The organism is Streptomyces sp. NPDC005963, assembly GCF_040638655.1.
Classification (GTDB): domain Bacteria; phylum Actinomycetota; class Actinomycetes; order Streptomycetales; family Streptomycetaceae; genus Streptomyces.
Genome location: NZ_JBEXVD010000016.1, coordinates 1 through 57,671, shown reverse-complemented (window position 1 = coordinate 57,671; position 57,671 = coordinate 1). Strand labels below are relative to the sequence as shown.

Here is a 57,671-nt window from a genome sequence, read left to right as displayed (position 1 = left end):
CGGCTCGGCGGCGACGAGTTTGCCGTGCTGCTGCCCACCGCCGACTCCATCACCAGCGCGCAGCGCATCGCCCGCCAACTGGCCACCGAACTCTCCTCGCCCCTCGATCTCGACGGGCTCACCCTCGTGCTGGAGGCCAGCGCCGGCGTGGCCGTCTTCCCGGAACACGCACTGGACGCCGAGGGCCTGCTGCGCCGGGCGGACGTGGCGATGTACCAGGCCAAGCGCGATCGCACGGGCGTCGAGGTGTACGAGTCCAAGCGGGACAGCAACACCCCCGACCGGCTCGGTCTCCTGGGCGATCTCCGTAGGGCCCTCGATGCGCGCGAGGTCGAGTTGCACTACCAGCCCAAGGTCCGGTTCGACGGGCACGTCGCCGGCTTGGAGGCCCTGGTGCGCTGGGTCCACCCGGACCGCGGCCGGGTGCCCCCCGACGAGTTCATCGCGATCGCCGAGTCGTCCGGCCTGATGCCCCATCTCACCGAGTACGTCCTCGACACCGCCCTGGCGCAGGTCGCCCGGTGGCGTGCGCAGGGGTTGGACGTGCCGGTCGCGGTCAACGTCTCCCCGCGTGACGTGCACACCCCGGGGTTCGCGGGTTCGGTCGCCGCCCGACTGGCCCGGCACGGCGTTCCTGCGGGTTCGCTCCAACTGGAGATCACCGAGCACGTTCTGCTGGAGGATCCCCAGCGGGCCGCGGACACCCTCGCAGGGTTGACCGACCACGGGGTCAAGATGTCGCTGGACGACTTCGGCACCGGCTACTCCTCCCTCGTCCACCTGCGTCGCCTCCCCGTCAGCGAGCTGAAGATCGACCGCTCGTTCGTGGCCCGGCTCGCGGTGGACAACGAGGACGCGGAGATCGTCCGCTGCACCGTGGACCTGGCCCATTCCCTGGGGCTCCTGGTCGTGGCGGAGGGTGTCGAGGACGACGAGACCTGGGAGCGGCTGAGGGATCTGGGGTGCGATGCGGTGCAGGGCTGGCTGGTGGCCGCCGCCATGCCGCCGCAGGAGGCCACCGCGTGGCTCCGGGCGCGGGGTGAGCGGGGCTGGCAGCGGCAGGTGGAGTCCGCCGCCGCTGCACCGGCCGTCGCGCCGGCTCCCGTCACCGCCTCGACACCGGCGGTGGCGCCCGCGGTCGCACCGAGCAGTCCGGCCCCCGTGGAGAACCCCGGACAGGTGGTTCCCTGAGCCGGGGCGCATGGCCTGGCCGCAGCTGAGTCCTGCCGGGGCCGGCGGGACGGTGCTGCATGGCGCCGTGCGCGCCGCAGAACCTCCCGTACCCCTGCCGGCTTCCGTGTTGATGCCGTCAAGCGCGCCCGGGCCGCCGGAGCTCCAGGTGTGACGGGCCCTTCCGAGCCCGTGCCGTTCGGTGCCCGTCCTTCGAACCCACGGCGCCGTTCTCGCCAGGGAACCGGGGGCAGCAGCAGGCCCCGCGGCCGTACGGAACCAGAGCCCGGGCCGTACGGAACCAGAGCCCGGGCCGTACGGAAGCAGACCGACGGCGCCCGAGAAGGAGACGCGACAGCCGGCGAGGCAGCGACGCCAACAGCAGCGAGGACGGTGACGAGAGGGAGAACCGTTTCGTGGTCACCCGCCCCTGCCCCATAGGATTGGGCCAAACCACACGCACTCACCCCTGAGGATCGCTGCATGCCTGGCATTACGCGCGAGGAGGTCGCCCACCTCGCCCGGCTGGCGCGTCTGGAGCTTTCCGGCGAGGAACTCGACCACTTCGCCGGTCAGCTCGGCGACATCATCGGCGCGGTCGCCCGCGTCGCCGAGGTCGCCGATCAAGACGTACCCCCGACCTCCCATCCGCTGCCGCTGACCAATGTCATGCGCGCGGACGAGGTCCGTCCCTCGCTCACCCCCGAGCAGGCGCTCTCCGGCGCTCCTGCCCAGGAGCAGCAGCGTTTCAAGGTGCCGCAGATCCTGGGGGAGGACTAACCACGATGTCGGACATCATCAAGCTCTCCGCGGCCGAGATCGCCGCGAAGATCGCCGCCGGCGAACTCACGGCCGTCGAGGTCACCGAGGCCCATCTGGCTCGGATCGACGCCATCGACGAGAAGGTGCACGCCTTCCTCCACGTGGATCGCGAGGGTGCCATCGCCCAGGCGCGCGCCGTCGACGCCAAGCGCGCGGCGGGTCAGGAACTCGGCCCGCTCGCCGGTGTCCCGCTCGCGCTGAAGGACATCTTCACGACCAAGGGCATCCCCACGACGGTCGGATCCAAGATCCTCGAAGGCTGGATCCCGCCGTACGACGCCACCTTGACGCGCAAGCTCAAGGAGGCCGACGTCGTCATCCTCGGCAAGACCAACATGGACGAGTTCGCCATGGGGTCCTCCACCGAGAACAGCGCCTACGGCCCCACCGGCAACCCCTGGGACCTGACGCGCATCCCCGGCGGCTCCGGCGGCGGCTCCAGTGCCGCGCTCGCCTCGTACGAGGCACCGCTGGCCATCGGCACGGACACGGGCGGCTCCATCCGCCAGCCCGCGGCCGTCACCGGCACGGTCGGCGTCAAGCCCACCTACGGCGGGGTCTCCCGCTACGGCATGGTCGCCTTCTCGTCCTCCCTCGACCAGGGCGGCCCCTGCGCCAGGACGGTGCTGGACGCAGCCCTGCTGCACGAGGTCATCGCCGGTCACGACCCGCTGGACTCCACCTCCATCGACGCTCCGGTGCCGCCGGTCGTCGAAGCGGCGCGCAACGGCAGCGTCGCGGGGATGCGGGTCGGCGTGGTGCAGCAGTTCCGCGGCGAGGGCTACCAGGCCGGCGTGGTGCAGCGGTTCGACGAGTCGGTCGAGCTGCTGAAGTCGCTGGGCGCCGAGATCGTCGAGTTGGACTGCCCCTCGTTCGACCTCGCGCTCTCCGCCTACTACCTCATCGCGCCGTCCGAGTGTTCCTCGAACCTCGCCCGCTTCGACGCGATGCGCTACGGCCTGCGCGTGGGCGACGACGGTACGAAGTCCGCCGAGGACGTCACCGCACTCACCCGTGAGGCCGGCTTCGGCGACGAGGTCAAGCGTCGGATCATCCTCGGTACGTACGCACTGAGCTCCGGCTACTACGACGCCTACTACGGCAGCGCCCAGAAGGTCCGGACGCTGATCAAGCAGGAGTTCGACCAGGCGTTCGAGCAGGTCGACGTGATCGTCTCGCCGACCACTCCGACCACGGCGTTCCCCATCGGCGAGCGCGCGGACGACCCGATGGCGATGTACCTTGCGGACCTGTGCACCATTCCGACCAACCTGGCCGGCAATGCGGCGATGTCGCTGCCCTGCGGGCTGGCTCCGGAGGACAACCTCCCGGTCGGACTACAGATCATCGCCCCCGCCATGAAGGACGACCGGCTCTACAAGGTCGGCGCCGCCGTCGAGGCCGCCTTCGTGCAAAGGTGGGGTCACCCACTGCTGGAGGAGGCACCGTCGCTGTGAGCGCACTGACCAAGGCCAAGGGCTTCAAGAAGTCGAAGACCGGGACGTACCTGTCGATCGGGACCACCGCCTTCGGTGCGGTGAGCGTGCTCAAGCAGGCGAAGAAGGCCCGCAGCGAGCACGACACGCTCCGGCTGCTCGACGCCGCGATCTCCGCCGCCGCCATCGTCACCGGCGTCGCCCTGCTGGTGCGCGAGCTCAAGCGCATCGGCGACGACGACGTCCTGTTCGGCTGAGAGGGAAAGTTTCACCGTGACCGTCACTGAACTGGTGTCGTACGAGGCCGCTCTGGCCGAGTACGACCCCGTCATGGGCCTTGAGGTCCATGTCGAGCTGGGTACGCGGACGAAGATGTTCTGCGGCTGCTCCACCGAGCTGGGTGCCGAGCCCAACTCGCAGACCTGCCCCACCTGTCTCGGCCTGCCCGGCTCGCTCCCGGTCGTCAACGCGATCGGCGTCGAGTCCGCCATCAAGATCGGCCTCGCGCTCCACTGCGAGATCGCCGAATGGTGCCGTTTCGCCCGGAAGAACTACTTCTATCCGGACATGCCGAAGAACTTCCAGACCTCCCAGTACGACGAGCCGATCGCCTTCAACGGCTATCTGGACGTCCAACTGGAGGACGGTGAGGTCTTCCGCGTGGAGATCGAGCGCGCGCACATGGAGGAGGACACCGGCAAGTCGACCCACGTCGGCGGCGCCACCGGCCGCATCCACGGCGCCTCCCACTCGCTGCTCGACTACAACCGCGCCGGCATCCCGCTCATCGAGATCGTCACCAAGCCCATCGAGGGCGCGGGCGAGCGGGCCCCCGAGGTCGCCAAGGCGTACGTCGCCGAGCTGCGCGAGCTCATCAGGGCGCTCGGCGTCTCCGAGGCCCGGATGGACAAGGGCCAGATGCGCTGTGACGTGAACCTCTCCCTGCGGCCCAACGGCACCCAGACGTTCGGCACGCGCAGCGAGACGAAGAACGTCAACTCGCTCCGCAGTGTCGAGCGCGCGGCCCGGTTCGAGATCCAGCGGCATGCGGCCGTACTGGGCGCCGGGGGGACGATCGTCCAGGAGACCCGTCACTTCCACGAGGAGGACGGTTCCACCACCTCCGGACGGATCAAGGACAACGCCGAGGACTACCGGTACTTCCCGGAGCCCGACCTCGTGCCCGTGGCCCCGCCCCGGGAGTGGGTGGAGGAGTTGCGCGCGGGTCTGCCCGAGCTGCCGCGCCTGCGCCGCAAGCGGCTGCGCGAGGACTGGGGCGTCTCCGAGCACGACATGCAGTCGATCCTCAACGCCGGTGCGGTGGATCTGATCGTCGCGACCACCGAGGCCGGTGCCCCGTCCGACCAGGCCCGCAAGTGGTGGATGGGCGAGCTCGCCCGGAACGCCAACGAGTCCGGCCGGGCCCTGGACGAACTGCCCATCACTCCGGCGCAGGTCGCTCGGGTGACGGCGCTGGTCGCCGCCGGGGACCTCAACGACAAGCTGGCCCGCCAGGTCATCGAGGGTGTCCTCGCGGGTGAGGGCGACCCGGACACCGTCGTGGAGAAGCGCGGGCTGAAGGTCGTCTCGGACGAAGGCGCCCTCGGGACCGCAGTCGACGAGGCGATCGCTTCGAACGCGGCCGTCGCGGACAAGATCCGCGGGGGGAAGGTGGCGGCCGTGGGCGCGCTGGTGGGCGCGGTCATGAAGGCCACGCGCGGCCAGGCTGACGCCGCCCGCGTCAAGGAAATGATCCTGGAGAAGCTCGGGGTCAGCGAAGGCTGAGCACCGGCGGCTCCGTCCGCGATGATCGGTTCAAGGGTCTTGTCGCACGGAGAGTGCGGCAAGACCCTTGCCGTTTCCCCGAGTTCAGCGGGTCGAGGCGCGCAGCGGTGAGTCCGCCCGCTGCTGGCCAACCGTGGGGCTCGCCGGTGGGGTGACCCGCCCACCGGGGGGTGAATCCCGTCCGAAGTGGCGCGGACGCCGTTGCATGGCCTCCTCTGTCGTCCACCGAGGGGAGACCTTGATGAACCTCCGCACCACAGCCGTCGCACTCGTACTGGTCGCCGGTGCGATCCTGGGCGGCGCAGGGACCGCCGCAGCGGGCAGCGACGCCGACGGCACTGCTGCGGTCTCTCCGGGCGTGCTGTCGGGGAACACCATCCAGATCCCGGTCCGCATTCCCCTGAACATCTGCGGGAACACCGTCGATGTCCTCCTCGGGGTGCTGAACCCCGCCGGCGGCAGCCTGTGCATCAACACGTCCGACGAAGCACACTGATCGCGGCCAGACGCCCCGGGCGGCGCCACACGGGCGGCTGTGAGTCCCGAGACGGCGTCCGCGGGGCGTCGAACGTCAGATCCCCCCTCGGGCATCTGGTCGACCGGGGCAACCGGCTTCGCAGCCGGACGGGACGGCGCGTTTTGGGAGTCGCTTCAGTGCCGCACCCCGAGGCCGGGGAGCAGCAGCTCTCCCCGGTCCTTGCAGCTGACGTCCCGTGCCCGCAGCTCCTTGGGTTCCCGGGTGCCCCGCGCGCGCAGCTCCGCTATGGCGAGGCGGGCTGCCTCCGCCGCTTCGGCCCGCTCCGGTTCGGGGAACTCGGCCTGCCACCAGCCCCGGTCGCACGAGTGCCAGCCCCGGTTCTGCATCATGCGCGCACGCTCCTCGCCGTCTTCGCCGTCCCGATCGTCCACCGACACCTGGAGTCCTTCGGCCAGGGCGTAGGAGACGTGTATCTGGCGTCCGCGGTCGGCCCCGCTGGTCAGACTGAAGCCCGCCCAGTCCCCGCCGACCTGGACGGCCAACTGCTCCACCCAGGCGGTGAGCAGCAGTGTGAGCGCGCTTTCGAAGTGTCTGAGGCTCGATGCCATGCGACCGGCGGTGCGCTCGGTCGGCGGCTCTCCGGGCCCGCTGCGGTCCAGCTGCCAGATGTAGGGGAGGAGGTCGAAGTCGTGCTGTTCGTCGGCCGACCACGCACCGCCCCACTGGAAGATCCGCATCTCCTCGGCCTCCAGGGCGTCGGTGCGATGCACCGAGAGCTCTGCGCCGTGCGGGCGGCCGGCGAGCAGCACGATGCGTTCGGCGTCGCGCCAGCGGACATGGGGGCCCGAGGCCGAGCCGCCGTAGAGGGTGGGTTCTCCGATACGGGCGACGATCGCCCCGTACACCTCGCGGAACGCTTCGCGGCGCATCCGCAGGGTGGTGTGCGGCGCGTGCGCGAGCACCGGTACGGGGCCGTATCCGAGGTAGGCGCCGGGGGCTTCGTGCAGTGCCATGGCGAACTCGGCTGCCTCGCTCGGACGGAGGATCGGCTGATTGGTCCCCGTGGTCTCCATGCCGTCCATCGTGCCAGCCGCCTCTGACAACACCCGTTGCACAAAGGGTCGTTTACGGTCAGTAGTTGGCCATTTCTGTCATGTTGAGGTCAAAGTAAGTACTGCGTAAGCCCCGTCACGTTGACCTCCTTGTTCACTTCTGATCCATCTTGGCTCAGTTGCCACTGTGAGTAAGCCCACGAATGGTGCTCGAACGGACAAAGGATCACCATTGACTGTCAGAGTGTCTCCGTAGGTCATGCGTTCTTTGCGGGTCGTTTCCGATAAAGATCCAGGAACCACCCAGGGAGCAGTCCGTTGGCAGCGATCGCCCGGTGGTGCATCAAGCACCGACTCGTCACCGTGCTGCTCTGGGCATTGACCTGTGCGGGTGTCGCGGCTGCCGCAGGCGCCACGGGAACGGCGTACTCCAACAACTACGAGGTCCCGGGCACCGAATCCGGTCGGGCCGCGGAACTCCTCGCCGAGGGCTTCCCGCACCAGAGCGGTGACGGCGGCACGATCGTCTGGCACGTCGATGAGGGCGGCGTCCGGGACGCCGACGTCCAGCAGAAGATGTCGGGGATGCTCGACGCGGTGGCCGCACTCGAATCCGTCGCCGACGTCAGCGGTCCCTACGATCCCGTGGGAGCCGCCCAGATCAGCCCGGACGGACGCACCGCCTACGCCTCCGTCACCTTCGAACAAGGTCTCGGCGACGTCCCGGACGCCCATGTGCAGAACGTCGTGGACACCGCGCAGGCCACTCGCGAGGACGGCCTCCAGGTCGAACTGGGCGGTACGGCCGTCGGCCCGATGGAGGCGCCGAGCGGGCACCTCGCCGAGGCGGTCGGGGTGGCCGTCGCCGCCCTCGTGCTCTTCCTCGCCTTCGGCTCGCTCGCGGCCAGTCTGCTGCCCATCGCCACCGCCCTGGTCTCCGTGGGCACCGCGTACGGGGGCATCGCCCTGCTGGGCCATGTGATGACCGTGGCCGATTTCGCGCCCATGCTCGGAATGCTGATCGGGCTCGGCGTCGGCATCGACTACGCGCTGTTCATCGTCACCCGACACCGCAAGGGCCTGCGGGCCGGCATGTCGGTCCCCGACGCCGCCCGGGAGGCGGTCGCCACCACCGGCCGCGCCGTGGTCTTCGCCGGCGCCACCGTCTGCATCGCCCTCCTCGGGATGCTGATCCTGCGGCTCGACTTCCTCAACGGCGTGGCCATAGCCGCGAGCCTCACGGTCGTCCTGACCGTGGCGGCGTCCGTGACCCTGCTGCCCGCCCTGCTGTCGTACATCGGGATGCGCGCCCTCAGCGGCCGGGAGCGCCGCCGGCTGGCGGAGCGCGGGCCGCGCCCGGAACTCCCGACCGGGTTCGCCGCCCGGTGGTCCGCCTACGTGGAGCGCCATCCCAAGCTCTTGGCCGTGGTTGCCGTGGTGGTCATGGCGGTCCTCGCGCTGCCCACGCTCTCCCTCCACCTCGGCACCTCGGACCAGGGCAACAGTCCGGCCACGTCCACCACCCGCAAGGCATATGACCTGCTGGCCCACGGCGGCCCCGACCAAGGCGGCGCCGGCGGTTTCGGCCCGGGGGTCAACGGTCCGCTCACCTTGGTCTCCCGGCTGGACGGCAGCGCCGAGCGGCTCGCGATGCAGCGGCTGCCCGAAGCGCTGAGGGGGGCGGAGGGCATCGCCTCGGTCGGGCCGGTCACGTACGACGCCGATGGCGACACGGCCGTGGTCACCGTCGTCCCCACCTCGTCGCCCCAGTCGAAGGACACCAGCGAACTCGTCGACCGGCTCCGCGATGACCTGGTGCCCGCAGCCGTGGACGGCAGCCCGCTCACCGTCCACATCGGCGGGGTGACCGCCGGCTACGACGACTTCGCGGCCGTCATAGTCGACAAACTGCCGCTGTTCGTCGGGGTCGTCATCACGCTCGGCTGTCTGCTGCTGCTGGTCGCCTTCCGCTCGGTCGGCATCCCGCTGAAGGCGGCGGCGATGAACGTGGCGGCCGTCGCCTCCTCCTTCGGCGTCGTCGTCGCGATCTTCCAGTGGGGCTGGGGCAGCGAACTGCTCGGACTGGGACCGGGCGGTCCCATCGAACCGTTCCTCCCGGTCATCATGGTCTCCGTCCTCTTCGGCCTCTCCATGGACTACCAGGTCTTCCTGGTCAGTCGGATGTACGAGGAGTGGTTGGAGACGGGGGACAACCGGCGGGCCGTACGCGTCGGCCTGGCCGAAACCAGTCGTGTGATCAACTCCGCGGCGGTGATCATGATCTCGGTCTTCCTCGCCTTCGTCCTCAGCGGCGACCGGGTCATCGCCATGTTCGGGATCGCGCTCGCCGCGGCGGTCGCCCTCGACGCCTTCGTCCTGCGGACGCTGCTGGTGCCGGCCCTGATGCATATGCTCGGACGGGCGAACTGGTGGCTGCCGGGCTGGCTGGACCGGATGCTGCCGAAGATCACCGTCGAGCCGCGGAGCGGCGACGCGGCGGTTGAGCTCCAGCGGCGGCCCAGCGACGACGAACAACTCGTCCCGTAGCCGTCTGCCGGCCGCAGTCCACAACCGCTCCCGGAAGCCACACCGCCCACACTGTCCATGCCAGCCACACGGCCCGCACCAAGAGCCCGCGCGGACAACTCCCCCCAGCGAATCCATGCAGCGCATGCAAAGAGTTCATGCCGCGAATCCATGCGACGAATCCATGCAGAAAAGGAAGCCGACCATGTATGCCGTGCCCCTGGAGACCCCGGGAGACGAGACGGCGCACCTGCGCCCCCTGGAACCCTGGCAGGCCCCGGAGTTCCTGGCCCACATGGACCGCGGCAGGGAGTACATCGGCACCTACATCGGTCTCCCGGACGTCGTCACCGACATGGAATCGGCCCGTGCCTACCTCCGTTCCTACGCCGACAAGCAGGCCGCTGACACCGGCCGGATCCATGGCATCTGGCTGGACGGCACACTGGTCGGCGGGGTCCTGTTCCGTACCTTCGACGCCGCGACGGGCACCTGCGAGGCGGGTTGTTGGCTCGAACCCGCGGCCGTGGGCCGTGGACTGGTCACCCGGGCGGTGCGTGTCATCGTCGACTGGGCGGTCCGGGAGCGCGGGATGCACCGGATCGAATGGGTGGTCTCCGCGGGGAACGTCGCGAGCATCAAGGTGGCGCGGCGCCTCGGCATGACCCGGGAGGGCGTGCTCCGCCAGGCCTACCCCCATCGCGGTGTCCGCAACGACCTGGAGGTGTGGTCCGTGCTGGCGCCTGAATGGAACCGTCAGGAAACGGACACTCCCGTAGCGAAAAGTGCTCAGGGGGGCCGCCCGGGCGGCTCAGACGCATCGCGTTAAGGGGACTCTCAGATAGGGCGCCTAGCGTGCGCCCTATGAACACCAAGGACACCGAGAAGACGGACGGTACGAAGGCGACCCCGGAGGCCGGGGGAGAGGCCGCGGCCACACCCTCCGCCGAGGAGGGCACGGCGACCGCCACGGCCACCCAGGACGGGCCGACGACGCACTCCGACGGTGATGTGTCCGCGGCTCCGGATGCCGCCGGGGCCAGCGACGCCCCGGATGCCGCCGATGTCACCGATGCTTCTGACGAAGCCGACGAGGCCGACGAGGACCTTGAGGAGGAAGCGGCGGCCGTCGCCGGCTCCTCCGGTCTGCTCTCCGCCGCCGCGGGCGTCGTCGCTGCCGGCCTCGGCATCGTCGGCCTCACCGGCAGTTGGACCGGTCGGGTCGCCGCCGAGCGGGAGACGCTCCTCGGACAGATCGAGACCGCCGAGGGCGGCAGCACCGCTGAACGGATATCCGCGCTGTACGGGGACGCCTGGCACGCCACCGCCCTGGTGAACGGCATGTTCGCGCTGGTCGCCCTGATCGTCGGCCTGACCGTGCTCACCCGTCCCGGCAAGCCCGGTTGGGTGCGCGCCTTCGGGTTGGGCGGTGCCGTGCTCGGTGGGCTCGGACTGCTGATCTCGATCGCCATGTACTTCGATCTCATCCTCAGCCTGCCCGCAGCCGGCTCCTGAGGCGTCGTGGCGCCGCCCGCCCGCTCGTGAACGGCGGTCGCGCGGCGCCCGGACCTCTGCTTCACTGCTCCGATGCACCAGAACGACCTCCTCGCCCTGTTCGACCGACAACTGCGCGTGGAGGCACGCCCCGACGCCCCCGGTGCGGTGGTCGAGCGCGTCGGAGCCGTCGTACGGCAGACCGGCGCCGCCGGCGACTGGAACGGTGTCCTCTGGTCCGATCTCGCCCCCGGAACGGCCGATGCGGCCATCGCCGATCAGGTGCGTCACTTCGCGGGGCTGCGGCGTGACTTCGAATGGACGCTGTACGGCCATGACGAACCCGGCGACCTCGGCGAGCGACTGCGGACGGCCGGATTCGTTCCGGAACCGTCAGAAACGGTCATGGTCGCGGTCCTGGACGACCTCGCCCGCGCCGTCGTAGCGGAGTCGCCGACACCGGAAGGGATCACTCTGGTCGACGTCACCACCGCCGAGGAAGTGACACTCGTGACGGAGGTGCACCGGGCGGCCTTCGGTACCGATCCCGGCACCCTCCGAGCTCGGTTGCTTCGACAACTGGGCCTCGAAACCGTGTTGATGACCGTGGCCATGGCGGGTGACCAGCCGGTCAGCGCGGCCCGGGTGGAGTTCTCACCGGGTACCGGTTTCGCCGGGCTGTGGGGCGGTGGCACCCTGCCCGAGTGGCGGGGCCGGGGCATCTACCGAGCCCTGGTCGCCCATCGCGCCACCGCCGCAGCACAGCGCGGTGCTCGCTTCCTGCGGGTGGACGCCACCGATCAGAGCCGTCCGATCCTGGCCCGCATCGGATTCACCCCGCTGACCACCACCACGCCCTACGTATGGTCCGCAGCGAGCCGATAGCCGGTACGGAAACGGGCTCGCCAGCTGCCCGAACGGCCCTATGACGGTACGTCAGCTCACTGTCGGCCGTGACGGATGACCTACCCGTCCGTGCACCGGCCCCAGCACCGCCGGTACCGCATAAGGCCCCTGCCCACGGTCCCTAAGGCCCCCTCCGCACCCAAGATGGGGCAGCGGCCCGATGCGGTGCACCCCCCTGGGAGAAGAGATTGGTGGCACACACCACCTCATCGACCCCACGGAGGGCACCATGTTCGAGTACCGACTCCAGGAGATCCGCCGAGCCGATCTGATCAAGGCGGCCGAAGCCCATCGCCTGGCGCGTGAAGCACGCCGCGCCCGGCGCGCAGAGAGACCGGCGACCACGGAAGGGGAGGGCCCGGTGACGGGCCCCGAAGAACGCTTCGTACAAGTCGCCTGAGCCCGGCCACGGGCCGCCCCGCCACCACGCACCCGACGAAACCCGATGCACCACAAACGCATGTCAGAGCCCTGTGCGATGCTCGGGCTCGTGGAGAACAGGTCGATCAGCCCCGTGTTCGTCGGGCGCGCGCCGGAGCTGTCCGCGCTCACCGACGCCCTGGTGCGAGCCGGCGGGGCAGCGGGGGGCTCACGCCCCGGCGTGCCGCAAGCACTGCTCGTCGGAGGTGAAGCGGGGGTCGGCAAGACCCGACTCATCGAGGAACTCACCGCCGAAGCCTGCCGTCGCGACGCCGTCGTCGCGATCGGCGGATGCGTCGAGATCGGCGCGGACGGACTGCCGTTCGCGCCCTTCTCCACGGCCCTGCGCGCACTCAACCGCCTGCTTCCGCAAGAGCTGGCCGCGGCGGCAGCGGGCCAGGAGCAGGAGCTCGCCCGACTCCTCCCCGAACTCGCCGATCGGCCCGAAGGCGAGCGGGACCGCCAGGACGACGAGGGCCTCGCGCGCCTCTTCGAGCTGACCACGCGCCTCCTGGAACGACTGGCCACCGATCGCACGGTCGTCCTCGTCCTGGAAGACCTGCACTGGGCCGACACCTCCACCCGTAACCTCCTCGCCTACCTCTTCCGCACATTGCGCCGTGGACGGCTGGTCGTCATCGCCACCTATCGGTCCGACGACGTACACCGCCGCCACCCGCTGCGCCCGCTGCTGGCCGAACTGGACCGGCTGCGGACCGTGCAACGGATCGGACTGACCCGGTTCACCCGGGACGAGGTCCACTGCCAACTCGCCGGAATCCTCGACTCCGAGCCCGACCCCGAGACCGTCGAGCAGGTCTACGAGCGCTCCGACGGCAACGCCTTCTTCGTCGAGGAGTTGGCGCGCAGTATCGCCGACAACTGCGCCGGCGGGCTCAGCAGTTCACTGCGTGACATCCTGCTGGTCCGGGTCGAGGCACTTCCCGAGGACGCCCAGCGCATCGTGCGCATCCTCGCCGAGGGCGGTTCGACCGTGGAGTACGGACTGCTGTGCGCCGTCGCCCGACTTCCCGAGGACGATCTGATCGAGGCGCTGCGAGCGGCGGTCGGCGCGAACATCCTGCTGGCCACGGCCGACGGCGACGGCTATCGATTTCGCCACTCCCTCGCCCGCGAGGCGGTCAGCGACGACCTTCTGCCCGGTGAACGGTCCCGCCTCAACCGCCGCTACGCCGAAGCGCTGGAGGCCGATCCGCAGCTCGTCCGGGACGACGAGCGCGCCATGCGTCTCGGCAGCTACTGGTACCAAGCGCACGATCCCGCGAAGGCGCTCCCCGCCGTACTGGACGCATCGGTCGAGGCATGGCGGCGCCACGCCTACGCCGAGCAGTTGCGCCTGCTGGAACGCGCCATGGAGCTGTGGGACGGCGTCGCCGAGTCGGTGCGCGCGGCCCTCTCGCCCCTGGACTGCGTGGGACAGTGCGCGCCGACCAGCCGCGACCTGGAGACGACTCCGCTGAGCTTCCTCGATCTGATGGCGGAGGCCACGGTCGCCGGCCGGCTCTGCGGCGAACGCGAACGGGCACTGAAGATCGCCAAGCGCGGTCAGCGGCTCGCGCTGTCGGAGGAGGACCCGTTGCGGGCCTCGTGGTTCGCTGTCCAGCGCTCGCGACTGATCTCGGCCCTCGGCAGGGGCGACGGTCTCGCCGAACTCCACGAGGCCAAGGAACTGGTACGGGGCTTGCCGCCGTCCGCCGCACACGCCGAGGTGCTGGCCGCCACGGTGAACTGGAGCCGGCTGCGACCGTCGGGCCCGGACGACCTCGCAGACGCCGAGCGGGCCGTCGCCTACGCCCAGATGGTCGGGGGCGTGGAGAACGAACTCCTCGCCCGCCTCGCCCTCGGCGGACTCCTCGTGGACGCGGGTGACCTTGAGCGCGGCTTCGCCGAGATGTACCGGGTGGCGGAGTGTTCCGTGGCGCGGGGGCTCCCGTCGTTGATCGCCGCCTCGCACATCAACCTGCCGTCCGCACTGGAAGGGGTGGGCCGTTCCCAGGAGTCGGTGGACGTGCTCCTCAAGGGACTTGAGCTCTGTCGCCACTACCGTCTGCGGGACAACGAGTCATGGGTCCTCGGAAACCTCGCCGAGTCCTACTACTCGCTCGGCCGCTGGGACGAGATGCGCGACGCGGCCGAGCGTGCCCTGCGGATCGCACTCAGCCCGAAACCGCGGGGGTACGCCGCCACCCGGCTCAGCGAACTCGCCCTCGCCCAGGGCGAGACGGACAGGGCCGCGGAGCACCTCGATGCCGCCAGGCACCACTTCGGAACGCACGATCCCCTGCTCCACAGCTCCCTGAGACTGGATGCGATCGAGGTGGGCATCGAGGTGGCCAGGGGGCGGGTGCTGGAGGCGAGAGAGCACTTCCGACGGGTCACGGAGGGCGGGTTCCCCGCCGGTGTCCAGCGCTACGCCTGGCCGCTGCTGCGCACGATGGCCGCCCTGGAGGCCGATACGCGCGGACTGCCCGCCGCGGAACCCGGCCGCGCCGCAGCGGTTGAGCTGGTCCGGGACGCTGCCCGGAGCGTCATCACCGGAGCACCCGTCTGGCTGGCGTACGACAGTTGGGTCCGGGTCGAACTCCTGCGCGCGGAGGGCCGCGACACCGCCCGGGAGTGGGCGCGGACCCAGTCCGCCTTTGAACTGCTGGACTACCCGCACGAATTGGCCCTGGTGCGGTTGCGCGTCGCGGAGGCCCTCCTTCCGGCCGAGCGCGCCTGTGCCACGGAGCTCCTGGACCATGCCGCCGAGACCGCCAGGGCACTCGGCGCGGAGCCGCTCTGCCAGGAGATCGCGCTCCTGGCCCAACGGGCGAGGGTCACACTGGCAGCCCCTGCCGCATCCACGGCCCTCCCGGCTCCGACCGCTTCGCCGGGCCCTGCGGCTCCGGCCGGTCCGGAACTGGGACTGACCCCCCGGGAGGTCGATGTCCTCGCGCTGGTCGCCGCCGGGCGCAGCAACCGGCAGATAGCGGAGGCGCTGTACATCTCGCCGAAGACGGCGAGCGTCCATGTCTCCAACATCCTGGCGAAGCTCGGTGTCTCCGGCCGGGTGGAGGCGGCGGCACTCGCCCATCGGCTGCGGCTCTTCCCTGCCCTGGAGGAGGGGCAGCCCTCACCCTGACCCGATCGATCGCGGGCGATCGCGGGCTGAGATCCAAGCCGCTCTCCCGCCCACCATGGATCGCCGATCGCCGATCGCCGAACTGAACTCCCGACCTCGATGCCGAACCGACCGCTTGGCCGGCACCCCGTGCGGTCCACCGGGTTCGGTCGTCGGTGCCGACGGGCGATCCATGGAGGAGCGGAAGGATGTCCTAGCGGTCTTCCTCTCCGAGATCCAGCGGACCACGATGCACCCGTGGGACCGGCGGAAGGACCGCAGCCGTCGATGAGTCGGACGAGAGCGCTGGGCAGTCGACGGGGGCCGCTGACGGTGGTGTGGCATCCGAGCGGGCGGCGTCCGAGCCGACTGGACCCGGCCCGGCGGCGCCGCGCACGGTCACCTTGCCCGAGGTCAGATCGATCGGCCCTCGGGCGGGATCGCTGTCACCGACCTGCGTTCTGGTTAGGGCCAGACGCTTTCGTTCGTCGGCCAGGTGCTTGTTGCCCGGAGCAAAGACCTCGTCCCACGCGGAGATCCCGGAGAAGCCGGAAGCCATCGACGAGCCACCTCCTATGTCACCTCTAGTCGGAGAACCTTGTCGTCGCCCGGCCCCGGCGTGCCCCGGGTATCCGTCTCGCTGGTGATCAGCAGGAGCTGCGAGTCGCCGGTCGCCACCACCGTACGCAAACGGCCGTACTTCTCCTCCACGAACGACTGGGGCTCGGCCGAAGGTTCCTTACCCGCAAGGGGAATCCGCCAGAGCCGTTCGCCCCGGAGCCCGGCCATCCAGATCGACCCCTTCGCATAGGCGATGCCGCTCGGGGATGCTTGCTCGGTGGGCCACTGGGCCACCGGGTCCACCAGTCCGGGCTTCCCCGTCTTGCCCTCGGCCTGGGGCCAGCCGTAATTCTTGCCCGGCTCGATCAGATTCAGCTCGTCCCAGGTGTTCTGGCCGAACTCGGCGGCCCAGAGCCGCTTGTCCGCGTCCCAGGCGAGGCCCTGCACATTGCGATGACCCAGGGAGTACACCAGGGAGTCCGCCTCTGGATTCCCCGGGGCCGGCTGGCCGTCGGGTGTCATCCGCAGGATCTTGCCGGCCAGCGATTCCTTGTCCTGCGACAGTCCGGTCTCGCCGGTCTCGCCCGTGCCCGCGTAGAGCATCTTGTCCGGGCCGAAGGCGATCCGCCCGCCGTTGTGCACAGCTCCCTTGGGGATGCCCCGCAGCACGGTGTCCGGTGCACTCAACTGCTCGCCCGGGGGCTTGCGTTCATCGAGCAACATGCGGGCGATGCGGTTGTCCCCCATGGTCGTGAAGTAGGCGTACACCGATCTGTCCGCAGCGAACGACGGCGAGACGGCCAGGCCCAACAGCCCGCCCTCACCACCGGGTGCCACCCCCGTCACCAAACCGACTTCGGTCTGCTTCCCCGACTCCAGGTCGACGCGGGTGATCGTCCCCTCGTCCCGAGAGGCGACCAGGAGGTCACCGCCGGGCAGGACGGCAGCGCCCCACGGGGACTTCAAGTTCTCCGTGACGGTGGAGACCACCTTGACCGAGCCCTTCGCCGGTGGAGCGGAAACCGAGGGGTCTCCGCTCGGGCCACCGGACGAGGCCGGGGACGAGGCGGAGGCTGACCCGTCCCGCTTGGGTTCGAACAGTTGGCCATCACCGCCCGACGAGCATCCCGTGGCCACCAGCGCCGCCAGTACGGTCAGCACGGACGCCACACCGGGTTTTTGCCGACGTTGCACAGTTTCGATCCCTTCGACGGCTCAAGAGCTGCCTCACTACCCTTCTTACACCGCCCGCCCTCCCGAGGTTCCCGTTCGCGTGCCACGAGATCGCCGCCGCCCCGCCGCCCGCAGCGTCTGCCCGCCCGCCCCGACACCTCGCGCCACACTTCCTGCCGCTGCCTACTGCCCGCTGCCGGTACCGGCCCGCCCCGGTCTCGTCCCCGCGTCCGCCACCGACTACCGCCCGTCGACCGTGCCCGTCAGTCCCACGAACCCTTGGCCCGCGGCAGTCCGCCGATCTCGTCCAGATCGCGCGCCGAGAGCGTGAGCCCCGCCGCCCGGGCGTTCTCCACCGCCCACTCCACCCGCTTGGTCCCCGGCACCGCCACCACGTGCCGCCCCTGCGCCAGCACCCACGCCACCGCCACCTGAGCGGGTGTGGTGCCCGCTCCGTGGCGCGCCGCTATTCGTCGCAGACCGGAAACCACCGGCTGGTTCGCCGCCATCATCTCCGCGGTGAACCGCGGATGCCGGGCCCTGATGTCGTCCGGTTCGAACCCCTGCCCCGGTGTCAGGGTGCCGCTCAGAAAACCGTTCCCCAGCGGCATTGCGGCGAGGAAGCCCATACCGCGCGCCTCGCACCACGGAACCAGACGCTCCAGTGCCTCCGGCGCCCACACCGACAGCTCGGCCTGGACGGTGCTCACCGGAAACACCTGCTGGAGCCGCTCCAACAGGCGGATCGTTCCCGCATGTGCGTGCACCGGGCCGCTCGCGCCGGGGCCCACGGGCGACGCGGTACCCGCGCCGCCCGAACCCGGCTGCATCCGGCCCACCTGGCCACCGGATGCGGGGCCGGCGTGAGGCACCTCTCCCACACCCGCCGAGCGCGCCGTGCCGCGCCACCGGCCGCTGCGCGCCGTCGCGTCCGACGCCGCCGATCCTGCCCCCGCCCCGTGCGCGCCCAGGGCACAGAAGCCGAGCGCGCGCACCTTCCCCACGCCCACCAGCTCCGCCATCGCCCCCCAGGTCTCCTCCACCGGAACCTCGGGATCCGCGCGGTGCAACTGGTAGAGGTCGATCACATCCGTCTGGAGCCGTCGCAGTGAGGCGTCGCAGGCCCGCTTGACGTAACCGGGGCGCCCGTGGGCCACCACGTGCCGGTCGCCCACCAGCAGGCCGACCTTGGTGGAGACGAAGGCGTCCCGCCGCCGCTCCCGCAGTACGCGCCCCAGTAGGAGTTCATTGGTGAACGGCCCGTACATGTCGGCCGTGTCCAGGAGTGTGGCGCCGGTGTCGAGCGCGGCGTGGACCGTGCGCAGCGACTGCTCCCCGTGCCGTTGAGAGGCGGTGTAGGCCCAGTGCATCGGCATGCACCCGAGTCCGACCGCGCCCACCGCCAGCGCCGCCGCGCCGATCGTCCTGCGCTCCAACTGCCCGTATCCCTCCCTCGGTCGCCCCCAAACTAACCAATGCTGACCATCCCTCCTCGCCCCGGCTCCCGACGACCGGGGCCTTCTTCCTGATCTTGGTGGGTTCGCCCCCTGCACCGCGCTTCCCCGCGGCGGACCACGACGCGGTGCGGGAGACGCCCCCCACCGCACGGGCCTTCCTCCCGCCCGGCGCATCACCGGAGTCGTACCGCCCGCCCCACCCGCCCCGGACCGTTCCGAGGGAAAGGCCTTAGCCTCGTGACCATGACCGCAGACATATGGCTCTCCCTTCCGGCCGACGAGATCGACGGGCTGCCCCCGACGGACGGCACCGGGTTCCGTTACCGGTTCTGGAACGGAGGACCGGAGTTGCCGGCCGATCCTGCCGACTGCGTGTTCTACACGGTTCCCTACCTCCAGCCCGGGGTGGCGCTGATCCCGCTCCCCGCGATGACGTCCGTACAGGTCATCCAGACCCTCTCGGCGGGGATCGACCACGTCGAGCCGGGCCTGAGCGCACTGCACCCCGGGGTGCGCCTCTGCAACGCCAAGGGCGTCCACGACGCCTCGACGGCCGAGCTGGCCCTGACCCTCGTACTGGCTTCGCTGCGCGGCATCCCCGGCTTCGTCCGCGGCCAGGACGGGGAGGAGTGGCGGGCAGGGTTCTATCCGGCGCTCGCCGACCGCTCCGTGCTGATCGTCGGCTACGGATCGATCGGCGCGGCCATCGAAGACCGGCTTGCGCCCTTTGAATGCGCGCGGGTGTCGCGCATCGCGCGCTCTGCCCGCACTACGGCGCGCGGTGAAGTGCGCCCATTCACCGAAGTGCACTCTCTGCTCCCGGACGCCGATGTGGTGATCCTCTCGACTCCGCTCACGGAGGACACCAGGGGACTGGTGGACGCCGAATTCCTGGCCCGGATGAAGGACGGGGCGGTCCTGGTCAATGTGGCCAGGGGACCGGTCGTCGATACGAAAGCCCTGTTGGCAGAGGTGGCGACCGGCCGCATCACCGCCGCCCTCGATGTCACCGACCCCGAGCCGCTCCCTCCGGGCCACCCGCTGTGGCACGCACCCGGAGTGCTCATCAGCCCCCATGTCGGCGGCTCCACATCGGCCTTCCTGCCGCGGGCCAAGAGGTTGCTCGCGGCCCAGGTCCGCGCCTTCATCGCAGGTGAGCCCATGCAGAATGTCGTACTGACCACGGAGTAATGGCTGGTGAGCCCCGATGGAGGTCCCGTAGCCCCAAGGACGCGGCCGTTCCGAACCACTGGCAGCCCGGTTAAACCACAAGAAGTCAACCGATCGCCCTGCGCGCCGCAGTGGCGATTGATGGTCACTCAGAGTAGAGGAACTATGTCCCTGAGTGACGATTCTGGTGTATCGTCCGGACCTGGGGGCTGCACCGGCAAGGGGCGGTGCGCTGACGCGACCTGACTGCCAATCAGACTTTTGAGGGGGGCGACGGGCGATGCACGGCCAGTGGACCCAAGATCCCATCAGGCAGGGACGTCGACGACGACCCTCGCACGATCCAGAGCCCGGCGCCATCACCACGGCGGTCGTCGCACCCCTTCCCTCCAGGGGCGCCCGTGCGGTCGCGTTCCCCGGCCGGGCACCCCGCCGCCCTGGGAGCAGCCCGGCCATCACTTTGGTGATCGCCTCCCTCGGGTCACCGGCCGCCGCAGCTCGAACCACTGGCCCCCACCGGCCTCCTGCATGCATCCCGCCGTTACCCACGGCGTGGCCCTCGTCGCGCCCCGCCCCCCCTGCACCGCCGATGTCCGCTGCCGGGCTGCCCGTGCCGGGCGCATCGCAAGGAGCGGCCCGGTGAGCGCGCCGGGGGCGATGGCGGCCCGTGAGCCCGCCCCCAGCGGCCGGGGCCTGGTAGCCCAACTCATCCTCGCCCTGATCTGCGCCGGCTACGGAGTGGGCGCGGCGCTCGGTTGGGGCTCACCCGAACTGGCTCTGATCATGGGCGATTTCGGCCTCAGCGCGGGTGCCCTCGTCGCAGCCGTCTCCTGTTTCCTCTACGCACGCACGAGCCCGCCCCGGCTGCGACCCGCCTGGCTGCTCTTCGCGCTCTCCTCGCTGATGGCCTCCGCGGGGAACGCCGTCTGGGGCTGGTACGAGGTGGTCCTGCACCGCGAGGTGCCCAGCCCCTCCATCGCCGACCTCTTCTTCCTCTGTTTCGCCCCGCCTGCCATCGTCGGATTGCTGGTGCTCGCCAAGCGCCCGGTCAGCAGGGCCGGTTGGGTCTGCCTCGGCCTGGACGCCTGGTTGATCGGCGGTTCACTGTTGACCCTCTCCTGGAGCCTTGCGCTCGCCCACACCACCCGCGTCCAGGGCGAGAGCGTGGCCCCCGCCGCCCTCGCACTCGCCTACCCACTGCTGGACATCGTCCTGGTCAGCATGGTCCTGGCGCTGCACTTCAGACGCTCGGCCACCAATCGTTCCGCCGTCAACACCGCCATCGCGGCGCTCGCCCTGACGGTGCTGTGCGACACGCTGTTCACCTCCCCGCTGCTGCGGGAGAGCTACCGTTCCGGCCAACTGCTCGACGCCGGCTGGTTCGCCGGCTCCCTGCTGTTGGCGTACGCGCCCTGGGGTGCCAGGCGCTCGGCCGAGACCGTACGGCCGCCCAGAGCGGCCCGCCCGAGCCGGCCGGTCGCCGGCTCGCTGGCCGCGCTGACCCCCTATCTGGCCGCCGCTGTCTGCACGCTGGGCATTCTCTACAACGTTGTCGAGGGGCGAACGGTCGACCGGGTCGTCGTCCTCACCGGCTGCACGGTCGTCCTCGCACTCGTGGTCCGGCAGGGCATCATGCTCGTCGACAACATCGCCCTCACCCATGAGCTGGCCCAGAAGGAGAACCACTTCCGCTCGCTCGTCCAGGGCTCCAGCGACGTGATCATGATCGCCGCGCCCACCGGGGTGCTGCGGTACGTGAGCCCCGCCGCGTCCGGCGTGTACGGACGCGAGGCGGACGAGCTGATCGGCTCCGAGTTGGCCACCCTGATCCATCCGGAGGACCTCGGCAGGGTCATTCGGGAGGTCCGCCGATTTCTGACCGCCTCACCGGCCGATGAACCCACCACCCGCATCGAGTGCCGGTTCCGCTCGGGCAGCGGCGACTGGCTCAACGTGGAGTCCACCGTCAACCGCCACCAGGGCGGGCTCATCTTCAACAGCCGCGACGTCACCGAGCGCGTGCGCCTCCAGGCCCAGCTCCAGCACAGCGCCGAACACGATCCGCTCACCGACCTACCCAACCGGGCCCTCTTCACCGACCGTGTGCGCCGCGCCCTGAGCGGTAGACGGGCCGGGGACCGGGGCACGGCCGTGCTCTTCATCGACCTCGACGGCTTCAAGGGCGTCAACGACCGCCTCGGCCATCAGGCGGGGGACGACCTGCTGATCCAGGCCGCCGGCCGACTCGCCGACTCCGTACGGGCCGGGGACACCGCCGCTCGACTCGGCGGTGACGAGTTCGCGGCGCTCATCCTCGGCGACGGCGCGGCCGAGGCGGCGGCCCGCGAAACCCAGGTCGCCGAGATCGCCGATCGGCTCCGGCTCACCCTCTCCCAGCCGTACCGCATCGACGGTCACGACGTACGGGTCGCCGCCTCGATCGGCGTCGCCTTCGCCGAGGAGGGCATCACGCCCACCGACCTCATGCGCAATGCGGACCTTGCCATGTACCGGGCCAAGGCCGGCGGCAAGGACCGCGTCGAGCTGTATGTGCCACAGATGCAGGCCGAAGTCGTGCGGCGCACCGAACTGGCGGCACGGCTGCGCAGCGCCCTGCACGACGGAGAGTTCGCCCTGTTGCACCAGCCCGTGGTCAACCTCGCCACCGGTCGCATCGAAGCCGTGGCCGCGCAGGCACGCTGGCGCTCCGCGCAGGGGATGCTGTTCACGCCGGCCGAGTTCCTGCGCTCGTCCGACGACGGCGACCGCACCGCTGAGCTCGGCCGCTGGCTGCTGGAGGAGGCCGTGGAGCAGGCGGCGGAGCGGGACCGGCTCGGTCACCGGGTGCCGGTCTCGGTGCGGCTCTCAGCCCGTAGGCTCCTGGACCGCTCACTGCCGTGCGGAACCGTCGAGTCCTTGCTGTCCCGACACGGTCTGCCGCCCGGGGCGCTCATCATCGAACTCGCCGACAGCGATCCGCGGATCTCCTTCGACGACCTCGAACAGAGACTGGTCGCCCTGCGCCGGCTCGGCGTGCGGATCGCGCTCGACGGCTTCGGCAGCGGTCATGCCGCGATCAACGCCCTCCGCAGACTCCCCGTGGACCTGCTGAAGCTGGATCGAGGACTGATCGAGGGAATCGTGGAATCCTCTCGACTGCACAAGATCACCAGCGGACTGTTGCGGATCGCCGGCGACCTCGGCCTCCAGTCGGTCGCCGATGGAGTGGACCTCCCGGAGCAGGTTCTCGCGCTGCGTACCATGGGCTGCACGCACGGTCAGGGGATGGCGTTCGCCGGGCCCCTCGACGAGTACCGGCTGCGCAGGGCGCTGGTCCGCGACGACTTCCCGCTGCCGGGCGGTGCCGTGCTCCCCCTGCTCGCCGGTGGCTCGTTGACCACGCGCACCGGTTCAAATAGTGAGACGCGCGTCCCACCCGCTTGACAGTCCCACGGGCTGAGGGGGAGGGTCTGTGACATGCGCACCCGAATTCTCGTACTTGGAAAGCGCGTCGGCTGAGCGGAGCCATGAAGGCTCCGCTGACTCCTCCCGACGCGCTCCCCTCGCTTGCCTCACGGCACGAGGGGTTTTTTGTTGTACCGATGCAGTTTCCTCGTGCGAGAACCCCCCGCACAGCCCCGTACCGGGGCCCGGCGGAACCCTTCACGGCACCCGTGAAATCCTGAAGCAAGACAACAAAACAGCAGAAAAGAATCATTCAGTAGCACAACCGACAAGAGCAGTAGCGCCACCGTCGAGAGGCCGAGCCGTTCCGCACCCCGGGTACCACCACCGCCCGACAGGGCGGCAGGACCACACCCCGTCGGGACCGACGAACCCACCTGACCCGCTCACCCGCCCGCATCACCGAGCAGCACCCGCCAGATCCTCAGCACCAACCTCAGCGTCAGCCCTCAGCTTTGAGAAGAGAATGCCGATGACCGAGCAGGCCACCGGGGCCCACCATCCGCAGCCGCGGGCCCGTACTGTCGGACACCCCACCCCCGCAGTCGAGCACGTCACGGGCGCCAAGTCCCTCATCCGCTCTCTTGAGGAAGTGGGGGCGGACACCGTCTTCGGCATCCCCGGCGGCGCCATCCTCCCCGCCTACGACCCGATGATGGACTCCACCAAGGTCCGTCACGTCCTGGTCCGCCACGAGCAGGGTGCGGGGCACGCCGCCACCGGATACGCCCAGGCCACCGGCAAGGTCGGCGTCTGCATGGCGACCTCGGGACCCGGTGCCACCAATCTGGTCACCCCGATCGCCGACGCCCACATGGACTCCGTCCCGCTGGTCGCGATCACCGGTCAGGTCTCCTCCAAGGCGATCGGCACCGACGCCTTCCAGGAAGCGGACATCGTCGGCATCACCATGCCGATCACCAAGCACAACTTCCTGGTCACCAACGCCGACGACATCCCGCGGACGATCGCCGAGGCGTTCCACATCGCCTCCACCGGCCGTCCGGGACCGGTCCTCGTCGACATCGCCAAGGACGCCCTCCAGGCGCAGACCACGTTCAGCTGGCCCCCCACCCAGGACCTGCCCGGCTACCGCCCGGTGACCAAGCCGCACGCCAAGCAGATCCGTGAGGCCGCCAAGCTGATCGTCCAGGCCAAGCGGCCGGTCCTCTACGTCGGCGGCGGCGTGATGAAGGCCCGGGCCACCGCCGAGCTGAAGGTCCTCGCCGAACTGACCGGCGCACCCGTCACCACCACGCTGATGGCGCTGGGATCCTTCCCCGACAGCCACCCGCTGCACGTCGGAATGCCCGGTATGCACGGCTCGGTCACCGCCGTCACGGCGCTCCAGAAGTCCGATCTGATCGTCGCCCTCGGCGCCCGCTTCGACGACCGGGTCACCGGCAAGCTGGATAGCTTCGCGCCGTACGCCAAGATCGTCCACGCGGACATCGACCCCGCCGAGATCGGCAAGAACCGCACCGCCGACGTGCCGATCGTCGGGGACGCCCGCGAGGTGATCGCCGACCTGGTCCAGGCGGTCCAGGCCGAGCACAGCGAGGGCCACACCGGTGACTACACCGCGTGGTGGAAGGACCTGAACCGCTGGCGCGAGACCTACCCCCTCGGCTACGACCAGCCCGAGGACGGCAGCCTCTCCCCGCAGCAGGTCATCCAGCGCATCGGCCAGCTCGCCCCCGAGAACACCATCTACGCCGCCGGCGTCGGCCAGCACCAGATGTGGGCCGCCCACTTCATCGAGTACGAGAAGCCCGCGACCTGGCTGAACTCCGGTGGCGCCGGAACCATGGGCTACGCGGTCCCGGCCGCCATGGGTGCCAAGGCCGGAGCTCCCGACCGTACGGTCTGGGCGATCGACGGTGACGGCTGCTTCCAGATGACCAACCAGGAACTCACCACCTGCGCGCTCAACAACATCCCGATCAAGGTCGCCATCATCAACAACGGCGCGCTCGGGATGGTCCGCCAGTGGCAGACCCTCTTCTACAACCAGCGCTACTCCAACACCGTGCTGCACGCCGGTGGCCAAGAGGGCGGCGGCGAGCCCAGCGGCGGCACCCGGGTGCCCGACTTCGTCAAGCTGTCCGAGGCGATGGGGTGTTACGCGATCCGCTGCGAATCCCCCGACGACCTCGACAAGGTCATCGCCGAGGCCAACTCCATCAACGACCGTCCCGTCGTGATCGACTTCATCGTCCACGAGGACGCCATGGTCTGGCCGATGGTCGCCGCCGGCACCTCCAACGACGAGGTCATGGCCGCCCGCGGGGTCCGCCCCGACTTCGGCGACAACGAAGACGACTGAGCGAGCGAGCAGAAGAGAGAGACCGACTCCGATGACCTCCTACCACCACCCGGCGCACACCTCCCACATGTCGAAGCACACGCTCTCCGTCCTCGTGGAGAACACCCCCGGCATCCTCGCCCGGATCGCCGCCCTCTTCTCCCGCCGCGGCTTCAACATCGACTCCCTCGCCGTCGGCGTCACCGAACACCCCGACATCTCCCGCATCACCATCGTGGTCAATGTCGAGGACCTGCCGCTGGAGCAGGTGACCAAGCAGCTCAACAAGCTCGTCAACGTCCTGAAGATCGTCGAACTGGAGCCGGCCAACGCCATCCAGCGCGAACTCGTGCTGGTGAAGGTCCGCGCCGACAACGAGACCCGCTCCCAGATCGTCGAGATCGTCCAGTTGTTCCGCGCCAAGACGGTGGACGTCTCCCCGGAGGCCGTCACCATCGAGGCCACCGGATCGAGTGACAAGCTGGAGGCCATGCTCAAGATGCTGGAGCAGTTCGGCATCAAGGAGCTGGTCCAGTCCGGCACGATCGCCATAGGGCGCGGTGCCCGGTCCATCACCGACCGGTCCCTGCGCGCGCTCGACCGCAGCGCCTGACCCGCGCGCCGGCTCGCATGGCGAGACCCGAAAACCTCCCCGCCCACTCCCGCCGTACGGTGGGACGCACACCTGCACACCAAGGAGACATTCCAGTGGCCGAGCTGTTCTACGACGACGATGCCGACCTGTCCATCATTCAGAACCGCAAGGTCGCGGTCATCGGCTACGGCAGCCAGGGTCACGCGCACGCCCTGTCGCTCCGTGACTCCGGCGTCGACGTCCGCGTCGGTCTGCACGAGGGTTCCAAGTCCAAGGCGAAGGCCGAGGAGCAGGGCCTGCGCGTGGTGACCCCCGCCGAGGCTTCCGCCGAGGCCGACGTCATCATGGTCCTCGTGCCGGACCCGATCCAGGCACAGGTCTACGAGGAGTCCATCGCCCCGAACCTGAAGGACGGCGACGCGCTGTTCTTCGGCCACGGACTCAACATCCGCTTCGGCTTCATCAAGCCCCCGGCCGGCGTCGACGTCGCCATGGTCGCCCCCAAGGGCCCGGGCCACCTCGTGCGCCGCCAGTACGAGGAGGGCCGCGGCGTTCCGTGTATCGCGGCCGTCGAGCAGGACGCCACAGGCAAGGGCTTCGAGCTCGCCCTGTCGTACGCCAAGGGCATCGGCGGCACCCGTGCCGGCGTCATCAAGACCACCTTCACCGAGGAGACCGAGACCGACCTCTTCGGCGAGCAGGCCGTGCTGTGCGGCGGTGCGTCCGCACTGGTCAAGGCCGGCTTCGAAACCCTGGTCGAGGCCGGTTACCAGCCGGAGATCGCCTACTTCGAGTGCCTCCACGAGCTGAAGCTGATCGTGGACCTGATGTACGAGGGCGGCCTGGAGAAGATGCGCTGGTCGGTCTCCGAGACCGCCGAGTGGGGCGACTACATCACCGGCCCCCGCATCATCACCGACCAGACCAAGGTCGAGATGAAGAAGGTCCTCGCCGAGATCCAGGACGGCACCTTCGCGCGCAACTGGATGGACGAGTACCACGGTGGTCTGAAGAAGTACAACGAGTACAAGACGCAGGACGAGAACCACCTGCTGGAGACCACGGGCAAGGAGCTCCGCAAGCTCATGAGCTGGGTCGACAACGAGGACGCGTAAGCCGTGAGGCGAGGGCCGGGACGACCGTGTCCCGGCCCTCGCCGTTGTGCGCCGTGCCCGGCGCGAAAGCACCCGGCGTGCGCCCCGGACACTCGCGGACAGCCCGGTACTTGCCGGGCGCTTCTCCACTTCGTCCAGCCCCGGACGGGTGATCCTGCCGAGAAGGCACAAGACACACCCTGATCCACCACTACACTTCTCAACAACACTTCGCGTCAGGCCCACAGTGTCGTGCGTCTTCCACGCGGCTAGCCCCCTCCACCGCCTGCGGCCGTCGGGACGGCCGTCTGCACTGGACTAGTGAGGACTCACGTGAGCACTGCGTCTCGGAAACCAGTCGTACTCATCGCTGAAGAGCTGTCGCCCGCCACCGTGGATGCGCTCGGCCCTGACTTTGAGATCCGCCACTGCAATGGTGCGGACCGCGCGGAGTTGATCCCCGCCATCGCCGATGTGGACGCCATCCTCGTGCGCTCCGCCACCAAGGTCGACGCGGAGGCCATCGCCGCCGCCAAGAAGCTGCGCGTCGTCGCCCGTGCCGGTGTCGGTCTGGACAACGTCGACGTCTCCGCCGCCACCAAGGCCGGCGTGATGGTCGTCAACGCCCCCACCTCCAACATCGTCACCGCCGCCGAGTTGGCCTGCGGTCTGTTGGTCGCCACCGCGCGCAACATCCCCCAGGCCAACACCGCTCTGAAGAACGGCGAGTGGAAGCGTTCCAAGTACACCGGCGTCGAGTTGAGCGAGAAGACGCTCGGTGTCGTCGGCCTCGGCCGCATCGGCGTGCTCGTCGCCCAGCGGATGTCGGCCTTCGGCATGAAGATCGTGGCGTACGACCCCTATGTCCAGCCCGCGCGGGCCGCACAGATGGGCGTCAAGCTGCTGACGTTGGACGAGCTCCTTGAGACGTCCGACTTCATCACCGTGCACCTGCCCAAGACGCCCGAGACCCTCGGGCTCATCGGGGACGAGGCGCTGCACAAGGTCAAGCCGTCCGTGCGCATCGTCAACGCCGCCCGCGGCGGGATCGTGGACGAGGAGGCGCTCGCCTCCGCGCTCAAGGAAGGGCGCGTCGCCGGCGCTGGCCTCGACGTGTACGCCAAGGAGCCGTGCACCGACTCGCCGCTCTTCCAGTTCGACCAGGTCGTCTGTACGCCGCACCTGGGTGCTTCGACCGACGAGGCGCAGGAGAAGGCCGGTGTCGCCGTGGCGCGTTCCGTGCGCCTCGCGCTCGCCGGCGAGCTCGTCCCAGACGCGGTGAACGTCCAGGGCGGCGTGATCGCCGAGGACGTCAAGCCGGGTCTGCCGCTCGCCGAGCGCCTCGGTCGCATCTTCACCGCCCTCGCGGGTGAGGTCGCGGTCCGTCTCGACGTCGAGGTGTACGGCGAGATCACCCAGCACGACGTCAAGGTGCTGGAACTGTCCGCGCTCAAGGGCGTGTTCGAGGACGTCGTCGACGAGACCGTCTCCTATGTCAACGCTCCGCTCTTCGCCCAGGAGCGCGGTGTCGAGGTCCGGCTGACGACCAGCTCGGAGTCCCCGGACTACCGGAACGTCGTCACCGTCCGCGGCACCCTCTCGGGCGGTGAGGAGGTCGCCGTCTCCGGCACCCTCGCCGGGCCCAAGCACCTCCAGAAGATCGTGGCGATCGGTGACCACGACATCGACCTGGCCCTCGCGGACCACATGCTGGTGCTGCGCTACGAGGACCGTCCCGGTGTCGTCGGCACGGTCGGCCGCATCCTCGGCGAGGCCGGGCTGAACATCGCGGGCATGCAGGTCTCGCGCGCTGAAGAGGGCGGCGAGGCCCTGGTCGTCCTCACGGTCGACGACGATGTGCCGCAGACGGTGCTCACCGAGATCGCCGCTGAGATCGGTGCCGCGTCGGCCCGTTCGGTGAATCTGACGGACTGACACCACGCGTTTCCCGGCAGGGGCCCGACTGGTCGAGCATCGACGAGTCGGGCCCCTGCCGTGCTGACCGCCCTGTGGGCGTTGGGGCTGGCGATCCGTTGGCGGAGTGCGCGCTGGGGGTTGCCCGCTCAGCAGGCGGCGACCCGCGCTGACCGGTCCGCGTGTCCGCCGGGCCCCGATACGGCGAACGGGTCAGAGCCGGGCCGTCTTCAGGGCCATGTGGAGCAGTAGCCGGTCCTCCCCGTCCGCCAGGTCGAGCCCGGTGAGCTGCTCGATGCGGGAGAGCCGGTAGTAGAGGGTCTGCCGGTGGATGCCCAGCGCGGACGCGGTACGGCCGGCCTGGCCGCCGCAGTCCAGATAGGTCTCGGCGGTGTCGGTGAGATCGGCGTGGGAGCCGTCGAACAGCGGGAGCACCGCCGGGTCCGGAGACAGGTCTTCTGGCAGGGCGGTGAGGGTGCGGTACGGCCCGATGTCAGCCCACTGGGCCACGGGCCCGAGCCGGGGTGCCGCCCGGGACGCACGGGCTGCGGAGATCGCCTGACGCCAGGCGACGCCGAGGTCGGCGAGGCCCTGGCGGGGAGAGGAGACGCCGGCCGTGGCCGTACCGGGCGCCGAGGTGAGCAGGCGCTCGGCGGCGGCGATCGCGGGGGAGGGCGTGTCGAGGGTCCGTAGCCGCAACAGCACGGCCAGGACATGGGTGACCAACGGGGTTGGGCCTTCCGCCGCCGGTTCGCCGCCGGCCCGTGCCGTACCACTGCGGGAGGTCCGAACGGCGGACGCCGGGGCCCGGGTCGCCGCACCCGGCACCGTGCACAGGGCCGCGGCGCCCGGGAGCGATCGCACCGGTGGCGCGTCGCGCGAGGGCCAGGGCGCGATGCACACCACCGCGTGGGGGCCGTCGGCGCCGCGCTCACCACCGCCGAGTGCGGTGCGCAGCGCGGCCACGGCCATGTCGTACTGCCAGCCCCGGTCCGCCGTGAGCACCGCACGGAACTCGCGGGACAGATCGGTGCCGGCCCGTTCCTCGTCGGCGAGGAGACCGCCGATGCGTTCGGCGACCTCCATGGCCGCGGCCAACTGGGCGTCCGTGGGCCCGGGTGTGGTGTCCAGCAGCCACACATAGCCGAGTGCGATGCCGCGATGGCGTACCGGCAGACAGATGCGGTCCCGGAAGACGCCGGCGTCGGGGGCGGCGGGGATCCGGACGGGGGCGGTGGCCCGGGTGATCCCGAAGCCCTCGAACCAGGCCCGGACCGCGGGGGAGGACTTTCGGGTGAGGATCGAACGGGTCCTCACCGGGTCCATCGCACCGTCGTCGTCGCTGTCGTGCGCGCCGAAGGCGATCAGCTCGAAATCGCGGTTCTCCAGCGTTGCCGGGGCTGCCAGCAGAGCCGAGATCTCATCGACGAGTTCCTGGTAATCGCCCTTCATCCGGACATTCTGACACGTCCTTCAGACAGATGTCTGAGATCCCGGCCACGGATGCGTGACAGCTGTCGATGGCTGACGATCGGAGCGATCCTTAGATTTCACGGTGGTTCTTCGTGCCGTTCCGGATGCGTTCCCCCCGGCGTATCCGCCCGGCACCCGTACTTCCAGGAGGTCCCCGTGCTGGGTCCCGTGATCCTCGCCGCGTCGCGCAGCGACGGGATGCGTCGCATCGTCTCGGCCGCTCCGGTCACCAAGCCCGTGGTGAACCGTTTCATCGCAGGCGAGACGGTTCAGGAGACCATCCCCGTCGTCCAGGAGACCGCTGCTCGCGGCCTGGAGATCACGCTCGACGTCCTCGGCGAGGACATCACCGATCCGTCGGAGGCGCTGCGCGCCCGCGACGCCTACCTGGAGCTGATCGAGGCCCTGAAGCCGCTCGGCCTGGGGGAGCGCGCCGAAATGTCGGTCAAGCTCTCCTCCTTCGGCCAGGCGCTCGCCGGCGGCCATGACCTGGCGCTGAAGAACGTCACCCCGGTGGTCGAGGCCGCTGCCGAGATCGGCACCACGGTCACCCTCGACATGGAGGACCACACCACGGTCGACTCGACCCTGGCGATCCACGCCGAGCTGCGTGAGCGCTTCCCCCGCACCGGGGCGGTCGTCCAGTCGTACCTGTTCCGCACGGAGGACGACTGCCGTGCGCTGGCCGCCGCGGGTTCCCGGGTCCGGCTGGTCAAGGGCGCCTACAAGGAGCCCGCGTCCGTCGCCATCCAGGACAAGGCCGAGGTCGACCGCGCGTACATCCGCTGTCTGAAGATCTTGATGGAGGGCGAGGGCTACCCGATGATCGGGTCCCACGACCCGCGCATCATCTCCATCAGCCAGGAACTCGCCCGCCGGGCCGGCCGCAAGCTCGACGACTACGAGTTCCAGATGCTCTACGGCATCCGCGAGGGCGAGCACCACCGGCTCGCCGCCGAGGGCCACCGCATGCGCGTCTACATCGCGTACGGCACCGACTGGTACGGGTACTTCATGCGCCGCCTCGCGGAGCGCCCCGCCAATCTGGCGTTCTTCCTGCGTTCGCTGGTCAGCCGCGGCTGAACCCCCAACTGACCTACTGATTAAGGAGAGTCGGCACCATGGACGCCGTCACCAAGGTTCCCGCGCCGGTCAATGAGCCGGTCCACGGCTACGCACCGGGCAGCGCCGAGCGCGCCCGGCTGGAGGCCAAGCTCAAGGAGCTGGCCGAGAACCCGATCGAGCTGCCGATGACCATCGGCGGCGTACGCCGGATGGGCGGCGGCGAGCGCGTCGACGTCGTCCAGCCGCACAACCACTCCGCCGTGCTCGGCACCTTCGCCGGAGCGACCGAGCAGGACGCGCAGGACGCCATCGACGCTGCGCTCGCCGCGGCCCCCGCTTGGCGCGCGATGTCCTTCGACGACCGCGCGGCGATCATCCTGCGCGCCGCCGAGCTGCTGTCCGGCCCCTGGCGCGAGACGCTCGCCGCCTCCACGATGCTGGGTCAGTCGAAGACCGCCCAGCAGGCGGAGATCGACACCCCGTGCGAGCTGATCGACTTCTGGCGGTTCAACGTCGCCTACGCCCGCGAGATCCTGGCCGAGCAGCCCCCGGCCAACTCCCCGGGCGTGTGGAACCGCATGGACCACCGCCCGCTGGAGGGATTCGTCTACGCGATCACCCCCTTCAACTTCACCGCCATCGCGGGCAACCTGCCGACCGCTCCCGCCCTGATGGGCAATGTGGTCGTGTGGAAGCCGTCCCCCACGCAGACCCACGCCGCCGTGCTGCTGATGCAGCTCCTTGAGGAGGCCGGACTGCCCAAGGGCGTCATCAACCTGGTGACCGGTGACGGCATCGCCGTCTCCGAGGTGGCGCTGAACCACCGCGACCTCGCCGGCATCCACTTCACCGGCTCGACCAAGACCTTCCAGCACCTGTGGAAGACCGTCGGGAACAACATCGAGAAGTACCGCTCGTACCCGCGGATCGTCGGTGAGACCGGTGGTAAGGACTTCGTGGTCGCGCACCCGAGCGCCGACCGTGCTGTCCTCAAGACCGCGCTGACCCGGGGTTCGTTCGAGTTCCAGGGGCAGAAGTGCTCGGCGAGCTCGCGTGCGTACATCCCCGCCTCGATCTGGAACTCCGGCTTCAAGGAGGAGTTCGCGGCCGAGGTCGACGGGATCAAGATGGGTGACGTCACCGATCTGTCGAACTTCATCGGCGCGGTGATCGACGAGCGTTCGTTCGCGAAGAACAAGGCCGCCATCGACCGTGCAAAGGCCGATGACACCTGCACGATCGTCGCCGGCGGCACCTACGACGACTCGGTCGGCTACTTCATCCGCCCGACCGTCGTCGAGTGCACGGACCCGAACAACGAGGTCTTCACGACGGAGTACTTCGGTCCGTTCCTTGCGGTGCACGTCTACGACGACAGCTCCGCCGAGCAGTACGACGCCATGCTCGACCAGATGGAGTCGGTCTCCGATTACGCGCTCACCGGTGCGGTCATCGCCAACGACCGTGCCGCCGCCGCGCACACCATGGAGAAGCTCCGCTTCGCCGCGGGCAACTTCTACATCAACGACAAGTCGACGGGCGCGGTCGTCGGACAGCAGCCCTTCGGCGGCGGTCGGGCCTCGGGCACCAACGACAAGGCCGGTGCCCCGCAGAACCTGATGCGCTGGACGCTGACCCGTGCCATCAAGGAGACGCTGGTGGCTCCCACGGAGTACGGCTACCCGCACATGGGCTGATCTTCTTCGGCCCCCCTGATCCCGCCCCCGTTCCAGCCCCCACGCCGGAACGGGGGCGGTTCCACGTCTGCTCCGCGCCCGGCGGGGGCTGCCCTGCGGCTCTCGGACTCCGTACCGGGCAGTGGATCTGTGACCTGGTGAACACTCTGTGCACCACCCGCTCCCACCCGGCGGGCCGGTGTCACACTTGGGCCGTGTTCGAACTCCTGCCGGGCATCGGACTGCGGCTGCCGCACCATGCCGGCACCCTGCGCTTCGGTATGAGCGAACACACCTCGCGCTGGGCCGTGTCGACCATCTGCGACATCCGTACGGAGTCCGTCTGCTGCGTGGCATGGGCGTTCAGCGGTGCGTACCGGGGCCTGGCCATCGACGTCCTCGGCGCACCGGAGGGGCAGCACGCCGGACGCCTCGGCTACGTGGAACTCAGACGGTCTCCGTGCGACTGTTCGGGGGCCGAGCCCCAAGGACCCGCCCTCGTGCCCGTGATGCACGAGGGCGTCGATCTGTTCGGCCGTCCCCGGGACGACGTCGCGAGCCATCTGCCGACGGATTCCCGGGTGAACCACGGCATTGCGCGCACCGGCGGCTACATTCAGTCGATCGGCCTCCGCAGCCCGTTCTGGGCCGTGTCGTACGACTAGGGGCACTGGTTCCGGAACGGCCCAATCGGCGTCGGTCAGATCGCCCTGCTGATCGTGCTGAGACCCAACGGCCATCGCTCGCCGACCTGCGACTACGCCGTGGGCGTCTTCATCAGCTCCACCAGGCTGGAGGCGCTGTCCGCCCCGTGCCCGGCGTCCATGCCGCGCCGGAACAGAGCGGCCACGGCGGCAGGCAGCGTGGTGTCGACGCCCGCGTCGGCGTTGGTGTGCAGTACGTGTTCGACGCTGGCCATGCCCATGGCCAGCCGTTCCACATCGCCGCCGTGCTCGCCGGCGTCGATGCGTTCGGCGTACACGGAGAGGAAGTCCGGCATCCCGGTCAGCAGCTCGGTGGCGTGCGGTAGGACGTCAGCCGCCGTGAGTCCGTTGGCGTCGGCGAGCGCGATGGCCTGCCAGTATCCGAGTACGGACGTCCAGAACATGCTCACGAGGATCTGGTACAGGAGCGCGGCCAGACCGGGATCGTCGCCCCGGTAGTCCGTGTCGGTCAGAACTTCGAGGGTGGACCGGTGCGCCTCGAACACCTCACGCGGCCCGCTGTAGAAGGTGGACGCCCCGGGCTGCCCGATGCCGGAAGGCGAGGCGTTGACGCCACCGGTGAGGTGGACCCCGCCGTGCTCGGACACCCACCGCGCCCCGGCTCGGGTCTTCTCCGGTGTGTCGGAGCTGAGGTTGACGAGTACGCGTCCGGCCAGGGCGTGGGAAGCCGGCTCCAGCACGGCGTACATCGTGTCGTAGTCGGTGAGGCTCAGGACGACCAGCTCACTGGCGGTCAGGGCGTCTTCGGCGCTCTTTGCGAGTACGGCGCCGCGCGCGACGAGGGCATCGGCACGGGATGGGGTGCGGTTCCACACGGTGACGGGGTGCCCCTTGTCGAGTAGCGCGTGGGACATCGCCTGCCCCATGGGGCCGAGTCCGATGACGGTCACGGACTGCTTGCTGCTCATGAGGAAGACCTCCGTGGGACGAGTGACGAGACGCCTAAAACGAACGCTCTATCTAGAGCGCGGGGGGCAATGTAACACGGTCCTAAAATGAACGCTCTAACCAGTAGGGTGTGCGCATGGGACAGGCCAGCACCCGGGACCGGATCGTCATCGCCGCGGCGCGCCTCTTGCAGCGCCAGGGGTATGTCGGCACGGGCATCAAACAGGTCGCCACGGAGGCGGAGGCCACACTGGGCTCCGTCTATCACTTCTTCCCTGGCGGCAAAGAGGCCGTTGCGGTTGCCGCCATCAAGCACAGCGGCCAGGAGTTTGCGGCGGTCCTCCGCGACACGCTGGACAGCGAGGAGGACCCGGGCGCGGGCGTCCAGGCCTGCGCCCGGCAACTCGCCGAAGGACTGCGTGCGTCGGGTTGGACCGATGGCTGCCCGGTCACGGCAGCGGCACTGGAGACCTTGGGAACCGACTCCGAAATCCAGCAGGCATGTGCCGACGCACTGCGCAGCTGGGAGCAGACGGTCGCCGACAAGCTCCTGCACTCCGGCTTCCAGGCCCGCGACGCCCGGGAGTTGGCGACCACCATCATCAGCGCCCTGGAAGGCGCCGAAGTGACGGCTCAGGTGAACCGCAGCGAGGAACCGCTGCGGGCGACGAGCCGACAACTGGCCCGCTTGATCGATTCCTACGGAACATCCCGCTCGTGAGAACCGCTCGTGAGAACCACTCGTTATCCGGGAGACAGGACGTGGGTCCGAGGACATGGGCCCGCACCCGTTGCACGGGAGGGGAAGCACCGCGGGCGGACCCCGTCACTGCCAGCCGATCACGATCAAGGACAGACCCACGGTGAACGCCCCGGCCAGCACCACCAGGTACGTGCCGTAGAACCTGCGGTAGCGGCGCAGCAGCAGCCCGAGCGCGGCGAACGCCAACCCGACCGTCAGGGTGCGTGAGCCCCGGGCGCCGGCCGATGCCAACAGCCAGTCGTCGACCGGTACACCGGCCCGCCCCGCCTCCGCCGCGTACACCTTGAACGGAACGCCGTTCCACGGTTGGTGGCGCACCGCGTCCGCCGACTCCGTCACCAACTGCTGTCGCACCTCGGCCCGCATCCGGTCCGTGGTCAGGGGTGCGGGCAGTGCCGTCCCCGCCGCCGCGAGCTGGAGCGCGAGCAGTGCCCCCGCGATGCTCCCCGCCCATGCGGTGGCCGACAGCCTCAGCGCCGCGCGGGGCGCAGCCGTACAGGCGATGGCCAACAGCAACTCCGGCATCAGCGGCCAACTCAACGCCTCGGCGAAGGCCCAGCCGAAGGCGATCAGCAGCCCCCAGCGGGAAGCGGCCCGGGAGGCCACCCAGCGCCGCACGCCGGAGTCCCGCAGGGATTCCGCGTTGGTCCTCCGGTGCAGCGCCGCGACCTCGTCGCGGGCCTCCTCCGGGGTGGCCGTCGACGGCAGGGGCGCCCCGATCCGCACCCTCACCAGGGAGGAGCGGAGCCGTCCGTGCTTGGGCAGCAGCCGGTCCGTCCCTGCGATCCCGACCGGCACCACCGGTACCCCGGCGGACTGCGCCAGGACGAGCGCGCCCCGGTGGAAGGCACCCACCGAGCCGTTCGAGCCACGGGTGCCCTCCGGGAAGAGCACCACGGCCCGCCCCGCGCGCAACTCCTCGGCCATCGACAGCAGATCTCCCATCCCGCCGCCCGTGCGCCGCAGCGGGAAGCCGGCCGCGAGCCGTCGACAGATCCGGCTGCGCCACCGCGAGGCGAACCAGTAGTCCGCCGCCGCGCCGATCAAGGGGGTGTGCCGGGCGTCGAGGGCCGCGAGCAGGGCGGCCGTATCGGCGTGCGAGGAGTGGTTGGCGACGACGACACAGCCGCCCCGGGGCAGCCGCCCGCGGCGCTCCACCCCACCGGTGAGGGTGAGCACGGTCCACCACAGGGCGCGGCGGAGCGCGGACGCCACCCGCGATCGGGCGGGCCGCTCCTCTTCGACGAGCCCGCGACCCGCGGTGGGGGAGTGCTCCGGGGCGCCGGCCGGACCGTGGGAGGTGCTCGGCTCGGTGTCTCGGAGGGTCCGTTCGCGGGTTCGTACGCGGGCTAGTTCGCGGGTCGGCCGGCGCCAGCCGCGGGCGGTCATGCGCCGACCACCATGGCCAGCACCAGCGCAGGCAGCAGGGAGTCGATGCGGTCCAGGAGTCCGCCGAACCCCGGCAGCCAACTTCCCGCGTCCTTCACGCCCGCCTCCCGCTTGACCATCGACTCCAACAGGTCCCCGAGTACGCACCCGAGCAGCACCGCCGCCCACAACTGTGGTGTGAAGGCGCCGACCGCGAAGAGCACCAGACCGGTGGCCACCGCGGCTCCCGCCACGCCCGCCCAGGTCTTGTTCGGCGACAGCGGGGACAGGGGCCGGGCGAGCGGGCCGCGCCGTCCCAGTGCGGTGCCGCCGCACCAGGCACCCACGTCACCGAGCGCCACCGCGAGCCCCACCGCGACCGCCGTGTCCCCGAGCGTCACCAGGCCGGTCAGCGCCACCGGGATCCACAGCAGACCGAAGACGGAGCGCGCCGCCCGGGTGAATCCCGTGGTGTGGTCCCCGGACATCAGTGGCGGTACGGCGGCGAGCAGCAACAGCACTGCGGCGGCCCGTAGATCCAGTACGTGCGGTGCTCGCCACGCCAGGACGGGCAGGACGAGCGCAGCCGTCACCAACACCGCCCGGTCGGGCCGGCCCAGTTCGGCCATCCGCGCGTACTCGCCGACGGCGATCACCCCGAGCACGGCCGCGAGGGCGAACGCCCCGCCGGCGCCGAGGTAGAGCGAGCCGAGGAACACGGGTGCGGTCAGTGCCCACGTACGCCACCGGCGGCGCAGTTCCGCCCGCATCCGGACCCGCGCGGGCAGGGCGGCGACCGCGAAGCCGCCGGCGCCCAGGGCCCCGGCGACCAGGGGGAGCGCCCGTCCCATGGCGTCGCCGACGACCAGGAAGCCGCTCATCGGGCGAGCTCCTTCCAGAGAGCACCGCACCGGAGCACGGCCGTCAGCGTCGAACCGACCGCGATGACCACAAGGACGGGAACGGCCCAGCCCGTCGCGGCGGCGATCAGCACCAGCAGACAGCGTTCGGTCTTGCCCATCGGGCCGCCGTTGCGGCGCGGAGCACCGGCCGCCGCACCGGCGAGGGACACCCACGACGGCAGGGTCGCCGCCAACGCCGTGACCGCGACCAGCCAGAGCGGCGCCAGGCTGAGAAATCCGGCCAGCACCACCAAGTCCGCGATCCGGTCGCCGAGTTCGTTGAGCAGTGCGCCGCGGCGCGTGGTGCGTCCGGTGTCCCGTGCCAGGGCCCCGTCGAGATTGGCGAACGCCAGGCGCGCGGCGAGTAGAAGGGCGACCGGGACCGCGGCGAGCGGTGCGGGTAGCCAGGCGAGCGCCGTCGCGGCTCCGGCGGCGCACACCACACCGGCCGCGGTCAGCGCGTCGGGCGACACCTCGCGGCGGGCGAGTGCGCCGCGGACCCCGGAGAGTCGGGCCGCGTACCAGGGCTTGAGGGAGTAGAGGCCGTTCATATGTTCAACTCTCCAGCGGTGGCTTGTTCTTCACCACGCGCCGAATACTCACTTCGTTAATGAGTACGACCTGGCTGCGGGACCGGAGAGACTCAGTCGTATGTCTGAGACAGTCGGGTCGGTCCGTACCGCTCACACCCATCAACTCACCCCTGCCGAACTGGACGCGATCCGCGGCCTGCTGGACCTCGCCTTCGACGGGGACTTCAGCGCCGAGGACTGGGACCACTGCCTCGGCGGTGTGCACGCCGTGGTGTACGACGCCGACGGCGTTCCCGTCGCCCATGGCTCGGTGATCATGCGCAGGGTCGTCCATCGGGGGCGTTCGTACCGCGTGGGATACGTCGAAGGGGTCGCGGTCCGGGCGCAGGAGCGGCGCGGGGGGCTCGGCGGCCGGGTGATGGAGGCCCTGGAGGGGGTCATCGACCGGGCGTACGATTTCGGTGCCCTGTCCGCGTCCGATGCGGGCGCCGCGCTCTACCGTTCGCGCGGCTGGACGCTATGGCGGGGCCGGATCGAGGCCGCAAGCCCGGACGGACCGGTTCCGCTGCCGGACGAGGAGGACTCCACCTTCGTGCGGTCGGCACGGGGGTCGGGGGCGTCGTGGGTCCCGCCCGAGGCGCTGGTGTTCGACTGGCGCGACGGGGACGTGATGTGACGTGCCGGCCGTCCTTGGGAGCGGTGGGGGACGGCCGCTCCGTCCCGCTGGCCGACGGGGAGCGTGGCCGTGCGGGTCCTGCCAGGGCTCTGGGGGTGGAGGAGTTCGGCCCGGTTCATCCCATGGACTGCGTTCGGCCCCACCCTCCTGACCTGCGGGTTCCATGATTTCCGTCTCAGATAGTAGGAAGTCCGACTACTTGTAGAGACACAGGAGCCCCACTGCCCTAGCTTTGTAGAAGCCGAACGTCTCGCTTGATCCAGCGAATGGCGTGCGTGAGCAACGACCCCGGCAGGTGACCCCTGCGGCGTGCTCCCCGCCCCAACCGGCGCCTCGATATCTCCGTGATCTCAAGGAGTCGATCACCATGCCAGCTGAGACCGCCCGCCGCGTCCGCCATGCCTCCCACGCCAGTGAGTCCGACCGCAAGAACGCCGCGGCAGCGCTCCAGCGTGCCCTCGACCGTCGTGACAACGGCGGCTCGACCGGTCACTGACCTCCGGCGGGCCCGTCGAGCGCCCTGTGCGCCATCGCGTCTTGACGGCCTGCTCGTGTTCGCCCGCCGTACCGAGCCACCCGCTCCCGCGGATCGGCCCGGCTCGGCACCGAACGGTGCAGCCCTTGCGCGGCGTTCAGCCCGCGGGGTGCTCCACCGCCAGCACTCGGTCCACACTGTGGACATCACATGTCATGGGATGGGACGGAGAGTAGGGTGCCGGACATGTCTCGGAGCCTCAATCTCGCAGTCATCCCCGGCGACGGCATCGGCCAAGAGGTCGTGGCCCAGGGTCTGAAAGTCCTGTCCGCGGTCCTTCCGCAGGACGTGAAGCTGGAGACCGAGAAGTACGATCTCGGCGCCCAGCGCTGGCACCGCACCGGTGAAACCCTGCCCGACGCGGAGTTGGAAGCCCTCAAGGCGCACGACGCGATCCTGCTCGGTGCCATCGGCGATCCGACCGTACCCTCCGGCGTGCTGGAGCGCGGGCTGCTGCTGAAGCTGCGCTTCGCCTTCGACCACTACGTCAACCTGCGTCCTTCCAAGCTGTTCCCGAACACCGCGACTCCGCTGGCGGGCCGCCCGGAGATCGACTTCGTCGTCGTCCGGGAAGGCACCGAAGGCCCGTACACGGGCAACGGCGGTTCCCTGCGCACCGGTACGCCCGCCGAGGTGGCCACCGAGGTCAGCGTGAACACCGCGTACGGCGTGGAGCGCGTCGTCCGGGACGCCTTCGAGCGGGCCAACTCCCGTCCGCGCAAGAAGTTGACGCTGGTCCACAAGAACAACGTCCTGGTCTACGCCGGACACCTGTGGAAGAACATCTTCGACGCGGTGGCCGCCGAGTACCCTGACGTCACCACCGACTATCTGCACGTCGACGCCGCGACGATCTTCTTCGTCACCCAGCCGGAGCGCTTTGACGTCATCGTCACCGACAACCTCTTCGGTGACATCCTCACCGACCTCGCCGCCGCCGTGACCGGCGGCATCGGCCTGGCGGCCTCCGGCAACATCAACCCGACGGGTGCCTTCCCGTCCATGTTCGAGCCCGTCCACGGCTCGGCGCCCGACATCGCGGGCACCGGCAAGGCGGACCCGACGGCCACCATCCTCTCCGTCGCCCTCCTCCTGCGTCACCTCGGCTTCGAGGCCGAGGCCGTGCGCATCGAGGAGGCGGTCTCCGCCGACCTCGCGGGCCGCGACGGCACGTTCCGTACCACGGACGAGATCGGCGACGCGCTCGCGGCGCGAGTAGCGGGCTGACCCGACGCTTCCACCCAAGCCGCCGGGTCGCACTTCGCACCCGGCGGCTTCACCTGTACGGCTTCCGGGTGTCACCATTCATCCTGGACTGATTCACGCCGTTCCCCCGCTTCCACCCCCGTTTCTCGCATTCACCCCTTCGGGCGATAATCGAGACGGGCCGTGGGCTCGCGGTAATGCTCGGACGTCCTAGGAAGTGGCTTCACAGTAGCGTCGTCCGCCCGGAGGGCGAGTGCGCGTGCCAGGGCACGACAGACGGGACGTTGAAGCCACGACCGGGCATCGGCGGCGGCGTGAGTGCGGTCCGTCACAACCAACGGTGAAGGACACTCCTCATGACGACGCCCTCGATCGAGCTCAAGCCTTCGGCCCATCCGCTGTCCGACGCGGACCGCGAGGCGATCCTGGCCAACCCCGGGTTCGGCCGCCACTTCACCGATCACATGGTGACGATCAAGTGGACCGACGGCCGTGGCTGGCACGATGCGCAGCTCACCCCGTACGGGCCGCTGTCGATCGACCCGGCCAATATGACCCTGCACTACGCCCAGGAGATCTTCGAGGGCCTCAAGGCGTACCGCCGTCCCGATGGCACGGTCGCCACCTTCCGCCCGGACGCCAACGCGGCCCGCTTCCAGCGCTCGGCCCGTCGGCTCGCCATGCCGGAGCTCCCCGTCGAGCTGTTCATCGAGGCGTGCGACGTCCTCATCCAGCAGGACAAGGCATGGGTTCCGGGGCACGGCGGCGAGGCATCGCTCTATCTGCGTCCCTTCATGATCGCAACCGAGGTGGGGCTGGGCGTCCGCCCCGCCAACGAGTACCTCTTCCTCGTCATCGCATCGCCGGCCGCGTCCTACTTCCCCGGTGGGGTCCAGCCCGTCTCCGTCTGGCTCTCCGAGAACTACGTCCGTGCGGTCCCCGGCGGCATGGGCTTCGCCAAGACCGGCGGCAACTACGCAGCCTCCCTCCTCGCCCAGGCCGAGGCCGCGGACAAGGGCTGCGACCAGGTCGTCTGGTTGGACGCGCTGGAGCACCGGTGGGTCGAGGAGATGGGCGGGATGAACCTGTACTTCGTGTACGGGAACCGCATCGTCACCCCGGAGCTGACCGGGTCGCTCCTCGCCGGCGTCACCCGTGATTCGCTCCTCACGCTCGCCAAGGACCTCGGTTACGAGGCCGGCGAGGGCCGCATCTCCACCGAGGACTGGAAGCGCGACACCGAGAACGGCACGCTGACCGAGGTCTTCGCCTGCGGCACCGCGGCCGTGATCACCCCCCTCGGCTCGGTGAAGTCCGCCGGCGGCGAGTGGACCCAGGGCGACGGCCAGCCGGGCGAGGTCACCCTGCGGCTCCGTAAGGCGCTGCTGGACATCCAGACCGGAGCCGCGCCCGATGAGCACGGCTGGATGCACCCGCTGGGTTAGAGCCCTCGGAGCCCGGAAGCCAGGCTCCGTTTCCGTCCGCGCACGCCCCCGTCCCGAGTCGGTGAGGATGGGGGCATGCGCGCGATCGAGCGGGACGAGGAACTGGCCGAGGCCGTACGGCTGCGGGAGAGCGGCAACGCGGACGAGGCGCGGCTGCGCCTTCAGGCCCTTAGTGAGAGTTGGCCGGACGACGCCCGGATCGCCTATCAGACCGCCTGGGCGCATGACGTCCTCGGCAGGGAAGCCGAAGCAGTGCCCCACTACGAGCGGGCACTGAGGGTGACCTCTCCCGCGTTGCCACCCTCCGACCGGAGCGAGGCCCTCCTCGGCCTCGGCAGTACCTATCGGGTGCTCGGCCGTTTCCACGAGGCCGGCACCACCCTGCGGCGCGGTGTCGCCGAATTCCCGGAGCACGGCGCGCTCCGCGCGTTCTTGGCGATGGCCCTGCACAACGAGGGCCGGCATCAGGAGTCCGTACGACTGCTCCTTGAACTCCTCGCCGAGACGAGCGCGGACGAGACGGTACGGGAGTACCGGCGGGCGATCGGGGTGTACGCCCGCGATCTCGACAGCACGGTGGGGTAGCCGGGCCCGTCACACGGTCTCCTGGGGCGCCGCAGACATCCCCTTTTCGAGTGCTGCTCAATTCTTTGAACTTGGCTTCTCCTAGATTCTTTCCTCCGGCGCATCTCGTGTTTAGAGTGACACTCTAACGATGAGGCATGGAGGTGTGGAGAAGTGCGACTGACCCCCACCGAGCGAGATCGGCTGCTGCTGTTCAGCGCCGCGGAGCTCGCCCGGGCGCGACGGGCACGTGGCCTGCGGCTCAATGTGCCCGAGGCGACGGCACTGATCGCGGACACCGTCTGTGAAGCCGCCCGCGACGGTCGACGGCTCGCGGAGGCCATCGATGCCGCCCGGGCCGTGCTGGGGCCCGACGACGTACTGCCCGGGGTCGTCGATGTGGTCACCGAGGTCCATGTGGAGGCCGTCTTCGACGATGGGTCCCGACTGGCCGTGGTCAGCGATCCGATCGGTGGCGCCGGCCTTGGCGACGCGGCACCGGGCGCGGTCCTGCCGGGCCCGCTCACGCCCGAAGCGGAACCGGCGCTGCGGCTGACGGTCCACAACACCGCGGCGGTCCCGATCAGCGTGACCTCGCACTACCACTTCTTCGAGACCAACCCACGGCTCGACTTCGACCGCGCCGCCGCGTACGGGATGCGACTGTGCGTCCCGGCCGGCTCCTCCGTCCGCTTCGATCCGGACGCCCGGGTCGAAGTCGAACTGCTGCCGATCGGAGGGGCCCGGGTCGCGATCGGTTTCGCCGGACTGGTCGACGGTCCGCTCGACGCCCCGGGAGCCAAGGAAGAGGCCCTGCGCCGGGCCGCCGCCTGTGGATATCGAGGAGCCCGCCCATGACGCCCCCACCCCGCCCCGCCTCGCCCCGCCCTTCACGCCGTGCGACGGCCGTTGACCACACGACGGAGCTGCACTGATGGCCGGAATCGATCCCCATGAGTACGCCGCGGTGCACGGCCCCCGGGCGGGTGACCGGGTGGTCCTCGGCGATTGCGGTCTGGTCGTCCGGGTCGAGTCCGACGCGCAGAAACCGGGGGACGAGTTCCTCGCCGGTTTCGGCAAGACGGCCCGCGACGGACTCCACCTCAAGGCCGCGGCCGTACGCGAGACCTGTGATGTCGTCATCAGCAATGTCCTGGTCATCGATGCGGTGCAGGGGATCCGGAAGGTCTCCATCGGCATCCGGGAGGGGCGGATCGCCGGCATCGGCCGGGCCGGCAACCCCGACACCCTCGACGGCGTGGACGTCGTCGTCGGCACCGGCACCACCATCGTCTCGGGCGAGGGCCTGATCGCCACCGCCGGCGCCGTGGACACCCATGTCCATCTCCTCTCGCCCAGGATCATGGAGGCGTCCCTCGCGAGCGGGGTCACCACCATCATCGGCCAGGAGTTCGGCCCGGTCTGGGGCGTCGGTGTCAACTCGCCCTGGGCGCTGCGCCACGCCTTCAACGCCTTCGACGCCTGGCCGGTCAACATCGGCTTTCTGGCCCGCGGATCGTCCTCGGACGCGGCGCCGTTGGTGGAGGCGCTGGCGGAGGGCGGGGCCTGCGGGTTCAAGGTCCACGAGGACATGGGCGCACACACCCGGGCGTTGGACACCGCGCTACGGGTCGCGGAGGAGCACGATGTCCAGGTCGCCCTGCACAGCGACGGGTTGAACGAGTGCTTGTCGGTGGAGGACACCCTCAAGGTGCTGGACGGCCGGACGATCCACGCCTTCCACATCGAGGGGTGTGGCGGCGGTCATGTGCCCAATGTGTTGAAGATGGCCGGGGTGCCGAACGTCATCGGCTCGTCCACCAACCCGACGCTTCCCTTCGGCCGGGACGCCGTCGCCGAGCACTACGGGATGATCGTCTCCGTCCATGATCTGAAGACCGATCTCCCCGGTGACGCCGCCATGGCCCGCGACCGCATCCGGGCCGGGACCATGGGCGCAGAAGACGTGCTCCACGACGTCGGCGCCATCGGCATCACCTCGTCCGACGCGCAGGGCATGGGCCGGGCCGGCGAAACCGTGCGGCGGACCTTCGCCATGGCCGGCAAGATGAAGGCCGAACGCGGGCCCGTCGAGGGCGACGGGCCGCACGACGACAACGGGCGCGTCCTGCGGTACATCGCCAAGCTCACCATCAATCCGGCCATCGCCCACGGCCTCGCCCATGAGATCGGCTCGATCGAGGTGGGCAAGCTCGCCGACATCGTCCTCTGGCAACCCCGGTTCTTCGGCGCCAAACCCCAACTCGTACTGAAGTCGGGCTTCCCCGCGTACGGAGTCACCGGCGACCCCAACGCGGCGACGGACACCTGCGAACCACTGGTGCTCGGACCCCAGTTCGGGGCGTACGGAGCGACCGCGGCCGACATCTCGGTGGCCTTCGTCGCCGGAGCGGCCGTCGATCTCGGGGGCGATCTGATGCCCACCCGCAGACGGCGGGTCGCGGTCCGCGGCACCCGCGGCATCGGCCCGGCCGACCTGCGGTTCAACTCGCGCACCGGTGCCGTGGACGTGGATGCCCACAGTGGACTGGTCACCCTCGACGGCACCCCGATCCGTTCCGAGCCGGCCGACGCCATCTCGCTCAACCGCCTCTACTTCCTCTGACCGCCGCCCTCCCGCGGCCCCACGACGACCCATCAGGAGTGACCCCATGTTCCACATGCCGCCCGAGTGGGCACCGCACGAACGCACCTGGATGGCGTGGCCGGTGCCCAACCCCACCTTCACCGGTGCGGACCTCACCGCGGCCCGACGGGCCTGGGCCGATGTGGCCCGTGCGGTACGGCGCTTCGAGCCGGTCACCGTGGTCGTCGGCCCGGACGGCACCGACGAGGCACGGGACCTGCTCGGCCCGGGGATCGACATCGTCGAGCGCGAACTCGACGACGCGTGGATGCGCGACATCGGCCCCACGTTCGTCACGGACGGCAGCCGGTTGGCCGCCGTGGACTGGGTGTTCAACGGCTGGGGCGCACAGGAGTGGGCCCGCTGGGAGCACGACTCCACGATCGCCCGTGCGGTGGCGGACCTCGCGGGCGTTCCCGTGCACTCCTCGCCCCTGGTGAACGAGGGCGGCGGCATCCACGTCGACGGCCGGGGCACGGTGCTGTTGACGGAGACCGTGCAACTCGGCCCGGAGCGCAATCCGGGCTGGACCAAAGCCGAGGTGGAGGCCGAGATCCACACCCAGCTGGGCACGACCAAGGCGATCTGGCTGCCGCGGGGGCTGACCGCGGACTATCCGCCGTACGGCTTCGGCACCCTGGGCCACGTGGACATCGTCGCTGCCTTCGCGGGCCCCGGCGTCATCGTCGCCCACACCCAGCCGGACCCGGACCACCCCGACCATGGGCCGTGCGCCGAGAACGTCGCGTACCTGCGGACCTGCACGGACGCACAGGGCCGCCCCTTCGAGGTGGTCGAGGTCCCGGCGCCCACGGCCGTGCGCGACGAGGAGGGCGGCTGGGCCGACTACTCGTACATCAACCACTACGTCTGCAACGGCGCGGTCATCCTCTGCGCCTTCGACGATCCACGGGACGAGGAGGCCGCGGCGATCTTCCGGCGGCTCCATCCCGAGCGCGAGGTGGTCCTGGTCGACGCACGGACGATCTTCGCGGGCGGGGGCGGCATCCACTGCATCACCCAGCAGCAACCGCGGGTATGAGCCATCGCCCGCACCGATGGTGCGTGATCCGATAGAACGTACGGGTGAACGCGATGCCCCACCTGCCGGATCGCGGCGGGGCCGGGAACGGCGTGCCGCCCGGGCCGACGCCGCTCGGACGGCCACCGTCCCGACGCCCGCTCCCGGCCACCCCGCGACCACACCCGAGCCACTCCCGACCGTATGGAAGGCAGCCTGTGACCCCCTCCCGGCGCCGCAACATCGCGCCGCCCCGCGAGTCCGTCCTGGCCACCGCCATGGCCACCATCGCCGCACACGGTCTCGACGGGCTCACCATGGCGGCCCTCGGCCGTGAGGTGGGCATGAGCAGCGGGCACCTCCTCTACTACTTCCGCAGCAAGGACGAACTGCTGCTGGAGACCCTGGAGTGGAGCGAGGGCCGGTTGGGCGCCGAGCGGAGCGCGCTGCTCTCACATCCGGCCCCGGCCCGTGAGCGGCTGCGGTCCTATGTCGAGCTCTATCTGCCCGAGGGGCCGCGCGACCCCCATTGGACCCTCTGGCTCGAAGTGTGGAACCGCTCCCAGAACGCCGGTGAGCGGGCGCGGTTGCGCCAGGCCGCGATCGAGGGCGCCTGGCATCGCGATCTGGTGGCACTGGTCGCCGAGGGGATGTCCCGCGAGGAGTTCCGGGCGGTCGATCCCGACCGTTACGCCACCCGGTTGCGGGCGCTCCTCGACGGCTTCAGCGTCCATATCGCGGTCGGCATCCCCGGTACGGAACGGTCCCAAGTCCTCGTACACACAAGCGAGTTCCTCGAAGAGACGCTCTACTCGTCCGTCGAGTGATGCATCGTCAGATGCAGGGGGCGGGCCCATGACCACCAGGGGAACGCAAGGCACGCAAGTACACGGGATCGTTGTGCCGACCGGCCTTGTCGGGCCCCGGGCCGTCCGGCACGGTGGTCCGCCATGGGACGAGCGCAGTGGAAGAAGATCTGGGTCGGATCCGCCGGCAACATGGTCGAGTGGTTCGACTGGTTCGTGTACGCGAGCTTCGCCACCTACTTCGCGGGTGCCTTCTTCCCCGAGGGCAACGACACCGCCAAGCTGATGAACACCGCCGGGATCTTCGCCGTCGGCTTCTTCATGCGGCCGGTCGGCGGCTGGCTGCTCGGCCGGGTCGCCGATCGCAAGGGCCGCAAGACGGCCCTGACCCTGACCGTCACCCTGATGTCCGCCTCGGCGTTGCTGATCGCGATCGCGCCCACCTACTCGGTGGCGGGTTACGGCGGGGCCGCGGTCCTGCTGGTCGCCCGACTCCTCCAAGGGCTCTCCGTCGGCGGCGAGTACGCGGCCAGCGCCACCTACCTCACGGAGGCTTCGCCGCCCGAGCACCGGGGCTTCGCCTCCAGCTTCCAGTACGTCTCGATGACCGCCGGCCAGATCCTCGGTCTGGGAATCCTGATCATTCTCCAGAACACCATGTCGTCCCAGGCCCTGCACAGTTGGGGTTGGCGCATCCCCTTCATCATCGGGGCGCTGGCCGCCGCCGTGGTGTTCTATCTGCGCCGCGCCATGCTGGAGACCGAGGTGTACGAGGAGTCCGGCGACGACACGCCCGATCGCCTCAAGGGCACGATCACGGCCCTCCTCGGCCACAAGCGGGAAGCGTTCCTGGTCATCGCGTTGACGATGGGCGGGACCGTGGCCTACTACACGTACACCACCTATCTCACCAAGTACCTCTCCCACAGCGCCGGACTGCCCAAGGAGACCGCGACCCTGGTCTCCTTCTGTGCGCTGATCATCTTCGCCTGTCTCCAGCCGCTGGCCGGTCGGCTCTCCGACCGGATCGGCCGCCGCCCGCTCCTGATCACCTTTGCGCTGGGGTCGACCTTCCTGACCGTGCCGATCATGACCATGCTCCGGCACGCGGGCTCCTTCTGGCCCGCCTTCGGGCTCTCCCTGCTCGCCCTGGTGGTCATCACCGGATACACCTCGATCAACGCATGCGTGAAGGCGGAACTCTTCCCCACCGGAGTGCGCGCCCTCGGCGTCGCCCTGCCGTACGCCATCGCCAACGCCCTGTTCGGAGGGACCGCCGAGTACGTGGCGCTCTGGTTCAAGGACGCCGGCATGGAATCGGGGTTCTTCTGGTACGTCGCGGGATGTGCGGCGGTCTCACTGATCGTCTATCTGACGATGCGGGAGACCAGGGACATCGACCTCAAACGGGTGGGGGCAGCCGCGGGACACGATGCACCGGCTCCCGCACAGGTCGCCGCCCGCTGACGCGCCCTCGTTCCGGCCGCATGGCCTGAGCAGGGCGGTTAGCCGGGCGTGGGCCGGCTTCCGTCCACCCGATGGCCACGGTGCCCGCATCGTGAGACTGCTTGCCCAGGGCGGCGGGTGCTGTGGCACACTTCTCGCGTGCTTTCGTTCGCCATGATTATGGGCAGCAGGCGCGCCGGTCCGCAGTGATCGCCTCGTGCAACCGTGCGACGCGCTCATCGTGCCTCAGACCCGCGCGCAAACCTCTCGCACCCGCGAGGGGTTTTTTCGTTTTCTGGCCCCAACCCTGGTCGAAAACGGACAGCGCGCGAAGATGGGGGCAAGTGGAGCCAGTAATTCCGGGAGCCACTCATCCGACAGGAGCAACACAGCCATGACCACACAGCCCACGGATACGGGTACGGCGTCCGACGCAGGCTTCCGCGTCGACGACGGCTTCCACGTCTTCGACACGACGCTCCGCGACGGCGCCCAGCGTGAGGGCATCAACCTCACCGTCGCCGACAAGCTGACCATCGCCCGGTACCTGGACGAGTTCGGTGTGGCTTTCATCGAGGGCGGCTGGCCCGGCGCCAACCCCCGCGACACGGAGTTCTTCGCCCGCGCCCAGCAGGAGATCACTTTCCAGCACGCCCAACTGGTCGCCTTCGGCGCCACTCGTCGCGCGAATGGCAAGGCTGCTGAAGACCCCCAGGTCAGGGCGTTGCTTGAGTCCGGCGCGCCCGTGATCACCCTGGTTGCCAAGGCGCACGACCGGCATGTGGAACTGGCCCTGCGCACCACCCTCGAAGAGAACCTGGAGATGGTCCGCGACACCGTCTCCTACCTCCGTTCGCAAGACCGCCGGGTCTTCGTCGACTGCGAGCACTTCTTCGACGGCTACCGGGCCAACCCCGAGTACGCCAAGTCCGTCGTCCGCACCGCGGCCGAGGCCGGGGCGGACGTCGTCGTGCTGTGCGACACCAACGGCGGAATGCTCCCCGCACAGGTGCAGGCCGTCGTCGCCACCGTGCTCGCCGACACCGGCGCTCGCCTCGGCATCCACGCCCAGGACGACACCGGTTGCGCGGTCGCCAACAGCCTCGCCGCCGTCGACGCGGGCGCGACGCACGTCCAGTGCACGGCCAACGGCTACGGCGAGCGGGTCGGCAACGCCAACCTCTTCCCCGTGGTCGCCGCCCTGGAACTGAAGTACGGCAAGAAGGTGCTGCCCAGCGGTGCACTCGCCGAAATGACCAGGATCTCGCACGCCATCGCCGAGGTCGTCAACCTCGCACCCTCCACCCACCAGCCCTATGTGGGTGTTTCCGCCTTCGCCCACAAGGCCGGGCTGCACGCCTCCGCGATCAAGGTCGACCCCGACCTCTACCAGCACATCGACCCCGAGATGGTCGGCAACACCATGCGGATGCTCGTCTCCGACATGGCCGGTCGCGCCTCCATCGAGCTCAAGGGCAAGGAACTGGGCGTCGACCTCGGCGGTGACCGCGAGCTGATCGGCAGGGTCGTCGAGCGGGTCAAGGAGCGCGAGCTCCAGGGCTACACCTACGAGGCCGCCGACGCCTCCTTCGAACTGCTGCTGCGGGCCGAGGCCGAGGGCAGGGTGCGCCGCTACCTCCACACCGAGTCCTGGCGGACCATCTCCGAGAACCGCCCGGACGGCACCCACGCCAACGAAGCCACCGTGAAGCTCTGGGTGAAGGGCGAGCGGATCGTCGCCACAGCCGAGGGCAACGGGCCGGTCAATGCGCTGGACCGGGCGATGCGTGTCGGTCTGGAGCGGTTCTATCCGCAGCTGGCCAAGCTGGAGCTGATCGACTACAAGGTCCGCATCCTCGAAGGCCGCCACGGCACCGAGTCCACCACCCGGGTACTGATCACCACGGGGGACGGCACCGGCGAATGGGCCACGGTCGGCGTCGCCAACAATGTGATCGCCGCTTCCTGGCAGGCACTGGAGGACGCCTACACCTACGGTCTGCTGCGGGCCGGAGTGGAACCGACCGAATAGCCCGGACGGAACAGCATGTCGCTACTTGTCCTGAAACAGCTGCTTTCAAGGTAGCGTCGAAGGATGAGGACCAGGCTGCTTTCCGCACTGTCCGGTCTGCTGCTGGCGCTCTCGGCCGCCGCCCTCGGGACGGCTCCGGGAGCGCAGGCGGCCACCGGAACCGACTCGGTGGCCACCTCGGGCGTGACCATGCAGGTCACCAGCCCGGAAACCGTGGCCGACGCCTTCCAGGACGGCCCCGTCTACGTCGATCCGCGCGCCGCCGCACAACTGTCGCGGCAGGACGCCGACGCACTGGCCAAGAAGATCAAGGACGCGGACAAGCCGCTGTTCGTCGCCGTCCTGCCGGTCGCCCCCGACTATCCGGCCGCCACCGTACTGCCGGCGATCCGCACCGACACGGGGATCACCGGCCTCTACGCGATCCGGCTCGGTGACGGCTTCAATGCGGGCGCGGACCGTGCCGTCCTGTCGAACCAGGCGGTCCAGAACCTGGTCACGGCGGTGAAGACACCTCCGGGCGCCGATGCGGCGACCCAGTTGAACAACTTCGTCGACCAGGCACTGCCCCAGATGCGGGGAAGCGCCCCCGCCTCCTGGGGCTCGACCGGCTCGGGCGGATATGACTCCGCCGTCAACACCGGTGCCCTGATCACCTTCGGTGCGCTCCTGGCCGCCGGCGGTGCGGGCGCCTACACCGTCGTGCGCCGCCGCAAACGCCAGAAGGCCGCCGAGGAACGTGCTGCGCTCGACCGGCTGCGGGTGGTCGTGGACGAGGACATCACGGCCTTCGGGGAAGAGCTGGACCGGCTGGACTTCCACCCCTCGGAGAAGGGCGCCGACGACGCGATGCGCGCCGACTACGAGCGCGCCCTCGACGCCTACGACCAGGCGAAGTCACGGATGGGTGCCGCCGCTCACCCCTCGGACGTGCGCACGGTGACGCGCGCCCTCGACGACGGCCGGTTCAGCCTGGCCGTGCTGGACGCCCGACGCACCGGTCGTACGCTGCCCGAGCGCAGGCCGCCCTGCTTCTTCGATCCCCGACACGGCCCGTCGACGGCCGACCGGGTCTGGACCCCGTCCGGGGGAGCCTCCCGCGAGGTGCCGGTGTGTGCGGCGGACGCCGCCCGGCTGGATGACGGAGAGACCCCGCTCGCCCGTACGGTCGAGACCGAAACCGGTCGGCGCCCGTACTGGGAGGCAGGCCCCGCGTACGGGCCCTGGGCCGGTGGCTACTTCGGCGGCGGTCTGCTGCCGGGACTGCTCGTGGGCACGATGCTCGGCAGCATGTTGTCCTCACCCGCGTATGCCGCCGAGTACGGCGGGGACGGGTTCGAAGGGGCCGCCGGCGGCGACTTCTCGGGGGCCGACTTCAACGCATCGGACTTCGGCGGAGGCGGCGACTGGGGCGGTGGGGGCGGAGGCTTCGACGGCGGCGGGTTCTGACGCCCTTCGCCCGGTGCCTTTGTGCGGCCTCGGTGCCTTCGTACGCGCCTGTGGCGGCGGGCGCTCCCATGCAGAGCGCCCGCCCCGGCCGTGGGGGACGGCAGGACGGGCGCGCTCTGGGTGCCCTCGACGGGCAGCGGGTCAGGCGTTCTTGATGGCGGAGATGTCGAAGTTCAGCTTGACCTTGTCGCTGACCATCACGCCACCGGTCTCCAGCGCGGCGTTCCAGGTGAGGCCCCACTCGGAGCGCAGGATCTCGGCGCTGCCCTCGAAGCCGATGCGCTCGTTGCCGTAGACGTCCTTGGCGGCGCCGTTGAACTCCAGGTCGATCGCCAGCGGGCGGGTCACGTCCTTGATGGTCAGGTCACCGGTCACCCGGTACTGGTCGCCGCCGACCTGTTCGGCGTTGGTCGAGCGGAAGGTCATCAGGGGGAACTGCTCGACGTCGAAGAAGTCACCGCTGCGCAGGTGGCCGTCACGGTCGGCGATGCCGGTGTCGATGCTGCCGATCTTGACGTCGATCACGGCGCGGGAAGAGGCGGGGTCGTTGCCGTTCAGCACCAGATTGCCCTCGTGCTCCGCGAAGGTGCCGCGGACGTTGGTGACCATGGCGTGGCGGACGGTGAAGCCGATGCTGGTGTGAGCGGGGTCGATGGTGTATTCACCGCTCAGAGCGGCCAGCGCGGGATCCACCGTGGCGGTGGTGGCGGTGGGGGCGGCGGCCTTGCGGTTGAACAGACCCATGACGTTCTCCTTGGGGGGATGGAATGTTGTTAAACCTTCAACGAGATTGACTGTAGAAGCATTCCGTTCAAATTTCAACTTCTTCTGGCGTCACGCCCGGGAAGGGGGTGCGTCACGCCGGCGAGAAGCGTGATGGCTTGACAAGATGTCCATCATTGGAAATCTTGTCAAGCATGGATCGGGCATCGGATCGGGCATCGGCAACTCCCCACTACCTCGACGAACGAACCGGCGACACCTACCCCCTCACCGGGCCGCGCTGGCGCGCCGACAACGGAAATCCGCTCTCGGTGACCCCGCTCCCCGGCATCACCCGGCAGGACGTCGACACCACCGTCCGCTCGCTCTGGCGCTATCGAGCCGCCCTCCCCGTCGACGTGCCCCACCCCGTCTCGCTCGGCGAAGGCCGCACCCCCCTGATCGAAGGAGAGTGGGACGACGTTCCGGTCGCCTTCAAGGCGGAGTGGTTCGGCCCCACCGGTAGCTTCAAGGACCGCGGCACCACGGTGATGGTCTCCTTCCTCGCCCAACAGGGCATCACCGACGTCATCGAGGACAGCTCGGGCAACGGTGGCGCCTCCGTCTCCGCGTACTGTGCCGCCGCGGGCATCCGGGCCACCATCCTCGTCCCGGCCGCCACCTCACCCGCCAAGATCCTCCAGAGCCGGGCGTACGGGGCGACCGTGGAACTGGTGCCGGGCGATCGCGAGGCCACCGCCGCCGAAGCCCTGCGCCGATCCGCCGTGACCGGCTACGCCAGCCACAACTGGCACCCCCTCTTCCTTCAGGGGACCAAGACCCTCGCGTACGAGATCTGGGAGGACCTCGGCTTCGAGGCACCCGACCAGGTGGTGACCGTGGCCGGAGCCGGCAGCACCGTACTCGGCTGTGCGCTGGGCTTCGGTGAACTGCTCGCCGCCGGGCAGATCGAACGCCTTCCCCGACTGCTGGTCGCCCAACCCGCCAACTGCGCACCCCTCCACGCCGCCTTCCAAGCCGGGGCGGAGCAGGCCGTCCCCGGCCGGTGGGCGCCGACCATCGCCGAGGGCACCGCGATCGAGCGGCCCGTCCGACTCCCCGAGGTGCTCCGGGCGATCCGACGCTCCGACGGAGACACGGCAGCCGTCCCCGAAGCCGACATCCGGACAGCCGTACGGCGCCTGGCGGCACGAGGGCTGTACGTGGAACCGACCAGCGCCACCGCCGCCGCTGCGATCGGCACCTTCGTCGCACGCGGTCTGATCCGACCGGGCGACCGGACCGTCGTCGTCCTCACCGGCTCCGGACTCAAGGCCCCCGCCGCCCTGGCCGACGTACTCGACGGGAACGACGCCCCATGACCGTCGAGGACGAACTGCTGCTGCGCGAGGCGGAGAAGATCACCACCGCGATCGGCCGGATGTTCCCCGGCCTGTGCGAGGTGGTCCTCCACGACCTGCGCGACCCCGACCACTCGCTGCGCGCGATCGAGAACAACCTCTCCGGTCGGACCGTGGGGGAGCCCGCCACCGAACTGGGCCGCGCCCGCATCCAGGACCCCGACTTCCCGGGCGTCGTCCAGAACTACCCCAACCGCTTTCCTGACGGCCGCGCCGCCAAGAGCACCTCCATCGGCATCAAGAACAGCACCGGCGCCTACGTCGCCGCGATCTGCCTCAACCTCGACATCTCCGTGTTCGACGGCGTCGTCAACGGCATCGGCCGGCTGATCGCGACCGACGAGGCCGAACAGCCCCTGCACGAGACCCTCCGCGCCCGAACCGTCGACGAACTGCACGGAGTGGCCCGTGACTTCGCCGCCCGACGCGGCCGATCACCCCAGACGCTGACCACGGCCGACAAGCGCGAACTGGTCCGCACCCTCGAAGCGCAAGGCTTCCTCCAGGTGAAGCACGCCGTACGGACCCTCGCGGGAATCCTGGGGGTCTCCCGGGCGACGGTCTACAACCACCTGCGGAACTGACGGACACGGCCGTCGCCTCCTTGGGGCACACGACCCCGGCGAGGAGAGTGGACGTGCCCCGCCCGGGGCTCGACCGCTCCCGCCAGCGGAGGTAGCCGTGCCGCACCCGTCCTTCGGATCCCGCCGGGCCTTCCTCACCGGCATCGGCGCCGGAGCCCTGACCCTGTACCCGTCCGCACGGGCCGCGCCCGCACCCCCACGCCCGAGCGCCGACGTCTTCGCCACGCTCAGACGGCGCTGGCGGGAGATCAGTCTGGGCACCGGATACGACCCTTCCGCCGAGCCGTACGCCTCCCGCATCGCCCGTACCGTGCGCCTCGCCGAAACCGTCCGCGCCACGATGGCCCCCACCCGCGGCTCCCTCTGGCCCGACCACCCCTTCGACCCGCCCGCCGGGATCACCCAGAGCTACGGCCGGCTGTGGACCATGGCACGAGCCCACGCGCACACCCAGGACCCCGACGCCCTCGCCGACGTCCTGCGCGGTCTCGACCACCTCGCGGCCACCGTCTACCACCCCGGCACCACCCGCTACGGCAACTGGTGGGAATGGCAGATCGGCAGCCCCCGCCTCCTGATGGACCTCACCACCGTCCTGTACGACCACCTCACCGAAGGACAGCGTCGAGCGGCCTGCGCCGCCGTCGACCACTTCATCCCCGACGCCCTCCTCCACACCTACGCCGGCACCTCCACCGGCGCCAACCGCGTCGACCTCTGCCGATCGGTCGTGCTGCGCGGCATCCTGGGCGACGCACCCGAGCGCATCGCCCTCGCCGTCGACGCACTGTCTCCCGTCTTCCCCCATGTGACCGAGGGCGACGGCCTCCACGCCGACGGATCGTTCGTGCAGCACACGTCCGTCGCCTACTCCGGCACCTATGGCCAGGTCCTGCTCGACGGCCTCGCCCGGCTCTTCGTGCTGCTCGCCGACTCCCCCTGGGCCGTCGTCGATCCGCTACGACGGAACGTCTTCGACAGCGTGGAGCACGCGTACGCCCCCTTGATCCACGACGGTCTGATGATGGACTGCGTCAACGGTCGGGCGATCAGCCGCGGACTCCTCGGCCACGACGACGACCGGATCATGCGCAGCGACCACTTCCACGGGCACGCGATGATCGGCGCGATCGCCCTGCTCGCCGAGGCGTCGACCGCGTCCGAGCGGCAACGCTGGCACGCACGGATCAAGGGCTGGATCGCCCGGGACACCACCACCCCGATCCTCACCAGCGCCCAGTACGGGGTGGCCGACCTCGCCCGCCTCCACACCATCGCCCACGGACCGGCACCCGTAGCGCCCGAACCGATCGGGCACCGGCTCTTTCCGGCCATGGACCGCGCCGTACACCGACGCCCGGGGTGGGTGGCGAGCATCGCCATGGCCTCGAACCGGATCTCGTCCTACGAGTGCGGCAACGGCGAGAACCCACGGGGCTGGCACACCGGGGCCGGAATGCTCTCCTGGTGGCCGGAGGGGTCCGGGGGCGACCAGTACACGGACTGGTTCTGGCCGACCGTGGACTGGTACCGGCTGCCCGGTACCACCGTCTCCACCCGACGGCTCCCCGACCGTGCCGGCGGGGAGTGGGGCGTGCCCAGGCCCGACGTCCGCTGGGTGGGCGGGACCACCGACGGCGAGTACGCCGCGATCGGCCAGCACCTGCGCGGTCTCGGCTCCACGCTCCGGGCCCGCAAGTCCTGGTTCTGCGTCGACGACGCCGTCATCTGTCTGGGGGCCGGGATCAGCTGTGGCGACGGCGTTCCCGTGGAGACGGTCGTGGACAACCGGCGACTCGACCCCACGGGGACCGCACGCCTCGTCCGCGGTCCCGGCTGGGCGCATCTGGAGGGACACGGTGGTTGGGTCCTGCTCCCCGGTACGGGCCATCTCCGCACCCTGCGCGAACGGCGCACCGGGGCCTGGAGCGACATCAATACGTCGAGCACCACCGAGCGGGCGACCCGCGACTACCAGACGCTCTGGCTCGACCACGGCACCGATCCGGTCGACGCGACGTACGCCTATCTGCTGATGCCGGGCGCGACCCGGCGGGCGGTCGCGGCCCGAGCGGGTCAAGCGCACCGGCTGTCGATCCTGGCCAACGACGACTCCCGGCAGTCGGTGTCGCTACCGTCGCTCGGACTGCTGGCGGCCAACTTCTGGTGCCCGGGTACGGTGGGGCCCTTGATCGCGAGCGCTCCCGCCAGCGTTCTGGTGCGGCCCGCCCCACCTCGGGCGTCGGAGCGGGCCCGTGCTCCCGAGGTCGTCACCGTGTGCGTCAGCGATCCCGAACGCTCCGGCGCTCCCCTGGACATCGTCTGGAATCGCCCCGTGCGGGAGGTGCTCCACCACGATCCGGGGATGGAGGTACGCGGCGTGGGACGGTCGCTGAGGCTCCGGCTCAGCGGGTCCGAGCGCGGCGAGACCCTTCGCTGCGTTGTGACCCCCGTATGAACACTTTATGGAAACTCCACAAAGATCAGTGGTCCCGAGCTGGTGGTTGGGCCGCTGTACTGGATGCTTCTGTGGGAGGCCCACAGGAGATCGGTCGCGAGACTGTACAGAGTCAACGGGATGGTTTTCTTGGTCCCGTCCGTAGGGTCGGTGTATGACCGTTGTGGACGAGACTTCCAGCGAGACCGCCGACACCCGAGGACGGGTGGCGGAGCTGCATGACCTGCGGGCGCGGGCGGCGGCCGGGCCGAGTGATCGGGCGACCGAGGCGCAGCATGCGAAGGGGAAGTTGACGGCGCGTGAGCGGATTGCGTTGTTGCTGGATGAGGGTTCGTTCCG

General features: G+C 70.0%; 47 protein-coding genes and 1 pseudogene (1 of these 48 running past the window's edge). 38 read left to right on the top strand and 10 right to left on the bottom strand.

Going from position 1 to position 57,671, the window contains the following annotated elements; all coding sequences use genetic code 11:
• The 6 genes from ABZ348_RS21380 to ABZ348_RS21355 all read left to right on the top strand — a co-directional run.
• Positions 1-1,191, top strand: partial view of a bifunctional diguanylate cyclase/phosphodiesterase gene (locus ABZ348_RS21380; RefSeq protein ID WP_358935309.1) — the 3' portion only. Its footprint begins 996 nt before the window's first position; the window shows 1,191 of its 2,187 coding nt (coding positions 997-2,187); its start codon lies off the left edge, out of view; its stop codon occupies positions 1,189-1,191.
• A gap of 462 nt (positions 1,192-1,653) precedes the next feature.
• Positions 1,654-1,950 (top strand): Asp-tRNA(Asn)/Glu-tRNA(Gln) amidotransferase subunit GatC, encoded by a 297-nt coding sequence (gatC, locus tag ABZ348_RS21375; protein ID WP_250918118.1) that lies wholly within the window; start codon positions 1,654-1,656, stop codon positions 1,948-1,950.
• 5 nt (positions 1,951-1,955) lie between these two features.
• Complete coding sequence (gatA, locus tag ABZ348_RS21370) at positions 1,956-3,449, top strand: Asp-tRNA(Asn)/Glu-tRNA(Gln) amidotransferase subunit GatA (RefSeq protein ID WP_358935307.1); 1,494 nt, start codon at positions 1,956-1,958, stop codon at positions 3,447-3,449.
• Positions 3,446-3,685, top strand: coding sequence for a hypothetical protein (locus ABZ348_RS21365; RefSeq protein WP_358935305.1), 240 nt, complete (start codon positions 3,446-3,448; stop codon positions 3,683-3,685). Before gatA ends, ABZ348_RS21365 begins: the two co-directional genes overlap by 4 nt.
• Before the next feature lie 16 nt (positions 3,686-3,701).
• Positions 3,702-5,213 carry an Asp-tRNA(Asn)/Glu-tRNA(Gln) amidotransferase subunit GatB gene (gatB, locus tag ABZ348_RS21360; protein ID WP_358935303.1) on the top strand — a complete coding sequence of 504 codons (1,512 nt, stop codon included), beginning with the start codon at positions 3,702-3,704 and terminating at the stop codon, positions 5,211-5,213.
• Positions 5,214-5,454: 241 nt separating this feature from the next.
• Positions 5,455-5,709: a chaplin gene (locus ABZ348_RS21355; RefSeq protein WP_358935301.1), complete on the top strand. Its 255-nt coding sequence runs from the start codon at positions 5,455-5,457 to the stop codon at positions 5,707-5,709.
• A 155-nt stretch (positions 5,710-5,864) separates the two neighbouring features.
• On the opposite strand, the gene ABZ348_RS21350 is transcribed toward ABZ348_RS21355, so the two are convergent.
• On the bottom strand, positions 5,865-6,764 hold the full coding sequence (locus ABZ348_RS21350; protein WP_358935299.1) for a hypothetical protein: 900 nt from the start codon (positions 6,762-6,764) through the stop codon (positions 5,865-5,867).
• Positions 6,765-7,061: 297 nt separating this feature from the next.
• Between ABZ348_RS21350 and ABZ348_RS21345 the strand changes: the two genes are divergently transcribed.
• The 6 genes from ABZ348_RS21345 (at position 7,062) to ABZ348_RS21320 (ending at position 15,234) form a co-directional block, all read left to right on the top strand.
• A complete protein-coding gene (locus ABZ348_RS21345) occupies positions 7,062-9,290 on the top strand; it encodes an MMPL family transporter (RefSeq protein ID WP_358935297.1) in 2,229 nt (742 codons plus the stop codon).
• 184 nt (positions 9,291-9,474) lie between these two features.
• Positions 9,475-10,098, top strand: coding sequence for a GNAT family protein (locus ABZ348_RS21340; RefSeq protein ID WP_358935295.1), 624 nt, complete (start codon positions 9,475-9,477; stop codon positions 10,096-10,098).
• A 35-nt stretch (positions 10,099-10,133) separates the two neighbouring features.
• The gene (locus ABZ348_RS21335) at positions 10,134-10,784 is read left to right on the top strand and encodes a hypothetical protein (protein WP_358935294.1); all 651 of its coding nucleotides are present in this window, start codon (positions 10,134-10,136) and stop codon (positions 10,782-10,784) included.
• 72 nt (positions 10,785-10,856) lie between these two features.
• Positions 10,857-11,648 (top strand): GNAT family N-acetyltransferase, encoded by a 792-nt coding sequence (locus tag ABZ348_RS21330; RefSeq protein WP_358935293.1) that lies wholly within the window; start codon positions 10,857-10,859, stop codon positions 11,646-11,648.
• Between the two features lie 250 nt (positions 11,649-11,898).
• The gene (locus tag ABZ348_RS21325) at positions 11,899-12,069 is read left to right on the top strand and encodes a hypothetical protein (protein WP_358935292.1); all 171 of its coding nucleotides are present in this window, start codon (positions 11,899-11,901) and stop codon (positions 12,067-12,069) included.
• A 60-nt stretch (positions 12,070-12,129) separates the two neighbouring features.
• The gene (locus ABZ348_RS21320) at positions 12,130-15,234 is read left to right on the top strand and encodes an AAA family ATPase (protein WP_358935290.1); all 3,105 of its coding nucleotides are present in this window, start codon (positions 12,130-12,132) and stop codon (positions 15,232-15,234) included.
• A 193-nt stretch (positions 15,235-15,427) separates the two neighbouring features.
• Here the strand turns inward: ABZ348_RS21320 and ABZ348_RS21315 are convergent, their stop codons facing one another.
• The 3 genes from ABZ348_RS21315 to ABZ348_RS21305 form a co-directional block, all read right to left on the bottom strand.
• On the bottom strand, positions 15,428-15,772 hold the full coding sequence (locus tag ABZ348_RS21315) for a DUF6191 domain-containing protein (RefSeq protein WP_358935288.1): 345 nt from the start codon (positions 15,770-15,772) through the stop codon (positions 15,428-15,430).
• A gap of 14 nt (positions 15,773-15,786) precedes the next feature.
• Positions 15,787-16,944 (bottom strand): PQQ-dependent sugar dehydrogenase, encoded by a 1,158-nt coding sequence (locus ABZ348_RS21310; protein ID WP_358935287.1) that lies wholly within the window; start codon positions 16,942-16,944, stop codon positions 15,787-15,789.
• A gap of 266 nt (positions 16,945-17,210) precedes the next feature.
• Positions 17,211-18,383, bottom strand: coding sequence for an aldo/keto reductase (locus ABZ348_RS21305; RefSeq protein ID WP_358935285.1), 1,173 nt, complete (start codon positions 18,381-18,383; stop codon positions 17,211-17,213).
• A gap of 264 nt (positions 18,384-18,647) precedes the next feature.
• Between ABZ348_RS21305 and ABZ348_RS21300 the strand changes: the two genes are divergently transcribed.
• The 6 genes from ABZ348_RS21300 to serA all read left to right on the top strand — a co-directional run bounded on the left by ABZ348_RS21300 (position 18,648) and on the right by serA (position 28,968).
• Complete coding sequence (locus tag ABZ348_RS21300) at positions 18,648-19,595, top strand: 2-hydroxyacid dehydrogenase (RefSeq protein WP_358935283.1); 948 nt, start codon at positions 18,648-18,650, stop codon at positions 19,593-19,595.
• Between the two features lie 636 nt (positions 19,596-20,231).
• Positions 20,232-23,018 carry an EAL domain-containing protein gene (locus ABZ348_RS21295; RefSeq protein WP_358935486.1) on the top strand — a complete coding sequence of 929 codons (2,787 nt, stop codon included), beginning with the start codon at positions 20,232-20,234 and terminating at the stop codon, positions 23,016-23,018.
• A gap of 487 nt (positions 23,019-23,505) precedes the next feature.
• Complete coding sequence (locus ABZ348_RS21290; RefSeq protein WP_358935281.1) at positions 23,506-25,365, top strand: acetolactate synthase large subunit; 1,860 nt, start codon at positions 23,506-23,508, stop codon at positions 25,363-25,365.
• 67 nt (positions 25,366-25,432) lie between these two features.
• A complete protein-coding gene (ilvN, locus tag ABZ348_RS21285) occupies positions 25,433-25,957 on the top strand; it encodes an acetolactate synthase small subunit (RefSeq protein WP_358935484.1) in 525 nt (174 codons plus the stop codon).
• Positions 25,958-26,052: 95 nt separating this feature from the next.
• Positions 26,053-27,054, top strand: a complete 1,002-nt coding sequence (gene ilvC / locus ABZ348_RS21280) for a ketol-acid reductoisomerase (protein ID WP_358935279.1) — start codon at positions 26,053-26,055, stop codon at positions 27,052-27,054.
• Between the two features lie 312 nt (positions 27,055-27,366).
• Positions 27,367-28,968, top strand: a complete 1,602-nt coding sequence (serA, locus tag ABZ348_RS21275; protein ID WP_358935278.1) for a phosphoglycerate dehydrogenase — start codon at positions 27,367-27,369, stop codon at positions 28,966-28,968.
• Positions 28,969-29,160: 192 nt separating this feature from the next.
• Here the strand turns inward: serA and ABZ348_RS21270 are convergent, their stop codons facing one another.
• Entirely contained in the window at positions 29,161-30,399 is a 1,239-nt protein-coding gene (locus ABZ348_RS21270) for a helix-turn-helix domain-containing protein (protein WP_358935276.1), read from the bottom strand.
• Between the two features lie 177 nt (positions 30,400-30,576).
• Between ABZ348_RS21270 and ABZ348_RS21265 the strand changes: the two genes are divergently transcribed.
• The 3 genes from ABZ348_RS21265 (at position 30,577) to ABZ348_RS21255 (ending at position 33,826) form a co-directional block, all read left to right on the top strand.
• Entirely contained in the window at positions 30,577-31,503 is a 927-nt protein-coding gene (locus ABZ348_RS21265; protein WP_358935274.1) for a proline dehydrogenase family protein, read from the top strand.
• Positions 31,504-31,541: 38 nt separating this feature from the next.
• Entirely contained in the window at positions 31,542-33,182 is a 1,641-nt protein-coding gene (gene pruA / locus ABZ348_RS21260; RefSeq protein WP_358935272.1) for an L-glutamate gamma-semialdehyde dehydrogenase, read from the top strand.
• 194 nt (positions 33,183-33,376) lie between these two features.
• Positions 33,377-33,826, top strand: a complete 450-nt coding sequence (locus tag ABZ348_RS21255) for a hypothetical protein (RefSeq protein ID WP_358935270.1) — start codon at positions 33,377-33,379, stop codon at positions 33,824-33,826.
• Between the two features lie 92 nt (positions 33,827-33,918).
• Here the strand turns inward: ABZ348_RS21255 and ABZ348_RS21250 are convergent, their stop codons facing one another.
• Complete coding sequence (locus tag ABZ348_RS21250) at positions 33,919-34,794, bottom strand: NAD(P)-binding domain-containing protein (protein WP_358935268.1); 876 nt, start codon at positions 34,792-34,794, stop codon at positions 33,919-33,921.
• Between the two features lie 116 nt (positions 34,795-34,910).
• Between ABZ348_RS21250 and ABZ348_RS21245 the strand changes: the two genes are divergently transcribed.
• The gene (locus ABZ348_RS21245; RefSeq protein ID WP_358935266.1) at positions 34,911-35,495 is read left to right on the top strand and encodes a TetR/AcrR family transcriptional regulator; all 585 of its coding nucleotides are present in this window, start codon (positions 34,911-34,913) and stop codon (positions 35,493-35,495) included.
• A 105-nt stretch (positions 35,496-35,600) separates the two neighbouring features.
• Here the strand turns inward: ABZ348_RS21245 and ABZ348_RS21240 are convergent, their stop codons facing one another.
• Genes ABZ348_RS21240 through ABZ348_RS21230 form a run of 3 tightly spaced genes read right to left on the bottom strand, consistent with a single transcriptional unit; the run spans position 35,601 to position 38,358 of the window.
• Positions 35,601-36,926, bottom strand: coding sequence for a lysophospholipid acyltransferase family protein (locus ABZ348_RS21240; RefSeq protein WP_358935264.1), 1,326 nt, complete (start codon positions 36,924-36,926; stop codon positions 35,601-35,603).
• On the bottom strand, positions 36,923-37,786 hold the full coding sequence (locus ABZ348_RS21235; protein ID WP_358935262.1) for a phosphatidate cytidylyltransferase: 864 nt from the start codon (positions 37,784-37,786) through the stop codon (positions 36,923-36,925). The genes ABZ348_RS21240 and ABZ348_RS21235 overlap by 4 nt, the downstream gene beginning before the upstream one ends.
• Positions 37,783-38,358 carry a CDP-alcohol phosphatidyltransferase family protein gene (locus ABZ348_RS21230; RefSeq protein ID WP_358935260.1) on the bottom strand — a complete coding sequence of 192 codons (576 nt, stop codon included), beginning with the start codon at positions 38,356-38,358 and terminating at the stop codon, positions 37,783-37,785. The genes ABZ348_RS21235 and ABZ348_RS21230 overlap by 4 nt, the downstream gene beginning before the upstream one ends.
• 100 nt (positions 38,359-38,458) lie before the next feature.
• Between ABZ348_RS21230 and ABZ348_RS21225 the strand changes: the two genes are divergently transcribed.
• From ABZ348_RS21225 to ABZ348_RS21170, 12 genes are all read left to right on the top strand, one after another.
• Entirely contained in the window at positions 38,459-39,016 is a 558-nt protein-coding gene (locus tag ABZ348_RS21225; RefSeq protein WP_358935258.1) for a GNAT family N-acetyltransferase, read from the top strand.
• Between the two features lie 367 nt (positions 39,017-39,383).
• Positions 39,384-39,512, top strand: a complete 129-nt coding sequence (locus ABZ348_RS21220) for a hypothetical protein (protein ID WP_285366387.1) — start codon at positions 39,384-39,386, stop codon at positions 39,510-39,512.
• A gap of 225 nt (positions 39,513-39,737) precedes the next feature.
• Positions 39,738-40,778 (top strand): 3-isopropylmalate dehydrogenase, encoded by a 1,041-nt coding sequence (locus ABZ348_RS21215; RefSeq protein ID WP_358935256.1) that lies wholly within the window; start codon positions 39,738-39,740, stop codon positions 40,776-40,778.
• Between the two features lie 335 nt (positions 40,779-41,113).
• Positions 41,114-42,202: a branched-chain amino acid aminotransferase gene (locus ABZ348_RS21210; RefSeq protein WP_358935254.1), complete on the top strand. Its 1,089-nt coding sequence runs from the start codon at positions 41,114-41,116 to the stop codon at positions 42,200-42,202.
• A gap of 75 nt (positions 42,203-42,277) precedes the next feature.
• Positions 42,278-42,787: a tetratricopeptide repeat protein gene (locus tag ABZ348_RS21205; RefSeq protein ID WP_358935252.1), complete on the top strand. Its 510-nt coding sequence runs from the start codon at positions 42,278-42,280 to the stop codon at positions 42,785-42,787.
• A gap of 153 nt (positions 42,788-42,940) precedes the next feature.
• On the top strand, positions 42,941-43,624 hold the full coding sequence (gene ureA / locus ABZ348_RS21200; RefSeq protein WP_358935250.1) for an urease subunit gamma: 684 nt from the start codon (positions 42,941-42,943) through the stop codon (positions 43,622-43,624).
• A 76-nt stretch (positions 43,625-43,700) separates the two neighbouring features.
• On the top strand, positions 43,701-45,392 hold the full coding sequence (locus ABZ348_RS21195) for an urease subunit alpha (protein WP_358935248.1): 1,692 nt from the start codon (positions 43,701-43,703) through the stop codon (positions 45,390-45,392).
• A gap of 46 nt (positions 45,393-45,438) precedes the next feature.
• Positions 45,439-46,455 (top strand): agmatine deiminase family protein, encoded by a 1,017-nt coding sequence (locus ABZ348_RS21190; RefSeq protein ID WP_358935246.1) that lies wholly within the window; start codon positions 45,439-45,441, stop codon positions 46,453-46,455.
• Positions 46,456-46,712: 257 nt separating this feature from the next.
• Positions 46,713-47,261 carry a TetR/AcrR family transcriptional regulator gene (locus ABZ348_RS21185; RefSeq protein WP_358935482.1) on the top strand — a complete coding sequence of 183 codons (549 nt, stop codon included), beginning with the start codon at positions 46,713-46,715 and terminating at the stop codon, positions 47,259-47,261.
• A gap of 123 nt (positions 47,262-47,384) precedes the next feature.
• Entirely contained in the window at positions 47,385-48,707 is a 1,323-nt protein-coding gene (locus ABZ348_RS21180; RefSeq protein WP_358935244.1) for an MFS transporter, read from the top strand.
• 373 nt (positions 48,708-49,080) lie between these two features.
• Entirely contained in the window at positions 49,081-50,718 is a 1,638-nt protein-coding gene (cimA, locus tag ABZ348_RS21175; protein WP_358935242.1) for a citramalate synthase, read from the top strand.
• A gap of 63 nt (positions 50,719-50,781) precedes the next feature.
• Positions 50,782-52,167, top strand: coding sequence for a hypothetical protein (locus ABZ348_RS21170; RefSeq protein WP_358935240.1), 1,386 nt, complete (start codon positions 50,782-50,784; stop codon positions 52,165-52,167).
• A 141-nt stretch (positions 52,168-52,308) separates the two neighbouring features.
• Here ABZ348_RS21170 and ABZ348_RS21165 read toward each other — a convergent pair whose 3' ends face one another.
• Complete coding sequence (locus tag ABZ348_RS21165) at positions 52,309-52,911, bottom strand: YceI family protein (RefSeq protein ID WP_358935238.1); 603 nt, start codon at positions 52,909-52,911, stop codon at positions 52,309-52,311.
• A 173-nt stretch (positions 52,912-53,084) separates the two neighbouring features.
• Between ABZ348_RS21165 and ABZ348_RS21160 the strand changes: the two genes are divergently transcribed.
• The 4 genes and pseudogenes from ABZ348_RS21160 to ABZ348_RS21145 form a co-directional block, all read left to right on the top strand.
• The gene (locus tag ABZ348_RS21160; protein ID WP_358935236.1) at positions 53,085-54,251 is read left to right on the top strand and encodes a threonine synthase; all 1,167 of its coding nucleotides are present in this window, start codon (positions 53,085-53,087) and stop codon (positions 54,249-54,251) included.
• Positions 54,248-54,874, top strand: a complete 627-nt coding sequence (locus tag ABZ348_RS21155) for a PAS domain-containing protein (protein WP_358935234.1) — start codon at positions 54,248-54,250, stop codon at positions 54,872-54,874. The genes ABZ348_RS21160 and ABZ348_RS21155 overlap by 4 nt, the downstream gene beginning before the upstream one ends.
• A 157-nt stretch (positions 54,875-55,031) precedes the next feature.
• Positions 55,032-57,332, top strand: coding sequence for a polysaccharide lyase 8 family protein (locus ABZ348_RS21150; protein WP_358935480.1), 2,301 nt, complete (start codon positions 55,032-55,034; stop codon positions 57,330-57,332).
• Positions 57,333-57,486: 154 nt separating this feature from the next.
• Positions 57,487-57,671: pseudogene (locus tag ABZ348_RS21145) on the top strand (methylmalonyl-CoA carboxyltransferase); the annotation flags it as partial.

Coding starts and splice junctions, on each gene's coding strand:
- ABZ348_RS21325 (WP_358935292.1), top strand. CDS start 11,899: ATGTTCGAGTACCGACTCCAGGAGATCCGCCGAGCCGATCTGATCAAG.
- ABZ348_RS21205 (WP_358935252.1), top strand. CDS start 42,278: ATGCGCGCGATCGAGCGGGACGAGGAACTGGCCGAGGCCGTACGGCTG.
- ABZ348_RS21300 (WP_358935283.1), top strand. CDS start 18,648: ATGACCGCAGACATATGGCTCTCCCTTCCGGCCGACGAGATCGACGGG.
- ABZ348_RS21335 (WP_358935294.1), top strand. CDS start 10,134: ATGAACACCAAGGACACCGAGAAGACGGACGGTACGAAGGCGACCCCG.
- ABZ348_RS21180 (WP_358935244.1), top strand. CDS start 47,385: ATGGGACGAGCGCAGTGGAAGAAGATCTGGGTCGGATCCGCCGGCAAC.
- ABZ348_RS21155 (WP_358935234.1), top strand. CDS start 54,248: ATGACCGTCGAGGACGAACTGCTGCTGCGCGAGGCGGAGAAGATCACC.
- ABZ348_RS21215 (WP_358935256.1), top strand. CDS start 39,738: ATGTCTCGGAGCCTCAATCTCGCAGTCATCCCCGGCGACGGCATCGGC.
- ABZ348_RS21165 (WP_358935238.1), bottom strand. CDS start 52,911: ATGGGTCTGTTCAACCGCAAGGCCGCCGCCCCCACCGCCACCACCGCC.
- cimA (WP_358935242.1), top strand. CDS start 49,081: ATGACCACACAGCCCACGGATACGGGTACGGCGTCCGACGCAGGCTTC.
- ABZ348_RS21185 (WP_358935482.1), top strand. CDS start 46,713: ATGGCCACCATCGCCGCACACGGTCTCGACGGGCTCACCATGGCGGCC.
- gatA (WP_358935307.1), top strand. CDS start 1,956: ATGTCGGACATCATCAAGCTCTCCGCGGCCGAGATCGCCGCGAAGATC.
- ilvN (WP_358935484.1), top strand. CDS start 25,433: ATGTCGAAGCACACGCTCTCCGTCCTCGTGGAGAACACCCCCGGCATC.
- ABZ348_RS21330 (WP_358935293.1), top strand. CDS start 10,857: ATGCACCAGAACGACCTCCTCGCCCTGTTCGACCGACAACTGCGCGTG.
- gatC (WP_250918118.1), top strand. CDS start 1,654: ATGCCTGGCATTACGCGCGAGGAGGTCGCCCACCTCGCCCGGCTGGCG.
- ABZ348_RS21190 (WP_358935246.1), top strand. CDS start 45,439: ATGTTCCACATGCCGCCCGAGTGGGCACCGCACGAACGCACCTGGATG.
- ABZ348_RS21340 (WP_358935295.1), top strand. CDS start 9,475: ATGTATGCCGTGCCCCTGGAGACCCCGGGAGACGAGACGGCGCACCTG.
- ABZ348_RS21355 (WP_358935301.1), top strand. CDS start 5,455: ATGAACCTCCGCACCACAGCCGTCGCACTCGTACTGGTCGCCGGTGCG.
- ABZ348_RS21160 (WP_358935236.1), top strand. CDS start 53,085: ATGGATCGGGCATCGGATCGGGCATCGGCAACTCCCCACTACCTCGAC.
- ABZ348_RS21210 (WP_358935254.1), top strand. CDS start 41,114: ATGACGACGCCCTCGATCGAGCTCAAGCCTTCGGCCCATCCGCTGTCC.
- ABZ348_RS21270 (WP_358935276.1), bottom strand. CDS start 30,399: ATGAAGGGCGATTACCAGGAACTCGTCGATGAGATCTCGGCTCTGCTG.
- ABZ348_RS21315 (WP_358935288.1), bottom strand. CDS start 15,772: ATGGCTTCCGGCTTCTCCGGGATCTCCGCGTGGGACGAGGTCTTTGCT.
- ABZ348_RS21295 (WP_358935486.1), top strand. CDS start 20,232: ATGGCGGCCCGTGAGCCCGCCCCCAGCGGCCGGGGCCTGGTAGCCCAA.
- ABZ348_RS21245 (WP_358935266.1), top strand. CDS start 34,911: ATGGGACAGGCCAGCACCCGGGACCGGATCGTCATCGCCGCGGCGCGC.
- pruA (WP_358935272.1), top strand. CDS start 31,542: ATGGACGCCGTCACCAAGGTTCCCGCGCCGGTCAATGAGCCGGTCCAC.
- ABZ348_RS21225 (WP_358935258.1), top strand. CDS start 38,459: ATGTCTGAGACAGTCGGGTCGGTCCGTACCGCTCACACCCATCAACTC.
- ABZ348_RS21290 (WP_358935281.1), top strand. CDS start 23,506: ATGCCGATGACCGAGCAGGCCACCGGGGCCCACCATCCGCAGCCGCGG.
- ABZ348_RS21235 (WP_358935262.1), bottom strand. CDS start 37,786: ATGAGCGGCTTCCTGGTCGTCGGCGACGCCATGGGACGGGCGCTCCCC.
- ABZ348_RS21350 (WP_358935299.1), bottom strand. CDS start 6,764: ATGGAGACCACGGGGACCAATCAGCCGATCCTCCGTCCGAGCGAGGCA.
- ABZ348_RS21170 (WP_358935240.1), top strand. CDS start 50,782: ATGAGGACCAGGCTGCTTTCCGCACTGTCCGGTCTGCTGCTGGCGCTC.
- ABZ348_RS21195 (WP_358935248.1), top strand. CDS start 43,701: ATGGCCGGAATCGATCCCCATGAGTACGCCGCGGTGCACGGCCCCCGG.
- ABZ348_RS21240 (WP_358935264.1), bottom strand. CDS start 36,926: ATGACCGCCCGCGGCTGGCGCCGGCCGACCCGCGAACTAGCCCGCGTA.
- ABZ348_RS21230 (WP_358935260.1), bottom strand. CDS start 38,358: ATGAACGGCCTCTACTCCCTCAAGCCCTGGTACGCGGCCCGACTCTCC.
- ABZ348_RS21320 (WP_358935290.1), top strand. CDS start 12,130: ATGTCAGAGCCCTGTGCGATGCTCGGGCTCGTGGAGAACAGGTCGATC.
- ABZ348_RS21250 (WP_358935268.1), bottom strand. CDS start 34,794: ATGAGCAGCAAGCAGTCCGTGACCGTCATCGGACTCGGCCCCATGGGG.
- ABZ348_RS21220 (WP_285366387.1), top strand. CDS start 39,384: ATGCCAGCTGAGACCGCCCGCCGCGTCCGCCATGCCTCCCACGCCAGT.